General features: G+C 43.3%; 48 protein-coding genes, 1 tRNA gene, 1 pseudogene and 1 riboswitch. Of the genes and pseudogenes, 24 read left to right on the top strand and 26 right to left on the bottom strand.

Features of this window, described 5'->3' with window-relative positions:
• The coding region (locus tag CTER_RS14230) for a hypothetical protein (protein WP_004626545.1) at positions 1–1373 on the bottom strand (1373 nt) is incomplete at its 3' end.
• 353 nt (positions 1374–1726) lie between these two features.
• On the bottom strand, positions 1727–5473 hold the full coding sequence (locus CTER_RS14235; RefSeq protein WP_004626424.1) for a hypothetical protein: 3747 nt from the start codon (positions 5471–5473) through the stop codon (positions 1727–1729).
• A 504-nt stretch (positions 5474–5977) separates the two neighbouring features.
• On the opposite strand from CTER_RS14235, the gene CTER_RS14240 reads away from it, so the two are divergent.
• Entirely contained in the window at positions 5978–7435 is a 1458-nt protein-coding gene (locus CTER_RS14240; RefSeq protein ID WP_004626454.1) for an ArnT family glycosyltransferase, read from the top strand.
• A gap of 116 nt (positions 7436–7551) precedes the next feature.
• On the opposite strand, the gene glgD is transcribed toward CTER_RS14240, so the two are convergent.
• The 16 genes and pseudogenes from glgD to CTER_RS14330 form a co-directional block, all read right to left on the bottom strand.
• Entirely contained in the window at positions 7552–8670 is a 1119-nt protein-coding gene (glgD, locus tag CTER_RS14245; protein WP_004626438.1) for a glucose-1-phosphate adenylyltransferase subunit GlgD, read from the bottom strand.
• Positions 8667–9947 (bottom strand): glucose-1-phosphate adenylyltransferase, encoded by a 1281-nt coding sequence (locus tag CTER_RS14250; protein WP_004626490.1) that lies wholly within the window; start codon positions 9945–9947, stop codon positions 8667–8669. Before CTER_RS14250 ends, glgD begins: the two co-directional genes overlap by 4 nt.
• Before the next feature lie 210 nt (positions 9948–10157).
• Positions 10158–10538: a hypothetical protein gene (locus CTER_RS14255; RefSeq protein ID WP_004626556.1), complete on the bottom strand. Its 381-nt coding sequence runs from the start codon at positions 10536–10538 to the stop codon at positions 10158–10160.
• A 139-nt stretch (positions 10539–10677) separates the two neighbouring features.
• Positions 10678–11454, bottom strand: coding sequence for a glutamate racemase (gene murI, locus CTER_RS14260; RefSeq protein WP_004626461.1), 777 nt, complete (start codon positions 11452–11454; stop codon positions 10678–10680).
• A gap of 114 nt (positions 11455–11568) precedes the next feature.
• Complete coding sequence (locus CTER_RS14265) at positions 11569–11970, bottom strand: hypothetical protein (protein ID WP_004626453.1); 402 nt, start codon at positions 11968–11970, stop codon at positions 11569–11571.
• Between the two features lie 25 nt (positions 11971–11995).
• Entirely contained in the window at positions 11996–13024 is a 1029-nt protein-coding gene (locus CTER_RS27030; RefSeq protein ID WP_004626537.1) for a hypothetical protein, read from the bottom strand.
• Positions 13025–13033: 9 nt separating this feature from the next.
• Positions 13034–14500, bottom strand: a complete 1467-nt coding sequence (locus tag CTER_RS14275; RefSeq protein ID WP_004626547.1) for an MBOAT family O-acyltransferase — start codon at positions 14498–14500, stop codon at positions 13034–13036.
• 740 nt (positions 14501–15240) lie between these two features.
• Complete coding sequence (locus CTER_RS14280; protein WP_004626478.1) at positions 15241–15624, bottom strand: hypothetical protein; 384 nt, start codon at positions 15622–15624, stop codon at positions 15241–15243.
• A gap of 33 nt (positions 15625–15657) precedes the next feature.
• Positions 15658–15882 carry a hypothetical protein gene (locus tag CTER_RS14285; RefSeq protein WP_040761256.1) on the bottom strand — a complete coding sequence of 75 codons (225 nt, stop codon included), beginning with the start codon at positions 15880–15882 and terminating at the stop codon, positions 15658–15660.
• A 307-nt stretch (positions 15883–16189) separates the two neighbouring features.
• On the bottom strand, positions 16190–17440 hold the full coding sequence (locus tag CTER_RS14290) for an IS110 family RNA-guided transposase (RefSeq protein WP_004626482.1): 1251 nt from the start codon (positions 17438–17440) through the stop codon (positions 16190–16192).
• An 880-nt stretch (positions 17441–18320) separates the two neighbouring features.
• The gene (locus tag CTER_RS14295) at positions 18321–18845 is read right to left on the bottom strand and encodes an SMI1/KNR4 family protein (protein WP_004626513.1); all 525 of its coding nucleotides are present in this window, start codon (positions 18843–18845) and stop codon (positions 18321–18323) included.
• Between the two features lie 15 nt (positions 18846–18860).
• Positions 18861–21161 carry an eCIS core domain-containing protein gene (locus CTER_RS27670; RefSeq protein ID WP_004626496.1) on the bottom strand — a complete coding sequence of 767 codons (2301 nt, stop codon included), beginning with the start codon at positions 21159–21161 and terminating at the stop codon, positions 18861–18863.
• 570 nt (positions 21162–21731) lie between these two features.
• The gene (gene hflX, locus CTER_RS14310; protein WP_004626488.1) at positions 21732–22994 is read right to left on the bottom strand and encodes a GTPase HflX; all 1263 of its coding nucleotides are present in this window, start codon (positions 22992–22994) and stop codon (positions 21732–21734) included.
• A 1265-nt stretch (positions 22995–24259) separates the two neighbouring features.
• Positions 24260–25807 (bottom strand): P-loop ATPase, Sll1717 family, encoded by a 1548-nt coding sequence (locus tag CTER_RS14315; RefSeq protein ID WP_004626465.1) that lies wholly within the window; start codon positions 25805–25807, stop codon positions 24260–24262.
• A gap of 338 nt (positions 25808–26145) precedes the next feature.
• Positions 26146–26684, bottom strand: a pseudogene (locus tag CTER_RS29290) (HflX-like GTP-binding protein).
• Positions 26685–26874: 190 nt separating this feature from the next.
• On the bottom strand, positions 26875–27792 hold the full coding sequence (locus CTER_RS14330) for an AraC family transcriptional regulator (protein WP_040761259.1): 918 nt from the start codon (positions 27790–27792) through the stop codon (positions 26875–26877).
• Positions 27793–28165: 373 nt separating this feature from the next.
• Here CTER_RS14330 and nifH point away from each other — a divergent pair, with 373 nt between their 5' ends.
• From nifH to CTER_RS14415, 17 genes are all read left to right on the top strand, one after another.
• Positions 28166–28984, top strand: a complete 819-nt coding sequence (gene nifH, locus CTER_RS14335) for a nitrogenase iron protein (RefSeq protein WP_004626521.1) — start codon at positions 28166–28168, stop codon at positions 28982–28984.
• A gap of 18 nt (positions 28985–29002) precedes the next feature.
• Positions 29003–29326 (top strand): P-II family nitrogen regulator, encoded by a 324-nt coding sequence (locus tag CTER_RS14340; RefSeq protein WP_004626540.1) that lies wholly within the window; start codon positions 29003–29005, stop codon positions 29324–29326.
• 15 nt (positions 29327–29341) lie between these two features.
• Positions 29342–29725, top strand: coding sequence for a P-II family nitrogen regulator (locus CTER_RS14345; RefSeq protein ID WP_004626481.1), 384 nt, complete (start codon positions 29342–29344; stop codon positions 29723–29725).
• Positions 29726–29739: 14 nt separating this feature from the next.
• Positions 29740–31344, top strand: a complete 1605-nt coding sequence (locus tag CTER_RS14350) for a nitrogenase component I subunit alpha (protein WP_004626464.1) — start codon at positions 29740–29742, stop codon at positions 31342–31344.
• Positions 31344–32708 carry a nitrogenase component 1 gene (locus CTER_RS14355; protein ID WP_004626425.1) on the top strand — a complete coding sequence of 455 codons (1365 nt, stop codon included), beginning with the start codon at positions 31344–31346 and terminating at the stop codon, positions 32706–32708. The genes CTER_RS14350 and CTER_RS14355 overlap by 1 nt, the downstream gene beginning before the upstream one ends.
• A gap of 35 nt (positions 32709–32743) precedes the next feature.
• Positions 32744–34090: a nitrogenase iron-molybdenum cofactor biosynthesis protein NifE gene (nifE, locus tag CTER_RS14360; protein WP_004626447.1), complete on the top strand. Its 1347-nt coding sequence runs from the start codon at positions 32744–32746 to the stop codon at positions 34088–34090.
• On the top strand, positions 34087–36681 hold the full coding sequence (locus tag CTER_RS14365) for a nitrogenase component 1 (RefSeq protein ID WP_004626538.1): 2595 nt from the start codon (positions 34087–34089) through the stop codon (positions 36679–36681). The genes nifE and CTER_RS14365 overlap by 4 nt, the downstream gene beginning before the upstream one ends.
• Positions 36668–36976, top strand: coding sequence for a 2Fe-2S ferredoxin (locus CTER_RS14370; RefSeq protein ID WP_004626554.1), 309 nt, complete (start codon positions 36668–36670; stop codon positions 36974–36976). Before CTER_RS14365 ends, CTER_RS14370 begins: the two co-directional genes overlap by 14 nt.
• Before the next feature lie 30 nt (positions 36977–37006).
• Complete coding sequence (locus CTER_RS14375; RefSeq protein ID WP_004626519.1) at positions 37007–37969, top strand: homocitrate synthase/isopropylmalate synthase family protein; 963 nt, start codon at positions 37007–37009, stop codon at positions 37967–37969.
• Positions 37957–38778, top strand: a complete 822-nt coding sequence (locus tag CTER_RS14380) for a beta/alpha barrel domain-containing protein (protein ID WP_423219204.1) — start codon at positions 37957–37959, stop codon at positions 38776–38778. Before CTER_RS14375 ends, CTER_RS14380 begins: the two co-directional genes overlap by 13 nt.
• Before the next feature lie 28 nt (positions 38779–38806).
• Positions 38807–39598: a molybdate ABC transporter substrate-binding protein gene (gene modA, locus CTER_RS14385; RefSeq protein ID WP_004626534.1), complete on the top strand. Its 792-nt coding sequence runs from the start codon at positions 38807–38809 to the stop codon at positions 39596–39598.
• Between the two features lie 24 nt (positions 39599–39622).
• Entirely contained in the window at positions 39623–40285 is a 663-nt protein-coding gene (gene modB, locus CTER_RS14390; protein ID WP_004626444.1) for a molybdate ABC transporter permease subunit, read from the top strand.
• A gap of 4 nt (positions 40286–40289) precedes the next feature.
• Positions 40290–41339 carry a sulfate/molybdate ABC transporter ATP-binding protein gene (locus tag CTER_RS14395; RefSeq protein ID WP_004626551.1) on the top strand — a complete coding sequence of 350 codons (1050 nt, stop codon included), beginning with the start codon at positions 40290–40292 and terminating at the stop codon, positions 41337–41339.
• 4 nt (positions 41340–41343) lie between these two features.
• On the top strand, positions 41344–41958 hold the full coding sequence (locus CTER_RS27035) for a Fe-only nitrogenase accessory AnfO family protein (protein ID WP_004626429.1): 615 nt from the start codon (positions 41344–41346) through the stop codon (positions 41956–41958).
• Positions 41939–42973 (top strand): hypothetical protein, encoded by a 1035-nt coding sequence (locus tag CTER_RS14405; protein ID WP_131469440.1) that lies wholly within the window; start codon positions 41939–41941, stop codon positions 42971–42973. Before CTER_RS27035 ends, CTER_RS14405 begins: the two co-directional genes overlap by 20 nt.
• Before the next feature lie 168 nt (positions 42974–43141).
• A complete protein-coding gene (locus CTER_RS14410) occupies positions 43142–43426 on the top strand; it encodes a type II toxin-antitoxin system Phd/YefM family antitoxin (RefSeq protein ID WP_004626468.1) in 285 nt (94 codons plus the stop codon).
• A complete protein-coding gene (locus CTER_RS14415; protein WP_004626526.1) occupies positions 43416–43724 on the top strand; it encodes a type II toxin-antitoxin system RelE/ParE family toxin in 309 nt (102 codons plus the stop codon). Before CTER_RS14410 ends, CTER_RS14415 begins: the two co-directional genes overlap by 11 nt.
• 76 nt (positions 43725–43800) lie before the next feature.
• Here CTER_RS14415 and CTER_RS14420 read toward each other — a convergent pair whose 3' ends face one another.
• Positions 43801–44121 (bottom strand): helix-turn-helix domain-containing protein, encoded by a 321-nt coding sequence (locus CTER_RS14420; protein ID WP_004626495.1) that lies wholly within the window; start codon positions 44119–44121, stop codon positions 43801–43803.
• Between the two features lie 120 nt (positions 44122–44241).
• On the opposite strand from CTER_RS14420, the gene CTER_RS14425 reads away from it, so the two are divergent.
• Positions 44242–44538 carry a hypothetical protein gene (locus CTER_RS14425; RefSeq protein ID WP_004626507.1) on the top strand — a complete coding sequence of 99 codons (297 nt, stop codon included), beginning with the start codon at positions 44242–44244 and terminating at the stop codon, positions 44536–44538.
• 317 nt (positions 44539–44855) lie between these two features.
• Here the strand turns inward: CTER_RS14425 and CTER_RS14430 are convergent, their stop codons facing one another.
• Positions 44856–45728, bottom strand: a complete 873-nt coding sequence (locus CTER_RS14430) for a hypothetical protein (protein WP_242834992.1) — start codon at positions 45726–45728, stop codon at positions 44856–44858.
• Between the two features lie 247 nt (positions 45729–45975).
• Entirely contained in the window at positions 45976–46206 is a 231-nt protein-coding gene (locus CTER_RS14435; protein ID WP_040761261.1) for a hypothetical protein, read from the bottom strand.
• Between the two features lie 98 nt (positions 46207–46304).
• Between CTER_RS14435 and CTER_RS14440 the strand changes: the two genes are divergently transcribed.
• Entirely contained in the window at positions 46305–47009 is a 705-nt protein-coding gene (locus CTER_RS14440; RefSeq protein WP_004626433.1) for a 1-acyl-sn-glycerol-3-phosphate acyltransferase, read from the top strand.
• Between the two features lie 201 nt (positions 47010–47210).
• Here CTER_RS14440 and CTER_RS14445 read toward each other — a convergent pair whose 3' ends face one another.
• From CTER_RS14445 to CTER_RS14455, 3 genes are all read right to left on the bottom strand, one after another.
• The gene (locus tag CTER_RS14445; protein WP_004626472.1) at positions 47211–47603 is read right to left on the bottom strand and encodes a hypothetical protein; all 393 of its coding nucleotides are present in this window, start codon (positions 47601–47603) and stop codon (positions 47211–47213) included.
• A 102-nt stretch (positions 47604–47705) separates the two neighbouring features.
• On the bottom strand, positions 47706–48503 hold the full coding sequence (locus tag CTER_RS14450) for an aminoglycoside 6-adenylyltransferase (protein WP_004626543.1): 798 nt from the start codon (positions 48501–48503) through the stop codon (positions 47706–47708).
• 210 nt (positions 48504–48713) lie between these two features.
• A tRNA-Pro gene (locus CTER_RS14455) sits at positions 48714–48789 on the bottom strand.
• Between the two features lie 309 nt (positions 48790–49098).
• Between CTER_RS14455 and CTER_RS14460 the strand changes: the two genes are divergently transcribed.
• Complete coding sequence (locus tag CTER_RS14460) at positions 49099–49818, top strand: tRNA 2-thiocytidine biosynthesis TtcA family protein (protein ID WP_040761264.1); 720 nt, start codon at positions 49099–49101, stop codon at positions 49816–49818.
• 165 nt (positions 49819–49983) lie between these two features.
• Complete coding sequence (locus CTER_RS14465) at positions 49984–52833, top strand: phosphodiester glycosidase family protein (RefSeq protein ID WP_004626486.1); 2850 nt, start codon at positions 49984–49986, stop codon at positions 52831–52833.
• Between the two features lie 120 nt (positions 52834–52953).
• Here the strand turns inward: CTER_RS14465 and galU are convergent, their stop codons facing one another.
• On the bottom strand, positions 52954–53826 hold the full coding sequence (gene galU / locus CTER_RS14470) for a UTP--glucose-1-phosphate uridylyltransferase GalU (protein ID WP_004626484.1): 873 nt from the start codon (positions 53824–53826) through the stop codon (positions 52954–52956).
• Between the two features lie 193 nt (positions 53827–54019).
• A riboswitch (FMN riboswitch) is annotated at positions 54020–54149 on the top strand.
• 153 nt (positions 54150–54302) lie between these two features.
• Here galU and CTER_RS14475 point away from each other — a divergent pair.
• Complete coding sequence (locus tag CTER_RS14475; RefSeq protein WP_004626456.1) at positions 54303–54854, top strand: ECF transporter S component; 552 nt, start codon at positions 54303–54305, stop codon at positions 54852–54854.
• Between the two features lie 229 nt (positions 54855–55083).
• Entirely contained in the window at positions 55084–55386 is a 303-nt protein-coding gene (locus CTER_RS14480) for a hypothetical protein (RefSeq protein ID WP_004626485.1), read from the top strand.
• Positions 55387–55654: 268 nt separating this feature from the next.
• Here the strand turns inward: CTER_RS14480 and CTER_RS14485 are convergent, their stop codons facing one another.
• Entirely contained in the window at positions 55655–57562 is a 1908-nt protein-coding gene (locus CTER_RS14485) for a glycoside hydrolase family 3 protein (protein WP_004626518.1), read from the bottom strand.
• Positions 57563–57671: the final 109 nt, after the last annotated feature.

Raw genomic sequence — 57671 nt, forward strand, 5'->3', positions numbered from 1 at the left:
ATTGAGTAGTTAGCTTCTGTTTCAAGAGCAGCCTTGTTCATACCATTGGCATCCTGGAAAGTAAGTACTAACATACGGTTGTTCTGAACCTTGATTGGATCTAACTTAGGTGCAGTTCTATCTTCAACAGCCTTGATGTTACGAGTAGTCTTTGAGATAGCCTTGCCGTCACTATTCTTAACATTTGCAATAGTTAAGTTATAGTAAACATTTCTCTTTGCAGCATCAGTTGTAAGCGTAACCTTGTTCCTGTCACCGTTCAATGCTGCCTTAACAGTCTTGAGTGACTTATCCCAAGTGTAGTTAGCCACATCTGTAGCTGTAGCAAAATCCATCTTATCAGAGAATTCTACTTCAAAGGTGTTTGTATCAGGTGAAGTTACCTTTACAATTGTAGGAGCTGAGTTATCAGCAGCTATTCCTGTAAAGTTGATTGAAACACCGTTTGCAGTTAATGTGTATGAAGCTCCAGCTGATAAAGCGTCAGTTTCAACTACATATAATGTATCTGATTCTTTAACAATATCCTTAACTGCTACTGCTGTAGTAGTTCCCTTCTTAACGATAGCAAAATCAGCTGCGGTTGCTGCTGCTGCTTCCTTAAGAGTTACTGCTACCTTGTTGTTTGCAACAGCCTTAACTGCATCAAGAGCTAAAGAACCGTCAATTGGTAACAGGCTGTTCTTTGAAAGTACAGTCTGTAAGCTTGAATCAGCAGCTAAAAGATTTTCAGCAACTGTCTTACCAGACTCAGTTTTAGCTGTAAGAATACCATACATGAATCCTACTGCAGCATCTCTTGTGAGATCGCCGGTAGCATCAGCATCGATCTTGCTGCCATCAACTTCTGCAAGCTGAGCAACTGATTCGGTGAATGAACCGGTTAAATCATAGCCAAGACCTTTGAGCATGAAAGTTGCGAATCTTGCAGCAGTTACAGAAGCAGCTGGTCTAACATAAAGCTTTCCAGCCTTATCTACTTCACCGGCAATGATTCCTTCCTGAGCTGAATAAGCAACAACCTTCTTTGCATATTCTGATATGTCTTTAGCATCTGCAAACTTGGCAAGAGCCTTGGTTGCATCTTCGTCAGTCAGCTTGTCAGCTTCAGCCTTGTAGCCGAATTCTGTTGCCAACCATATTAATGCATCTTGTACTTTTAATGCAGCGTCCAAACCTGCTGCAGGATTAGTATCATCTGTTCCTGCATAGAGTTTGAGTTCTTTCAAAACTGCAGCCTTGTCGCCATTTACTACTGTAACTGAACTAGCACTAGTAGTAGACTCTTCAGTAGCTGCAAATGCAGCAGCCATTGAAGTTAGCACTAATGCTACTGCCAACACGACTGCTGTTAACTTTCTGAGATTTCTCATGTCTCAAATCCTCCTTGTGTATTTTGTAGCGGGTGGGCTATGCAATTCCGGAGCGGGCTACGCCTATCCCACATTTTATAGCCTCACTCGTTAAACCAGTTTTTTCAAGATTGGCACTGTTATCCAGAATTATGGCTAAATTTACCTATCTTGATTCAAATGTATTATATCACTGGCAATTTTTTCAGTCAATAAAGCCTTTTCAAGTGTAAAGAATTTGTAACAGAAATGCAACAAACCCCAGTGCCTGCACTGGGGTTTGTTGCAACTAATTCGCAATTATGTTAATGATTTTGTTTTACTTAAGTTCGATAACATATTACCGCGTAGTTTATTTTATTTGATTGTCCGTCTTATGGAGCAGCTATTACAACCTTGCCCGCATACAATACTCTTGTGGTGTCATCCTTGTCATATATAGTTATATATACTGCTGTCCCTGCTGTAAAGCTGGTGTCTGTAAATTCAACTACATTGTCAAGGGTATTTCCCGGAGTTGCATCAGCTTTCGGTGTTCCTACAATTACTTTTGTCAAATCTGTAGCAGGTGTTGCCTTGAAGATGTATTCATCTGTATCAAAGCCTGCAAAATCAAGATCTATGCTGCCGGGTGCAGTAGTTAACTTCAAGCCTATGTCAGGAGTGTTTCCAAAGAAGTAGTAATCATTTGATCCTCCTCCGACATATCCTACGGTTACCTTATACTGAACTCCTGCAAGCAGTGGAGCAGCAAGTTGTACCTTACCGTCGGCAATGGTCTTTCCAGGGTATACAGTAGCATTTAAATCAACATCTATAGCAGGTGATGTAGTAGTATCAACTTCAAATACATTTATTGAACCGATGGTTTTACCCGATACTCCAACTGTTATGGTATTGGCATTGTTGATTTCAACACCGGTTATATATCCGGAAACTGTCTTGTTTGTGCCAGGGAAGTCAAACTTAACGCCTGATACGTCTGCTCTGTTTCCAGCTACGTCAACCGCACCGGTTACAGGTTCGAGGTAGTAAATCTTTGATGCATCAACAGCTGTAGTTAAGGTGAGCTTTATAGCTGGAACCTTGTTGGGATCTTCAGTTGAAGTTCCTGCTCCGCTGAAGATTGTTACAGGATTGTTTGATGAATTCAAGTAGTAGATCTTATATGTTCCTGAAGTTGGAACCTTTTCATCGTAAAGCACGTATACTGTCTTGTTATCATCGGCATAAGCACCTGTAATAACTGGTTTGGTTGTATCCTGCAGGTAAGGAGTGAATCCTGTGTAAGCAGCAGATATATTAGTTCCTGCCAGGTCTCTCAACTGGTTGACAGGTATTGACAGCGCTGTTCCAACAGTAAAGTTTGTATTCACTGAGTAATCAAGACTTGTAAAGTGAGTATCTGTTGAATCGGAATCTATCTTTGTGAAGCCGGGCGTACCGAATGAAGCAGGTGCTACAGGCTCATTAAAGTATACTCTTACAGTCTTTGTATCGATTTGTTCAACATAGTCAACAGATGGTGCGGTATTTTCTATTGTGTTGCCGTTGAAGGTGTAGCCTGTTGGTGTAGTACCTACAGCTATCGGAGCAACTACGCTCATCTTGTTGTCAGCGGCGTCTGTGAACTGCCCGCCGGTTGTTGCCTGAATCTGGTAGTTAGCGGAGGTAAGTGCATCTGCTGTTGTCTTAGCCTTGTAAACTATTGTTTTTCCGCCTTCAATTTTACCTGAATACTGGAATACTTTCAGAGTACCGGTCATATTTCCGCTGTTATCCAGCACACCGAAGGTTATTTCGCTCGGCCAAGCCTTTACAGTTTCGCTGAGAGTAATGTGTATTTCACCTTTATTCATAGCGTAGATATAACTTACTTCAGGAGCTGTTACATCCAAAGTGCCTGAGGTTGAAACAAATGACGCCTTTGCGTTTGATACTCTGTTGCCATAATCATCTTCAAGGTTGTTCATTGTTACAGTGTATTTCTTATTTCCAACCTGAGTCTGAGTTGTCAGGGTTACGGTCTTTCTGTCGGAGCTTAATTCAGCCTTTATTGCCGAACCAAGGTCACCGTCTATTACATAGTTTGTAGGATCAATTGCTGTTGATTTCTTGAGTTCTTCAGCAAATGTGAATTTTACTGTAGTTGAATTTACAAATTCTACTTTTGTTACGTATGGTGCAACTTCGTCAACGTCTGATGACATAAAGTTGTATCTGGCATAAGTTGAACCTGATACCGGCTTTAACGCATTGCCGAATTCATCCTGTACACCCTTTACTTCTACAGTATAGTTAATCTTGTTCGGATCAACCACCTGCTGTGCTGTAGTAAGGATAACTCCCTTATTATCTGCACTGTAGGCGTCAGGATATGTGCTGGCCATAGCCTTTGCACTGATTATTTCCAATGTTGAACCTGTGTTATCTTTAATTGTGTAATTAGAGATATCTTCCAGGCTTGCTACATCCATAGCATTGTTATCTGTAAACCAGATCTTTACAGTATTGTTGTTCTTTGATACTACAGGCTTTGAAATATTAACCGTAGGTGCAGATACATCTGCAGGTGCTCCTCTGAAGGTTCTGGTAGTGGTCCCCAGAGCGTTCTTAAGAACAGATGCGTCGGTCAGGTTGCTGAGTGTGAGTGTATATGACTTGTTTGCTTCCTGAGTTGATGTAGTTAAAACAACCTGGTCATACTTTCCATCATCTCCAACCATGTCATATGCTTTTGCACTTTCAACAGTAAGGTCGTTGATGCTGTAATTTTCAACATTTTCAAGAGCTGCCTTGTTCATTCCGCTTGCATCATTGAAGTCAACGATTATAGTGCGGTTATTTTGAACTCTGTGCATTGAAACCTTGGGTGCTGTGCTGTCTTCAGTTGCAGTTACAGTACGTACAGCCTTGGTCATAGCTTTTCCGTCAGAGTTCATAACATTCTGAATTGTCAAAGTATATACAATATTTTTCTTTGCAGCATCAGTAATCAGTGTTACCTTCGTTCTTGCCTCATCCAATGTAGCACTTACAACCTTGATATCCTTGTCAAAGGTGTAGTTGGCCTTGTCTGTTGCAGTTGCAAAGTCCATTTTATCTGAGAATTCAATCTCAAATGTATTGGTGTCCTTGCTTGAAACAGCCTTTATTGTAGGAGCAGTTGTGTCGGCAGCTATACCTGTGAAGTTGAGATTCTCACCTTTAACTGTCAGAGTGTATGATGTACCGCCAACAAGAGCATCGGTTTCAAGAACATATACCTTGTCTGATTCTTTTACAATGTTCTTGATTGCCACAGCTGTACTAGTTCCCTTTTTAACGATTGCAAAGTCGGTAGTTCTTGCCGAGGAAGGATCCTTCAGCGTTATGGCAACCTTGTTGTTTGCAATTGCAACAACCGAATCAACAGCCAGTGACTCAGGAGTTACAAGACCTGCTGCCTCTGCTATTGCCCTGAGACTTGGGGTTGCAGCTATAAGTTTGTCGATAACTGTTTCCAAACCGGTTGCAGCATAATCTGCGGTGAGTGTGCCATAAATCATTCCAACTGCCTGATCTCTCAATAATGAAGTCAGTGCGTATGAAAGATATTCAGCTAAGCCCTGAGCGCCGTCAACCTGTGACAACTGGGTAACTGCTGTCTTCCAGTCAGCTACATCGTAGCCGAGCTGCTTGAGCAGAAGAGTTGCAAACTGTGCTCCGTTAACATCCTTTCTTGCATCGATGTAAAGTTTGCCGGTAGCAGTATCCAATGCTCCTGACATGAAGTCGTTCTTAACCAGGTATGCCATTCTCTTTTCAGCATATGTAGGTACGTCTTTACCATCCGCAAAAGGTTTAAGTATGGCAGATACTTCAGCCGCAGTTAATGCGTTTGCAGCATCATCCAGATTGAATATTTTTGTTAATAGTACGGCAGCCTGTCCTCTTGTCAACTTTGATCCAAGATCAGGGTCAAATTCTTTATCGCTGATTCCAGCATAAAGATTCAGGTCGTGAAGCACAGATGCTTTACTTCCGTTTACCGGTTCATATGCCGCAAATGCCGGAACGGCAGTAGAAAGTGCAATAGATGCAGCAACTGTAACCGCAGAAATCTTTTTAAAATTTCTCATTCCAAATCCTCCTTAGGTTTTTTTAGGCCATAGAGTTACCGGGAAAAATTAGGCCTAACATTCTGATCCCCGGCGTACGATAATTTAAAATCAAGGGTTTGCAGACATTGCGCTCTTGATTTCTGAAATCATTATAGCACCGGTATTTTTAGGTGGTCAACATAATACACCATCATGTAAACTAACTGTAAGCCTTCTGTAATGGGCACACTTGCCCACCGAGGGTTATTATGGTAAACTACCCTTTACCCCCTTTGGTGCTGAATATTGGCAAATCCTTGAACGGTGGGACTTCGAACCTGATCCGGATAAAAGCCGGTTTTGTAATTAATTGTCAATTCCAGGAAAAATCGGATTTTATCCCTGTAATTTAACCGTAACTTTGGGGGTAAAAATATAATTTTTTAAACTATTAACGGTTATTATGATAAAATGAAGGAGAATTAATTGGTAAGGTCTGGAGTCAAGCATATTATCATCTTAACTTTAAGGAGGAGCTGTATCTTGAATAGGCTAAAAGACAGTATCTTTTATATTATTGTTTGGGGGGCTGTTGCACTGTTGGGTTTCATTACTTTACTGAGTGCCTTTAAGTCGGGCCCGGCAAGCCTGAAGCTGCCTTTTTATTCCGGTATTGCTTTTATACTGGCAGCCGGCCTGGTCATATTTATATTCCTCAAGGCAAATCTTCTTTATAAGATAAACTTAAAGGTTTTTTTAGTTGTACTGGCCATACTTGCCCTTATTCCCAGGCTTGTCTGGATATACTTCATCCGGACCCAGCCTTTTTCCGACTTCCTGCACCTGTACAACTATGGTGTTAACGCCAGTAACGGCGATTTCAAAGGCTTTGTGGACTTCTATGCGGTTTTCCCGTTTAAAATGAGCTTCGGACTGGCGCTGGCAGGTTTGTACTCTGTTTTCGGGACGGGTTTGCTGGTGGCAAAGCTGTTTAACGTGATAATGTCTGTATGTCTTGTTTTTATAGTTTATGCCGGAGGAAAGCTGCTTTACGGTGAGAAGGCCGCCAGGATATCCGGCTTGCTGCTGGCTTTATGGCCTGCGGATATAATGTTTACCTCGGTAATAGCATCGGAGCACCTGTTTTTGGTGTTGTTTACAGGCGCTGTGGTTTTAATTCTGAATTTTATTCGAAAGTACTCCTTCAGAAATTACGGAATAGCCAACGGCAACCTGAGCCTTCTGGCAATCGGGCTCCTTACTGCCCTGGCCCAACTGATACGGCCCATGGCAATGATTCTGCTGCCCGTATTTGCCGTATATGTTTTATTATTTAAGCAATACAGGGCTGATTCCCTGGCCAGTTTGGGTCTAAAGGTAAAATCTATTTTTCTGGTGTTTGCCGCTTACTATATGGCGATAAATTTAATTAATCTTCCTGTTCAGAAGGTTACAGGGGTTGATGTGACAAGGTCGGACTCAGGCTTTAATCTCCTGGTGGGCACAAACGATAAGGCCAGCGGGATGTTTAATGACGAGGATTTCAGCATTATTGCAAAGTATGATTACGATATTGACAGGGTACATGCCGAAGCACGGAAAATCGCCATTGAGCGGATCACTTCAAATCCGCAGAAGCTTCCCGGCCTCTTTTTAAGGAAGATTGACAAACTCTGGGGGAATGAAAATTACGGGTACTACTGGAGCACCACACCTGTAAAGGATTCCAGGCTCGAAAACACCGTAAAATCTTACCCGAGGGTTTTTTATGGCGTTTCCCAGGCCTTTTACGTTCTCGTTATGCTAATGGGGATTTGTGCCTGCTTCTATAATCTGAGGGAAAAACGTTATGATGTGTTAATTGTTTTAATGATTTTCGGCGGCATTTTTCTGTCCTACCTGCTGCTGGAGGTTCAATCCAGATACCATCTGCCGGTCATGCCTCTGCTGATTCTGCTGGGCGGGAGTTTTCTGGAGCCGGCAGGTGACAGATTCCAATGAATTTTTTTGTAAAATTTTATTCGTGTATATAATTTACCCCAGAACAATTTGTTCTGGGGTATCGAACATTCTATTCGTTTTTTTGGAAATATTTCATACTTTTTCCTTTGCCGCTTTTATACTATGACGTTCTTCCCTATGATGATGGGCCAGGTTTCCTCGCCTTTCAGGCATCTGCTTTTGGACAGGGTGACGTTCTTATCCAGGATTGCGTAGTTCAGTGTGGAGTTTTCCTCTATTATGCTGCCCTGCATGATTATGCTGTCCTTTACAACAGCTCCCTTCTTGACGGTAACCCCGCGGAACAGCACACTGTTCTCAACCATTCCCTCTATTATACACCCGTCGGCGATTATTGAGTTTCTGACCTCCGCCTCCTCATTGTACTTTGCGGGTGCTTCATCCTTTACCTTGGTAAACACTTTTGCCGTACCCAGAAGCTCTCTGTTGATTTCAGGATTCAACAGCTCCATATTGCACTTATAGTACATCTGGACGGAGGATATGCTCCTCCAGTAGCCATTGTATTTATAACCGTATATTTTCAGCTTGTGCAGCATTTTTATTATTATGTCCATGACAAAATCATAATAGCCATGGGCGACACTTTCTTCCAGCAGGGCTATCAGCAGCTCACGCTTTATCATGTATGTGCCGAGGGAAGCCAGAAGTGTGTTGGGATTCACCGGCTTTTCCTGGAAATCTATAACCCTCTGGCTGCTGTCAACCTGAAGTATTCCCATGTTTGTGAGTTCATCGATGGGAACATCGTTCATTTCACGGTACATGATGGTTATATCGGCATCTGTTTCCTTGTGAGCCTGGAGCATTTCATCAAATGCAGTGGTATATACACAGTTTCCCTGGGATATGATAACGTACTCCTCATTACTTCTTCTTAAGAAGGTGAGGTTATTGTACATGGCATCGGCAGTACCCCTGTACCAGCCCGAGCTTTCATCGGACAGAAATGGAGGAAATATGAACAATCCGTCATTTTTTCTATCCAGGTCCCACTCCTTGCCCGAACCCAGATGGTCCATCAGTGACCTGAAGCTGTACTGGGTTATGACGCCTATATTGGTAATGCCGGAATTGACCATATTTGACAGGACGAAGTCCACTGCCCTGTATTTTCCTCCCACCGGTACGGCAGGGGTCGATCTCATTGTGGAAAGTTCTTTTAATTTTGTACTTTTGCCGCCCGATAAAATAATACCCATTACATTTTTCATTCCCGGACACCCCCTTTGAATATGCTTTTGCCCGACTCAACAGTTAGGGAAGGGAAATCCCCGGCATCCGCGCCTATATCTATCATAACGTTTTTGCCTATTACCGCGCCGTCAGGTATATCCGCCTCTTCACCCACTACTGTTATTCCGGAGTTGTATATACCCGGCTTATATTCGTTCTGCACATCCTCTCCCTCTCCAAGTCTGCAATATTCACCGACAGTTACAAATTCGCTGATGATGCACCTTTTAACAGAGGAATTCTTTTTGATGATTGAATTTGACATTATTATGGAGTCTTCTATGAGAGCCCCCTCCTCAACCACCGCTCCCGGGAACAGAACTGAATTTATTACTGTCCCGTGAACCTGGCAGCCTTCCGCCACCATGGATTTTTTGACACTGGCAGCCGGTCCGATATAATGTGCCGACTTGGCAGGATTGGGGGTATATATCCTCCACTCGGGATCAAACAGGTTGAATTCCGGAACTCTGCTCACCAGATCCATATTTGATTCCCAGAAGGCCTGCACTGTACCTACATCCCTCCAATATCCCGAGAACTGGTATGCCCACATGCTCTTTCCGTCCTTGAGCATGGCGGGGATGATATTTTTACCGAAGTCATTGTCCGAGCTCCGCGTTTCATTGTCCTTTATAAGGTACTTCCTGAGCGTTTCCCAATTAAATATATAAACACCCATTGAAGCCAGTGTGCTTTTGGGATTTTTCGGTTTTTCCTCGAATTCATATATATTACCGTTTTCATGGCAGTTCATGATACCGTAGCGGCTTGCCTCTTCATAGGGAACATTAATTACCGAGATGGTTGCATCTGCATTATTTTCTTTATGAAAATCAAGCATTTTGGAATAATTCATTTTGTAGATATGGTCTCCGGACAGTATTACAACATACTGGGGAGAGTATTTATCTATGTAATGAATATTCTGATATACTGCATTTGCAGTACCTTTGAACCATTCACCCATTTCAGCCTTCAAATAGGGTGATAATATTGTGACGCCGCCGTCAATCCTATCCATATCCCAGGGTTTTCCTATGCCGATATGGGAATTGAGTTTGAGGGGCTGATATTGGGTCAGGACACCTACCGTGTCTATTCCCGAATTAGTACAATTGCTGAGGGAGAAATCAATTATTCTGTATTTGCCACCGTATAAAACTGCGGGTTTGGCAACATTTTTTGTGAGGACGCCGAGCCTGCTCCCTTGTCCTCCGGCAAGTAACAACGCTATCATTTCTTTTTTAATCATTGCATCAACTCCCGGTAATTCATTTTGTCATATATGCTGCATAATCGAAGTTATTACATTTATTAATATTAATTCTACATCTACTCTAATTATTCCTTTCTGTGATGAAAAATATAATGGGTCAAAATAAAATAAAAACCCCGCCCTACCTGCTTCCAAGGGGCAGGTACGACGGGGTTTTACCACGCGCGGTGCTATCTTTAAATACGACTATACTGCATTATGGGTAAAGGCAGCAATAGCGTCAATAGGTATATCGGTAACTGATCCGACTGATCTGATGGGGTATCCGTTATTTCCGTACCCGTTATCCATATTGTCACCCATATTGCCCATACAGCCTATACCGTTTGCATAGGGTGTTCCGCTGCAGGAATTGCCCAGTGCACATCCGGGTGCGGGACCAATTTGACTTAACAGCTTTACAAAGCACTCATTAACCCCTAAAAGCACCCCTGTAAATCCACAGCCTGACATTCCGCCGCTCTTTGTAAATATAGTAACAGTTTCACCGATTCTTTTACATAAGGCATTTGCAATATCACCGTTTAAGCTCAGACCGCCATGGTTATTGTTAAACTCTTCTGACATATTCTCCTCTCCTTCCACAACATTAAATACATCTGATAATCTCAGGCCGGAATGCCCTTTGACAAATCAAATTTATTATTAGGGTTATTACATATTATGTTAACGGTCGGAGGTTTGTTACATTATAAAATTAACATTATCAACATTCTGCCAAAAGCCATTTGAAAATTTTCAGTCTTTCCTCATTAATGATCCGGACCCCGGAGTCGAAGAACTCTATATGACCTCCCTTTCCGGAAGTATTCAGTATTCCCTTCTCCTCCATGAGACATTTCAAATATCTCACTGTTCCGCTGCTTCCGTCTATGACATCGATATGTCCCGGAAGGACAAGCTTGAAAATATTCTTGTATATCGGGAAATGAGTGCAGCCCAGGACAAAGGTCTTGTAGTTGTTGAGGTCATATTCCTTCAGCTTTTCCATTATGACCGGGCCGATCCTTTCCCTGTCGAATATCATACTCTCGGCAAGCTCCACCAGTTCGGGGAAGGCGAGGTAATCAACAACATGCTCATGATCTACCCTCTGTACCAGATTATGAAATTTTTCCTCTTTCAGTGTCAGGGGCGTGGCAAAAACAAGAACCCTCTTTCCGTTACCGTTTTCCACCGCCGGTTTAACGGCGGGCTCCATGCCTACAATAGGAAAGGAATACTTGCTTCTCAAGTCCCTGACCGCTATGCTTGTTGCGGTGTTGCACGCCACCACCAGAGCTTTTATGCCCTTCCCCACCATGAAATCCACTGCCTGAAAAACAAAATTATGTACCTCTTCCTTGGTTTTGGTCCCATAAGGCACATGTTCATTGTCGGCATAATATATATAATTTTCGTCAGGAAGCTGTCTCAGCGCTTCACTCAGAACTGTTATTCCCCCAAAACCCGAATCCAAAAAGCCTATACTATCGTTTTTCATAGGATAAACTCCTCTCCTCCTGTGTTCTGCAATTATTCTGCATCAATACCTGTACTCAACTCATGTCATACTTTTATTATGCCCCTAAAGAGGAAGCGGACATTTGCTGCCCCGTTATATTTCCCTTCTGCGCGGTTCCCTGGAAAATTTCATAATAACGGCAAAAATGATCCATCCCACCCCACAGTAAATGACCGAAGGCAAAAAGTATATAAAATACATCAATTCCCTGAACATACTTGAGAAACTGCTCACACCGTAATAGCTGTACAATGAAACCCCCAAAGAATAGAGGGCTGCAAATATCAGGCTTACGGGGACGATTACAAGTGTTTCCCTGCCCAAAAACCATTTGTACAATAACAACAGCAATAGTGGGAACACTACGGCCGATATCCCGTAAATAATATAGATGCCTGTCATGGTCAGGTTAAGCCTGACTATGGATATCAACAAAACTATTATTACGACAGATTCAAGAATACTCAGCCCCAGTACTTTTAAAACATTCTTCATGATAACCTCCATGTGATGCATTAACTCAAAGTTGTTCCTTCAGCATTTTCAGATGCTGTTCAATATTTTTCTTTGTAACCAAAACGCCGAAATCTTCGGGCACCGGCACTTTATTATAGTTATCAAACATCCTGGCCAGCATTTTCTCACCGATAAACACCCTGAAATGTGAAGTCTCATAGTAATTGAACGGATCTCCCGTTACGGAATTGATGCCGCTGAAATCATAAAAATCGGTTATATCCGCCAGCCTTTTTTTAAACTCCATAAACTGTACGGGATTATTTGCCGTATAGGTGGCCTTGTATGTAGGATTGATAAAAACAATGCATTTTATGGAATTCTTATTGCATAAATCCACAAACTCCTGAATATCCTTCAGCGTTTGGTCCATGAAATTTGTATTATGTACCGACGGAGTTTTAAATTTTTTATCCTTAATGTGTTCATCCTTATGTGTATTTATGTATTCATCTATTTCAGTATGTATAGGTCTGCCCGAGTTGTATATATCGTAAAAAACCGGGAATTCTTCGTCCTTTGGATGGATATATGGCTCAAGGACATTTCTGTCGGGCATTTTAAAAGTATACTTGATATAATACTTTAAATTTTCAATTGCCGATTCCGAATAGAGTTCAGTTATAAGCTCCCCATTCTCTGATCTCGGCTCCAGTTTGTATGAAAAATCCTCCAGGCCAAGCATCACGGTTTTCACTTTTACATTGTTATCCAGAAGCAGTTTGAGATTGTAAAGGTGCTCCGACGGTATTCCCTGAGAAATAGTCATATTATAATACTTCCCGTCAGGTATGCTTTCGCTTGGAATATTTCCCACCCTTGATGACCCGAACATGAAAGAATCATATTTACCGGGATTGTTCAAAAGATACCTGATCTTAATAAAGCGCTGGTTGGGCTCAATCTTTTGCTCCCTGAAATCGGTACGGTAAATCCCATAGGGGTCATAATGCATATTTATATATGTTGTGGGTGCCAAAGCCAGCATGGAGATAATCACAATTTTTATAATCAGTTTAACAGCAGCATTCATAAAAACCTCTTAAAATTGAAAATATATAAATTCATTGCTTCCAAACTCTCCCAGAAGCAAAATAGTCAAAATAAGTATGTAATACGCAGTATATCTGACTATAGCCGGTTTGGTCGATAAAATCTCCCACATGTTTTTACCCGACTCCTCCAGCAGATGTACCCCTTCCATAATAATAATCAATATGAAGCTCAAAATAAAGTAATATTTGTCAAAACCCATAGTACCCAGTTCAGCCAGCTGTGCTCTGATCACATCTGTATCAAGCAATCCCTCGGGTATGTGGCTTATTATATGCACCGCATCAGCCATACTGTTCGCTCTGAAAAATATCCATGTAAAGCTGATCAGTATAAATGTAAACGACACCTGGAGAATCCAATACAGCCTCGGCAGTTTTTCAAGGCTTAATGCACCGGTAACCCGCCGGCGCACATTGCGGGTTATGTACGATATGACCTGGAATAACCCGTTAAGCCCTCCCCATATGATATATGTCCAATTGGCGCCATGCCACAAGCCGCTGATCAGGAAGGTTATCATCAGATTCAGCATCCACCTCGACTTTGAAACCCGGTTGCCTCCCATGGAAATATATACGTAGTCCTTAAACCAGGTTGAAAGGGATATATGCCATCTTCTCCAGAACTCGGCAACAGACTTTGACATATACGGGCGTCTGAAATTTGTCATAAGCTTAAAGCCCATAACCTGAGCCGCTCCAATTGCTATATCGGAATAACCCGAAAAATCGCAGAAGATCTGAAAGGAAAAGAAAACAGTTGCTACAATCAGAGTAAAACCGGTATATTCACTTGAGTTGTTATAAACCTGATTAACGAACAGGGCCAGCCGGTCTGCGATGACAACTTTTTTTAAAAAACCCCATGCCATTAGTTTCAAACCTGAGGTCACCCTCTTATAGTCAAAGCTATGATATTCATAAAACTGATGCAGCATGTTCTGAGGCCGTTCAATAGGACCTGCCACAAGCTGGGGATAAAACATGACATACAGCGCATATATCCCCAGATGCCTTTCTGCCTTCTGATGCCCCCTGTACACCTCAATAACATAGCTGAGACTCTGGAACGTGTGAAACGACAGGCCGATGGGCAGCAGTATCCACAAGTTTTCAATGGGATAATTCCAGTGGAGCAGCCGTGCCATATAAGCCATGTTCTCATTGAAAAAATTAAAATACTTAAAAACAAACAATATGCCTACATTTGATAATATGCTGATAATCAGGAAGAGCTTTTTCTTTTTATCCTGCAGCCTTTCGATATAAATTCCCGAAATATAATCTATAATTATTGTAAAAATTAATATCAATATGTACACAGGAACGAAAAACATATAAAATATGCAGCTTGCTGTAAGCAGCATAACCCACCGGAGCTTTTGCGGCAGCAGAAAATACAAAATAGTAACTATGGGGAAAAAAATTAAAAAATCCAGTGAATTGAATAACATTATGTACCTCATATATAGTAATCATCACTTGAATTTTACTACATAATCCAAGACTTTACAACAATATCAGAGGCCGATAAATGTATCCCGGAACCGGAATAAAGGCTGCTGCAAGATAAAGACAGTATATCTATTTCTATTACATTTTTATAGTTAAGGCAACCAGGAGCTGGGCAAAATGCCTCCGCTGAGTAAATTGATTTTTACTGCGTCTTTTTTGCCTGCGGAATGCTCACCCCTGTATGGCGACGTGTTACCTCTGTTTCCGATTTTCAAGCGACTCTGGGATATTGAATACCCATATACAGATTGAGAAGGAATTTGAGGGCAATTTGGCTACTGTTTATTCCGATACTTTTCCGAACAAATTGTGCTGAACCCACCGTTTTTTTAATGCGGGTTAAAGAGGGTGGTCGCAAGCAACCTCCCCTCGGATTATATCAGCCCGCAATGCGGGCTGCAGCATTTTGCATAGGTGGTCGGAATTGGGGGTACGGTCACCTTTCAGGTGGTCGGATTATGAGAACACCCGCATTTACCAAGGGGTTACATGGTGGTCGTTACTGACACCTGTTGCTTTTACGGGGACAAAAAGACAAAGTCTTAACAGAGATTGTATCTCCATTAAGACCTCATTTATGAGTTACTATTTTATTCGCCTTGTGACATATTCAGTGTAAAATGTTTGGATGCTAGGATTAGGAATTATAGTTGCCATGATTTATTTAAGTAGTTTACAGCTAGGCAATCTGGAGAATGGTTTTTGTTTCTCCAGACTCTCGATCCCAAAACACATAAAATACAGCGTCATCATGAAGACCTGTCTTTTGAGGAGATAAATTTATTTGACCTACAAACATCATCGGTTTTCCTTCAGAAAATTGCCACTCAGACCCTTGAATCCATTCTGGCCTACTCTCTAAGAATAAAAAATTTTTAGAAACAGCACTTCTTAACCAACTTTCCAAATTGTCTCCTTCACACTTTTTTAGTAACTTTATGAAATATTCCTCGCTTTCTATCGAAGATAATGGGTCAAAATAAAATTCTCTTCCCAAACGTAATAGTATTTTCAAAGATTCAATTGGTATTTCAGTTGAAAAGTTATCCACGTATTCACTCATACTTACCCTCCATAATTATCAAAATAATTTAAACTATTTAAATCTTATAAAATCATAATTCAACTTTCTTCCTGGAGGCGAGAGTTTTTCATGCTCCCATGGCCATACTTCACGAATGTTAATTGGCCCATCAAATCCAGGAACACCCCTATTTCCATTTGCATGATGAAGTTCTTTTTCAACAAGTTTTTCATAGGTTTCCCCAGTTTTTCTATCCTTCACGATAACTCTTGCTTTTGGGGCATATCCCTCTTCCATTATTGCACGATTTTGTGGGCTAAAGCCCCAGAATCTTTTAAGGCTCTATTTTTCCAATATCTTGCACGTATTGTATCCCATGTAGGATATTTGCCTTCATTTGTGATTTTTGTAATTGAGTCTCCTGGCTTACACTCAGGAAACTTCCCAACCTCACTTACTCTCGCATTATAGAAGCTCTATACTCCGTTGTTATCCTGCAGCTTTCCTTACGCCTAAAAAGACTCGCTCTATATGAAGCCTCCTTACAGAAGCTTATTTACATTTTTTACAACTCTATTTTACCATAATGACAGTTCAAACAACATCAATCTGCCAACTTTTCAAACGGCTTGTATTCGGTCTTTGTCCGCATCATGCCGTAAATAATCCTTACAGCTCTTCTGGTTATGCAGACAAGGGCTTGCGGCTTTGTTTTGCCTTCCTTGAGCTTGCTTTCAAAATATTCTCTGAATACCGGTTGTCTTGCCTTACCGTTGGGATTTACCTGCACCAATTGGATGGCGAGAAAGTGGAATATTGCGTTCAAAGCCCTGTTGCCCTGTCTGCTTCGCTGGTCTTTGCCCTTTCCGGCAGAGCTGAAATTCACAGGAGCCACACCGCTGAAACGAGCCAGCTTGTCGGAGTTCGGGAACCTTTCAATATTGCCAATCTCAGAGATAATACCAGCTGCTGTGATAAGGTTAATGCCTGGCATGGTATGAAGCTTGTACCCTGTAAGCTGAATCAACTTTTCCAATTCCCTGTCAATATCCTCGTTCTCCTGCTTCCTGAACTTCAATTCCCGTACAAGGCTCCTGATAACAAGGTCACGCTCATTCTGATAGTCCTTATCCTGCGGGCTGTTTCTCTCTGAAAGTGCTATCATCTCCTGCACCTTCTTTACCGTCATACCCCTATGCACCTGCCGTAATTCCTCCAGCAATTCTTCCGGCTGTACATCTTTCAGATGCTTGGGATGGGGGTACCTCTCCCAGAAATACATGGCTGTTTTGGTGTCCACATCACAGAAATATTGCTTGTAGCTTGAGTAAACATAGGTAAGCTGGGCATTCAGCTGGTTTTTGGCAATAATAATCCCTTTGATGAGTGAATCCCTGCGTTTTACAAGTTGCCGGATCGTCCAGAATAAATCGTCATGCTGTTCATCCGGCAGGGTGTCCAGCATATCCCGCAGTATCCTTGCAACACAGAAGGCATCGTAGGAGTCATCCTTCCTGGACATGGGTGCGCTGGAACGCATCGCATCGGTGTAGGCAGGATTTACATGCTTGACGGGGTATTTATGCCCCAAAAGGTAGGAGGCAAAGTTCCGCCCGAAGCCTCTGGTATCTTCTAGTCCGAATATGGGCTGTAATTCTCCGTATAGCGATTTCACATCGGCCATGAATTTGTCATAGGCCGACGGTCTGTTGGCGAAGGTGATCTCGCCTAATTTGTTAGTCCAGCAGTCCATAACCACTGCCGTATGGGTATCCTTATGCATATCGATGCCTATAAAAGCCATCCTGCGTTTATTGTAAATGTTATCTCCTCCGTTTCTTTGCTTTGTCTCCATAAAACCTGCCGGCAACCGCACTTTATGAGCGTTAGATTCGATTAGGGACATTTCTTGAAAAGATGTGTCCCTAGACCTTAATCCCCGCAAGGGAGCGTAAACCTATCCATTTTCCATGTGACAAATTACGTGATTTCAGGCATCACGAGCCTTGATTCAATTGTTGTGTGTGATATTAACTCTGGTACGGAAGGATTGCAAGTAGATTCTGAGGACTTTTGAATAGAAAGAACAGAACAAAAAAACAGAGAGGAAAAATATTATCGTTTAATCCTCTCTGTGTGAATATTCATTTTATATTGTGCTTTTTTGAAAGTTCTGAGGGAAATCCCCCCTTAAACCCCCGGCTGCCCCCATTTTAGCATGGACAAGAATGCCGGTCAAGCTATGGTTCACCATGAACCATGGGGGATGGGCTATGCCTCATGCACTGAGTAAAACCGGCTGCAGGAATTAATCCGTACAGCATGCTTTCAGTCTTCAAATTCCTTACCCCTGTGTGGTGACGTGTTGCCCCTGTTTCCGATTTTCAAGCGACTTTGGGGTACGAATACCCATGCACAGATTGAGAAGGAATTTGAGGGCAATTTGGCGACTGTTCCTTTCGATACTTTTCCGAACAAATTGTGCTGAACCCACCGTTTTTTTTTAATGCGGGTTAAAGAGGGGTGGTCGCAAGCAACCTCCCCTCGGATTATATCAGCCCGCAATGCGGGCTGCAGCATTTTGCATAGGTGGTCGGAATTGGGGGTACGGTCACCTTTCAGGTGGTCGGATTATGAGAACACCCGCATTTACCAAGGGGTTACATGGTGGTTAGATAACCGCCCTTGCATATCTAAACTATGATGGCAGGCTACTACACTCACACTATTTCTTATTAGTCAGCTATACCATCATATGCATCACCATATGGCACAAAATCATCTTTTAAAAAATACCAATACTCCCCTCCATTATTTATAAAGTGTTCTAACAATTCAGTAAATGATTTAGCAATTATCGGCGTACCTCCCATTTCAGGATAACTATCCCAAAATGCTTTGTAGCATTGACCCATCCGCTCTTTATTAAAATCAATAACTGCATAATCTGAATTATACAAGTCAGCAATTATAAACCAATCTCTAGATATTTCGCTATCATAATTTCCCTTTTCAATTTCGGCATTAATAATATCCTCACCAATAATTACTGGATTAGCAAAAACGACCTCTTCTGGCTTAACAATTTTAATAGCATAAGCAGCACCTTCAAACAGGCTCATACCCCCACAAAGACTATAAAACTCTTTTACATCGTCTGGGATTGCCAAATTATTTTCCACTTGTGGCAACCTCGATGGAGGTAGCACAATGCAATTGGGTAAAGTCTTTGCTTTAGTAATTAACTTTTTAATATTCATAAACACTTCACTCCTTTACTTTTCTAGTCCATAAATATATCTATGAAATTCTTGATAGTAATCTCTTCTGGCAGCCTGAGGCACTTTAGCTGCATCAAACATATCTTCAGACAATTTTTGTATTTGCTGTGGAGAGATACTTTTCCAATCAACTTGCCCTTTGAATCCATAGTTTTCATATTTCCATTTTCCAAATACAGACCTTGTTGCATTGTGTTGTTCTGGCGTTAATGCCATTGCTGTTGAATCGGCAGGTCTGGGTTTATAACCAGGAATATTTTTCTGTGCCCACATATCCATTACTCCATGATGATTTTGAATGCCTGGTGTTTTATCTCCATACTTAACTATATCAAATGGTTTTACATTGCCAACCTCACTTACTCCCGTATTAGCCGTTCCCTTATCACCTGCGTTCTTTACCTGCATTTCTGGAGTAACCGCTTTCCTTACCGGTGTTTCCGTAACTACTGCTTTCTTTACCGGTGTTTCTGTAGCGACTGCTTTCTTTACAGACACTTCTGGAAAAATAGCATTTTTTACACTTGTAAAAATCTCATCTGCCTTTTTACAAATAGTATCAATTCCATTTCTAACCGATTTTGCAAATGAAATAATTTTTTGAATTACTTTATTTCCACCTAGAGTTTTTACCAGCTTAATTTCTGCAGCTGATTTTATTAATTCTGGAATCTTACGAAGAATTCCTTTTAAGTTATCCAGATAACCACTTAGCTTTTTAATAACTTTATTACCACCGCCTAAGAATTTCACCAAGAATTCTATGGCATCCGTAACTACCTTACTAAACTTTCCGACCTTTCCAACCTTCAAAGCTTTAGATATAGCTTTCATTGGCGTTGCAATAACAGAGCCTACCGCGGGAATTAAAGCTATCCCTGAAAATACCGCACCCAACCAATCCTTTCGTACTACACTTATTCCGACATTTACTCCATCGGCTATATCACCTACACCTGGAACAAAGCCTATAACATCAATTACCGTTTGAATTCCATCTAATACATCATCCGCATCAATAGTATCCTGTTTTTTATCTTCTGTAGCTTTCTTCGGTTTATTGTTTGTATTGATTGCTAATTCTTTCTTCTTTTTTTCTGTTCTTTCATTCTCCTCTTTTACTCTAATTATCTTATTTCCTTTTTCTTTCTTCAAAGCATCATATGTAGCTTTATCCAGCTTTCCAATAGGTTCGACCCCTTGCATATACTTAACCTGTGCTAAAGTTTGGGCTGGTGCATTCTGCTTTAAGCCGTTATATGTATCCTTACAGATTTTTTGGAATTTGAGCAATGCTTTATATGTTTCTCCATCAGGGCTCCACTTACCATCAACTCCGTGCTTTGAAAGATTATAACCTATATCCCGAAGCATGTCCTGAGCTTCAAAAACATATCTGTTATATTCACCAGCTTTTATGTTCCAGGTATTTCCTTCATTAGCATCATGAGTATTTTGCTTTGAAAGCCGTATTGCTTCTTCTTGTGTAATTCTCTGTATAACCTTACTTTCCTGCTGCATATTAGGAAGTTTTTTTAATTGCACTATGCTTTCTGTAGAACCAACACTCTCCGCCTTAGCCCCCATAACATCGGCCTCTTTTTCAAGACCTGCATTGTCATTCACAAGAGCACCTGTTTTCATCTGCATTGTGGGTGTAACTCTTCCCTGCTTTTGCTGAACAGCATGCCAGCCCTCATGAGGAAGATGCTTTTCCTTTCCCGGTGCGATATGTATATCATTTCCCTGTGTATATGCCAAAGCTCCAATTTGCGGTGGCTTATCGGAGTTTTGATGCACTTTTACATCTGATAGATCAACACCTGATAGTTTTTCAAGTCCTGCTCTCAAATTATGTTGCATACTTGAGCTTGAAGCAGAAGTATTGCCATCATCCTTTTTCATTTGTATTGGAGGCTTAGTGCTGTTATCCTTTGAACTTATGTCTTCTTTTTTCCCATCCGAATCCTTTCCAATTTCAGAATTTGATCTTCCTGATAAACTTGGCTTCATTGCAACATTTGTCTGCTCTATCTTTCTTTGCTGTTTGCGTAGCTTCGCTTTCTCTCTTGCTGCTACTGCTTGCCTGTACCCTATAATTGATTGCAAAAACAAGAATTCTTCTCTTGTTATGGCATCAGGATCATTAAGCATCATCTGCAGCAATTTCTTGTAATCTGTTGTTCTTACTCTTTTTTTATTTTCAGCAGGCTTATTCTTATGATTATTATTCACAGGATTATTTGTCCTGCCTGAAGCTGGCTCTGGCTTTTTTACTAACATCTTGGTCTGCATATATGAGTCACCCCTAAATTCAGTCTGTAATAATAAGTAAATTCCAGGTGCTATTTAACAGCCGGATTTATAAAAAAATTTTTCATTCTTAAACGGATAGATTCTGCTCTAAATCATCCTGCTTATACCCCTGCCCAACCTTCTTCTCCCTCCTCTTTCTCATCAGCTTACTATCCACCTTGAATCCAATTGTACTCTTGTCAGGTAGTGGTACATTATTTTCAAATATCCTCCCATATGATTCATCATTCTTGAAATTCCTAGTGCACCGAAGGCTCTCTGAACCTATGCATATATCGAGAAAGAATTTGGCTTACTCATTCCCTTGCTCTACCGACAGCGTAAGCCATTTTATTGCAAGTTCTTTGTTCTTCGGTATGTCTTTTCCAATCTACCTGTATTCTTTTAGCACAAGACATAAAAAAATGGCTGATGCCGTGCGCAGCAAAACCCCCTGGGAAGGTTAATCTTCCCAGGGGGTTCGGCTAGCTAGAGTGAACAGCGGCAATATGAATCCATTGCATAAACTTATGCATAAATTTATTTTTTTAAAGCATGGTCTTATATTTATTAGCCTTTAAAAGCAAACTCCTCAAACCGTTTATAATCACTTACCCTGCATTCCACAGTGAGCAGTGTTCCGTCCTTCTCATAGCTCACCGCCTTAACATCTGCATTTTCATTAAAATACGCCACTATATTTCCCCGGTCATATGGGACCAGCATTTTATACTCCATATACTGTGTAAATACTTCTTTACCAATGAGCCCGACCAATTCTTCTATTCCCGAATCCTTTTTAGCTGAAATATATACCTTTCCATCCTCAATGCAGGGGATTGTCACATCGGTCAGATCAGCTTTATTGAATACAAGTATGGTTGGTATCTTATCGGCACCTATCTGCTTTAAAGTTTCATTAGTCACATTGATCTGCTGAACAAAATTTGGGTTCGAACTGTCCACCACATGCAGGAGCAGATCCGCAGTCCTTACTTCTTCCAATGTTGAACGGAAGGCCTTGACCAGTTCATGAGGCAATTTACTGATAAACCCTACGGTGTCGGATAACAAAAAGGCTTTCTTATCCGGCAGAGTAATATTTCTGACTGAAGTTTCCAAGGTAGCAAAGAGCATATCCTTTTCAAATACTTTTTTATCGGCATTCTTTTGATAAACCTCAACCAGCGCATTCATCAGCGTTGATTTGCCTGCATTCGTATAACCTACCAATGCAACCGAAGGCAGTCCGGCTTTGTTTCTTTTGCTGCGCTGGGTATTCCTCTCATTTACAAGCAGCTCCAACTCTTTACTCAGCTCAGCTATTTTAGACTCTATCCTTCTCTTGTCGAGTTCCAGTTTTGTTTCTCCGGAGCCTCTATTTCTGAGACCGGAACCGCCTCCCTGCCTGCTCAGATTATCATTCAGGCCTTCCAGTCTGGGAAGCATAAATTTAAGCCGTGCCACTTCCACCTGAAGTTTCGCTTCCCGCGTTTTCGCTCTTTTTGCGAAGATTTCAATTATGAGCATGGTTCTGTCAATTACCTCCCTCTCAAGCGAATCCTCCAAATTCCGCAGCTGGGACGGGGTGAGTTCATTGCTAAAAACAACAACATCCGCTTTTACTTCATCAATCAGCAGCCTTACCTCTTTCACCTTGCCCGAGCCAATATGGTAAGCGGTATTAACTGCTTTTAAATTCTGCTCGACCACCCCTGCAATTTCCAGCTCACATGCAGCCGCTAAATTCTTAAGTTCTTCCATTGAGTCTTTAAAAAATGTCTGGTTATTTATATTTATACCTACTAAAAGTGCTCTTTGTTTTTGTATCATAATCAATCGCTCCTTCGATATGCTAAAATAAATACTTTATAGCACGGAGTCATGATTTCACTTTTTCCATTGATATTGGAGGCTACGTCACAAACCGTGCCTTAGATTCTGATTCTTATATAAAAAGCGGTAATCCGGATTCTCATTTTAAACGCCTCCCTCCACAACGTTTCGGGGTACTTTTCAGCCCTTAAAACATAGTTAACTGTCTGTTGGATTCCTGTATTCGAACAACGGAATAAATATGAAAAGGCCGCAAATGAACAAAATTCACCTGCAGCCTTATTTTTTATCACCAAAATCGAAAAATGTACCGAAAAAGACATGAATGATGTATTAATTACACTTACATCTGACGAATCTCGGAATGGTAATATTAAAAGCAAGTATGATGTTCTTTACAAGAATCCATAAAATAAGGTACATAAACAGACCTGCTGAAAGGTCGATTACCTTATTTTTTATTTAGTTTTGATTAAACTAAATTGCGTATTCTGATAAAGAAAATCCTCACTCTTAACACCTCAATTTCTTTTTATTTTATTTAATTATAACATGAGATTGGCCGGTTATCAATTTATAAAATCCATTAGTAAAACAATTCTACATGTTGCCTTGAACGATGAAAGCTAAAAATCAAATACTCATTTTCATATGTTAATCCAAATATCTCAGTAGCATAACCTATAGACATAGGTATAATCACATTGGACTTGTTCTCCTTCACTGGAATATAATAACCCTCATTTTTCCTTCTTAATTCAGGCAGTTGTAATGACCTCTATAAGATAATACCATATTTTCCTGCAATAGAGTATGAGGAAACGATTAGTCCCGTCCTCTCACAACTAAAAAGCATTATAGCGAAGCTACAATATCGTGTCATTTCCATCAGGATTTTTAATATTGAGAAGTCAATACCTTCAAGGCAAATCTTTCGAAGGTTCTTTAACCTCAATGCCTAATACCATATCCGTTGTACTCTGCATCAGCGTCCGTAACTCTGAATTCGAATCCTTGATATGCATTTAATGTCTGCAGCATAAACCCTTCATCGTAACTCCTGACGATACAGTTAGTGGTTTCATCTCTTTTTCCGAACAAGATTTTCAATGCAGTGCGTCTCACTGTGATCCACGTTGACATCTGCGCCAAAAACATCTCGATACAAATCAGCGAGTTGGTTCGGGGTAGACGATGTAATGTTGATGCAAACCCATATTCAAGTACTAATTTTTTGGTATTTTAGAGACCTAACTCTTTGATTACCTTCTATTAGAGTAATTTGATGTATGCAACCCTTTCCAAAACCCCGGATGTATTTGGATTTTTAGATCTCTATTAAAAGTTGATCTATCGTTTCTAATGACAGAAAAATATTCCGTATAACCCTTTTTATATCTATTTTTATAATCGTATGTGTTATTAGTTGTATAGTTAACATTGTGAATTATAGCCATACTGTAAAGGTATTTTAATAATTCTTCTGCTTCCATCTCAATTTTATCCTCGAAGTTTTTAAATTGGCTTTTGAAAGCTGTTAATGGGAATGACTGAGACCCCATTAATCTCAAAAACTCATAAAGTGTATCAATTCTTTTAACCTTTACGCCTATTTCATTTTCTACTTCAGAAAGCAGCCATAAGGAATATTCTTTCTCAGCATTATTAACTGTCCTATGGTAGAGGTTACCAGTGCTTTTAACTTCATCTTGAATTTTAATACAGAATTGAACAAGATCCCTAGGTCTATGAAAAGTCCTATGGATTAAATATTTAAAAATATTTATGGGCCTTCCATTATCCTCCATACGTATAACTTTACTGTCAAAAATAGTTGAAAATGCATTCCTTTCATCAATAGAACGAATTGAAGAACTTATTCTCTTATTAATCACTTGTATTAGCCTTGGGTTTTGCCAATCATCTTTATTCACGATAGACCAATTTAGATTTAATTTGTATCTATCCCATCTGGCACTTTCCGAATCAAATGCATTTATTGAATAAAATATATCTGATCTTAAATATGCAATTACTTTCGAATCTTTAATATTTTTAGAACGAAAGGTTTGGTTAATATCATAAATAACTTTAAACAAACTAATAATTGCTTGATGATAATTATTAAAGTCCTGTAATTGGTTGTAATTATCATCCAATTGGTCAAACTGTATGATAAATCTATTGCTACCCGAATACTTAATTAAATAATTAATAATTAAATTTTCCAATCGCCTATTTATTTTAGTTATGTTATCAAGTTCATCATTTAAAGTTTTATTACATGATTTTTCCGTTTGTCCAGTAACATACTTAATCGATATACCTGTTGAGCTTTTATCAGCAATTGTAGTAATTTGTTTATGCAAATCAACTAAATCCTCGCCAAAAACATAATCAACGTATGATTTCATTTCTTTAAACTCGTCATTTATCGTAGCAAGTTCATCTCTAACGATTAAAGATGCAAATTCAGATAATATTATGTTATTCCATATACTCTGGTACTGGTTTGGTTTTGAGAAATTATCATCACTCAGTTTTAAAAGTTTTTCAAATGGAAAAGTTTTAAATGATAAATTTGAAATTAAACATCCATGTATTACCGATTGGGTTTGAATCCATTTATATATTGCTGATTTACCAGTACCTTTTCTGCCAATAATGTAAAATGTATTTTCTTCAATTATCTTCTGCCAATAGTTATCATCAAGAAAGTATTTTTCCAAGTTAGCATCATATAAACCATCTATATCGCCAAAATCAACCTTTTGTATATTTTCTACTAGGTATTTTTCTATTCCTCTCATTCATTTTATCCTCCATTAGCATCATAATCTTAATAAAGTAATTCTATGTACAATTACAAAATCCTCTATTTTTCACCAGTAAATATGTGATCTAAAGTACGTTTGTTTATAAATAGTTAAAGCTTCATTTCCAGATCCGTAATGGAGACAATACCACTATCTGACCGATGGTTATCTATTAACAAAAGTATGAATCTATAAAAATGGTAGCACCCGTTACCAAAACCGTTCAGCTTGTAGAAAATATACCGTTCGCTATACTTCAGTAAAAATTTCAAGATCTTTAGCCGACCACCAAGTACGTTCTCCTTTTAAGGTATAACTCATCCTTTCGCTCTTTACAATTTATTCTGTAGCAGTAACACCTTACAATGCCTTAGTCTTGCTAAATAACAGACCAAAAAGAAAGTAATTTTGCATATCCGCGACAGCATCAGCGTTAATTTGCCTGCATTCGTATAATCTACCAATGCAACCGAAGGCAGGCTGACTTTGTTTCTTTTGCTGCGCTGGGTATTCCTCTCATTTACAAGCAGTTCCAACTCTTTACTCAGCTCAGCTATTTTAGACTCTATCCTCCTCTTGTCGAGTTCCAGCTTTGTTTCTCCGGAGCCTTTATTTCTGAGACCAGAGCCACCTGTCTGCTTAGATTATCATTCAGGCCTTCCAGTCTGAGGAGCATAAATTTAAGCCGTGCCACTTCCACCTGAAGTTTTGCTTCCCGCGTTTTCGCTCTTTTTGTGAAGATTTCAAGTATAAGCATAGTTCTGTCAATTATCTCCCTCTCAAGCGAATCCTCCAAATTCCGCAGCTGGGACGGGGTAAGTTCATTGCCGAGCCTTAGGTGCTGATTATTATATAAAAAACGGTACTCCAAATTCTCATTTTAAACGCCTCCCTCCACAGAGTTTCTGGATACTTTTCAGCCCTTGAAACATAGTTAACTGTCCGTTGGATTCCTGTATTTAAACAGCGGAAAAAACATGTTGCCATGAACAAGCTACTTTGGGGTACAAAAAACCCTCGACAGAAAACCTGTCAAGGGTTAACCAGAATTAGTAGTAATTTTAAATATTTTGGCCGCCTTCACCTTTATACTCCCGAATTGGAATTCCTTCAATATAGCCACGTGCTCCTATTGGAGCAAGCTGAAATCTCGGACCGTCGTTTGGTGCCCAATCCCATCCGAAATGTTTTGGATTGTAGCGCTTGACAGCATTCCATACGGTGCTTATTACTTCACCGAACTTTTCATCCTCAAACGGTTCACTTTGAAAAACCATATATTTGCAGGCGGGTAAATCTATAATATCAAAACCGTCGGGAATTTCCCCGGAAAAATCAACAGGAACTTCGACCCCCTGGCAATATTCCGATGTGCCCGGCACACGCATGTTTTCGGGCAGCCAGACACCAATTGATTCCTGCAAAGCGCCCTTAATGCTTTCAAGAATCCCCCACACATCGCAGCCAACCTCTTCACAATAGGCAAAGTATTCTGCAGCCCTTATTCCCCGTTTTAATATGAGCTTACGTTTCGGTCTTTCGATAACCTGCGTAAAAACAACCATATCAGACATAACTTCCTTTCCTCCTTCAAATAACTTATAGTAATCACGGATTGGGTAGTAGGAAAATAATCGCAGCGGGGGTGCCCTTTTGCGGTATTCTTGCGGAGTTATGGCGAACTCGCGGGAAAAAGCTTTGGTGAAGCCCTCGTGGGAGCCAAATGCAGACTCCAATGCAATGTCGAGTATGCTTGTGCTGGTATCCCGTAATTTTTTGGCTGCCGCTGACAATCTGACCATTCGGAGATACTCAACGGGTGTTTTCCCCATCAGCTCGGAAAAAGCGCGCAAAGAGTGCCAGGGCGAATACATCGCAGCTTTAGCCAGGTCCTGTAGAGTTATTTCCTCACGGTAATGCGCCATGATATATTCCTGCATTCGCTGTACAGCATTTATTTTTTCCCAATTGCTTAACATTTCTACCACCTGAAGAAAGTCTAACATATCCGGGGCAATCATCTCTTGACCTAAATTGCTTTCTTACCTTGGATGATTATATCACACTTCGTGCCTTCCCGGATTCAACCAAAATCAAAGGATAAATATGTGATTTCTCGTTAAATTAAACAAAAAATGGGGGTTCTGCATTGTATGGATTCGACAATATGATGTATTGAATTGCTCTTGGCGGGCCTCTATAATTAAATCATAATAAGTGACGACGAATCGTTAACCCGACAATGGGGTGGGAGTTCAACCGTGAAGATATGCTTCACGTGCGAACACCACCCCATTGTTTATTTATATAGGTTAAAAGAAGTTTCGTTCATCATGATAAGGAGGTAAATTTATGAGACAGGTAGCTATTTACGGAAAAGGCGGCATCGGCAAATCCACAACCACTCAGAACCTCACGGCAGGGTTGGGAGAGATGGGCAAGAAAATTATGATTGTGGGTTGTGATCCCAAGGCCGATTCTACCCGTCTGGTGTTGGGCGGTCTGGCGCAAAAGACGGTTTTGGACACCCTCCGCGAGGAAGGCGAAGACATTGAGCTGGATACGGTTCTGAAGGTAGGATACGCCGGAATCAAGGGTGTGGAATCGGGAGGACCGGAGCCGGGAGTCGGCTGCGCGGGACGCGGCATTATCACCTCAATTGGTCTGCTGGAGCGTTTAGGCGCATATGAGGCGGATTTGGATTATGTATTCTACGACGTTCTTGGGGATGTTGTGTGCGGCGGGTTCGCGATGCCCATTCGTGAGGGCAAGGCCCAGGAGATCTATATCGTGTGTTCCGGCGAGATGATGGCGCTGTATGCGGCAAACAATATCGCAAAGGGAATTTCAAAATATGCCAACACCGGCGGCGTGCGTCTGGGAGGACTGATCTGCAACTCCCGTAAGGTGGACGGCGAAGCGGATTTGGTCAGCGCGGTAGCGAAGGAGATCGGAACCCAGATGATTCACTTCGTCCCCCGCGACAATGCGGTGCAGAAGGCTGAAATCAATAAAAAGACGGTTATCGACTTTTCTCCTGATGAGCCGCAGGCCGACGAATACCGGACATTGGCGCGTAAGATTGACGGCAATGACATGTTTGTGGTTCCCAGACCTATGTCCATCGACAGGCTGGAAGCAATTTTGATGGAACACGGAATTTTAGATTAAGAGGAGGAGAAGACTACTATGCTATTAGTAAGAGCGATTGTAAGACCGGAGAAATCGGGAGCAGTTATGAGCGAGCTGGCGGCGGCGGGCTTCCCCGCCATTACCAAAATGGACGTGTTCGGGCGTGGAAAGCAAAAGGGTATTACCGTGGGTGAGATCACCTATGATGAAATCCCAAAAGATATGCTGCTGGTGGTATGCAACGATGAGGATAAGGACGATTTGGTAAAAATCATTATACGCACCGCCAGAACCGGTCAGGGAACCTTCGGAGACGGGCGTATCTTCGTATCGACTGTGGAATCCGCTTACACCATCAGCACCGGCGCATCCGGGCTGTAAGGGAGGTGCTTTGTATTGCGAGAAATCATGTGTTTTATTCGTACCAATAAGGTCAACCTCACAAAAAGGGCGTTGGCAGACAACGGTTTCCCCGCCTTTACCTGCCGGAAATGTCTTGGGCGCGGAAAAAAGAGCATTGATCCGGATTTGTTAAGGACTGTCTTGGCGGAGGGAGAACTTCCGCTGAACACAATCGGGGAGAATCTGACTGAGGCCACACGGTTGATTGCCAAACGCTTCTTTACGCTGATTGTGGATGACAAGGATGTACAAAAAGTGGTTGATACCATTATCGCCGCCAACCAAACCGGTAACCCGGGTGACGGCAGGATTTTTGTATTACCCATTCTGGAAGCCTATACGGTCAGAAGCGGAGAGCCGACCGTGGAGGCATATTAAGGGGGTGGTTGACAATGACCTATAGAGAAAAATTACTGGAAAAATATTCGGCAAAGGTTTATAAAAACCGTAAAGAGCATATTTTACAGATGGATGGAGCAGAGGAATCCAATTCCATAACCGCCAACACCCGTGCCCTTCCCGGTGTTATGACGGCCCGGGGCTGCTGTTACGCTGGATGCAAGGGTGTTGTGGTAGGTCCGCTCAAGGACGTGTGTGTCATTACGCACGGACCTGTCGGATGTGGCTTCTACAGCTGGGCTACCCGGCGCAACAAGGCAAAACCGGACGAACATACCGATAAAAACTTCGTGCCCTACTGTTTTTCCACCGATATGCAGGAGGCAGACATTGTGTTCGGCGGCGAAAAGAAGCTGGAAAAGGCAATTGACGAAGCCATGGAGCTGTTTGACCCTAAATGTATCATGATATGCTCCACCTGTCCCATCGGTCTTATCGGTGATGACGTGCAGGCGGTTGCCCGCCGTGCCGAAGCGAAGTACGGCATAACGGCAATTGGCTTTTCCTGCGAAGGCTATAAAGGTGTTTCCCAGTCGGGCGGACACCACATCGCCAACAACGGGCTGATGCGGTATGTAATCGGCACCGGCGACAAACCGCCCAGGACGAGTTTTTCAGTCAATATTTTGGGTGAGTACAACATTGGCGGCGATGGCTGGGAGGAAGAGCGCATCCTGAAACGGTGCGGCATTGAGGTGATAAACATGTTCACCGGCGACGCTTCTTATGAATCCTTAAAAAGCGCCCATCTGGCGCATCTGAATCTGGTTATGTGCCACCGCTCCATCAATTATATCGCAGAAATGATGAAAACCAAATATGGCATGGACTGGCTGAAAGTTAATTTTATCGGCGTAGGCGCTACCTGCAAATCCCTGCGGGAGATTGCGAAATACTTTAACAACCCGGAATTAACGGCGCGTGTTGAGGAGGTCATCGCCGATGAGCTGGCGGCCATCTATGACGACATGGAGTACTATAAATCACGGCTGACCGGCAAGACGGCAGGCATCTTTTCGGGCGGCTCCCGTTCGCATCACTATCAGGTGCTGCTGGAGGATCTGGGTATAAAGACGGTGATCGCAGGCTATGAGTTTGCCCACCGTGACGATTATGAAGGGCGGGACATTATCCCTCAAATCAAGAATGACGCAGACAACAGAAACATTGAGAGCATAACGGTATCAGCGGATGAGAGGTTCTACCGCGAAATCTATACCGAAGACGAAATCGCAGCGCTCAAATCCGGTAAGGACGGCATAGAGCTGGATACCTACGATGGCATGATTCCTTTTATGAAAGCAGGAGACGTGGTGGTGGATGACTATAATCATTTTGAAACCGACGAGTTGATCAAGCGTATGAAGCCGGACATCTTTCTTTCAGGAATCAAGGATAAATACTCCATCCAGAAAGCGGGCGTATCTTCAAGGCAGATTCACTCCTATGACTATTCCGGACCGTATTCGGGCTTCAGGGGCTCAGTAAACTTCGGACGGGATATTACAATGGCGCTTTATACCAACGCCTGGAGTCTGGTTACGCCGCCGTGGAAGCATGAGCCCATGCTGGTCGGCACAATAGGAGGTGAAAAATAATGCTGGATTTAACACCAAAAGAAGTAAAGGAACGCAGTGCTCTTCGGATAAACCCTTGTAAAACATGTCAGCCGGTGGGCGCGATGTATGCAGCGCTGGGAGTGAAGCGGTGTATGCCGCACAGCCACGGTTCACAGGGATGCTGTTCCTATCACAGAACTGTTTTGTCCCGTCATTTCAAGGAACCCGCTATCGCGTCCTCTTCCTCATTCACCGAGGGTGCGTCGGTATTCGGCGGCAGGAGTAATATTAATACGTCGGTAAAAAACATATTCGACATATACAACCCGGACATTATTGCCATACACAGCACATGTCTGTCGGAAACCATCGGTGACGACCTGGGCTCCTACATCATGGATATGGACATTCCCGAGGGCAAGGCGGTGGTTCATACCAACACTCCCAGCTACGTAGGTTCCCATATCAACGGATATTTTAATATGATGATGGGCTTTATGAATTACCTGACTCAAAGTACCGGCGCATCCAACGGCAAAGCCGCGGTATTCCCCGGCTGGGTAAATCCCGGCGATATTCGTGAGATGAAACGTATCGCCCGGCTTATGAACGTGCCCGCCACCTTCTTCCCCGACCAAAGCGGCGTGCTGGACGCGCCTATGACGGGCAAGTATGAGTATTACCCCGAAGGCGGTACGACGATAGAGGAAATCCGGGGATTGGGTGACAGCAAGGGGCTTATCGCGCTGGGCGAGATTATCGGCGTTGAACCCGCCGAACTGCTCAAAAAGAAGTGGAAGGTACCCTCTACCCTCCTCCCGATGCCTGTAGGCGTATCCTATACCGATGCATACGTGTCGGCACTGCAAAAGCTGTCCAAAGCGGAGGTGCCCGCTGAATTGGAGGCCGAACGCGGACAGTTGGTAGACCTGATGCTGGATTCACACCAGTATACTTATCAGGTAAAGGTTGCGATCTTCGGCGACCCGGACGTGGTAATCGGGCTGACCTCATTGGCACTGGAAATCGGCATGATTCCAAAGTATGTCATCACCGGAACCCCAAAAGAGGAATTTACTCGCAAAATTGAGGCGCTGTTTGCCAAATATGGTGTAACCGGCTGCATCGCCAAAGCCAACTCCGACTTATTTGAGCTGCACCAGTGGATTAAAAATGAGCCGGTAGATTTGATGATAGGCTCCACCTACGGCAAGCAGATTGCCCGGGCCGAGGATATTCCCTTTGTCCGCGCGGGCTTCCCGGTGCTTGACCGTTACGGCGGTACACTTCTGCCCATAGTTGGCTATAATGGCGGAATACGTTTGGTGGAAAAAATTACAAGTGCGTTGATGGACAGGTTTGACCGTGACTGTGCGGATGAGGATTTTGAGATTGTAATGTAATATAGAGTTTTTGGTGTCAGGGAGGTGCGGCTACTGTGAATAAGAGTGTATTGGAAGAACGTAAGGCGTCTATTTCAGATAAGAGCGAACATGGACGGGGGATATGCTGCGAGCGGGAAAGCGTATCCGGCGCAGTGAGCCAGCGGGCATGTGTGTATTGCGGCGCACGCGTAGTGCTGAATCCCATCACCGACGCATATCATATCGTCCACGGACCCATCGGGTGCGCCAGCTATACCTGGGATATCCGTGGAAGCCTCACTTCCGGAGCGTCAACCTACCGCAACAGTTTTTCCACTGACCTCCGGGAAACCGATATCGTATTCGGCGGGGAAAAAAAGCTGTCGGCAGCCATTGACGAGCTGATGGAAAAGACGGAACCAGCGCCTAAACTGATATTTGTTTACGCCACCTGCATTGCAGGTGTAATCGGTGACGACATAGAAGCGGTTTGCCGTGCGGCCGCAAAGAAATACGGCATACGGGTAATTCCCGTAAAAGCTCCCGGCTTCTCCGGCACTAAGCCGCAAGGTTATAAGCTGGCATGTGACGCTGTTATGGCGCTGATTTCGCCTGGCATAAACCAATCGAAGCGCTTTGGTGTAAATATTTTGGGAGATTACAATCTTGCGGGTGAAACATGGATTATCAGGAGTTACTTGGAGGAAATCGGCATTCCGGTTATATCCACAATAACAGGCGACGCGTCATACGAAAAGCTTATGCGGGCACCCACGGCTGTGCTGAACCTTGTACAATGTGCCGGTTCATCCACATACCTCGCCGAGCGTATGTACGCCGAAATGGATATTCCTTATATAAAGGTGAGTTTTTTCGGCATTGAGGACACAACAGCTTCGCTGTTTCGCGTCGCGGATGCCCTCGGGAAGCCCGAAATCTCGGCAAAAGCACGTGAGTTCGCAAAGCGCAGGTCATCGGAGGTTGTGCCCGTTATCGCAAAATACAAACCATATTTGGAAGGCAAACGCGCAGCCATCTTTGTAGGCGGCGGATTCAAGGCAATATCGCTGATTCGCCAGTTCAACGAACTGGGTATGAAAACGATGGTTGCGGGAACCCAGACCGGCAAAAAGGATGAATATGAAATCATCAGCGCACTGGCAGACGATGAGGCGGTGATACTGGACGACGCGAATCCTGCCGAACTGGAGCGGTTCATGCTTGAGAAACAGGCCGACATTTTAGTGGGCGGCGTGAAGGAACGTCCGCTGGCGTATAAACTGGGGATTGCCTTCTGCGATCACAACCACGAGCGAAAACATCCTCTGGCGGGCTTTGAGGGAATTGAGAATTTTGTCCGGGAGGTGCATACAACTATTAACAGTCCTGTGTGGAAATATGTGAAGGGGGGACCGGCATGAGCGCAAATCTAGTTAATTTAAACGTAAATCCCTGCAAAATGTGCATGCCAATGGGTGCGGTCAGTGCGCTCTGCGGGATAAAGAGCTGCATGTCCATCCTGCATGGCTCGCAGGGGTGTGCGACTTATATCCGGCGGCATATGGCGACACACTATAACGAGCCGGTGGATATCGCATCCTCCTCTCTTACCGAAGAAGGCACTGTGTTCGGCGGTGAAGCGAACCTGCTCAAAGGTTTGCGCAATCTCATTGACTTGTACGCCCCGGAGGCAATCGGGGTGTGCACCACCTGTTTGGCCGAAACCATCGGTGAAGATGTGGGTGCGATTGTAAAAAAATTTTATGAACAAAATCCCGGTACAGGGGTAAAAATCATCCATGTGGCGGCTCCAGGATACGGCGGTACACAAAACGAAGGCTGGTTCGCCGCAATTCGCGCGGTGCTGGAGCAGACCGAACAAAGCACAGCACCCAACGGTAAAATCAATGTCATAACGCCCATGATTTCACCCGCTGATACCCGCTGGCTGAAAGACCTTCTAACAAGGGCAGGTATGGACTTTATCCTGCTGCCCGACCTTTCGGACAATTTGGACGGTGTTACCGAAAAGCGGTACAACCGGCTGAAAACGGGCGGAACCTCCCTATCCGACATTGTAAAAATGGCGGGAGCCCGGCTGACAGTTGAGTTTTCGGAGTTTACAGACGAGAAGACTTCTCCCGCCGCATATCTTTATGAAACCTACCGGGTACCCTATGTGAAACTGCCGCTTCCCGTGGGCGTACGGGGCATGGATCAGCTGCTGACCACATTGGAAGACGCGGGCGGTGCTGTCACCGTTGATATGATAAAAGCGCGGGGACGGTATCTGGACGCGATGGTAGATTCCCACAAATACTGCGCGAAAGCGCGGGCGGCTGTATTCGGCGAGCCCGACTTTGTAACAGCGGTTATACGGCTGTGCTGTGAAAACGGGATACTGCCGTTACTGGCGGCGACGGGCTCGGTATCTCCCCGATTGAAAGAGCTGCTTAACGCAGAGTTTGAAGATTATAAGGACTTTTATCCGGCAGAGGAAATGGCCATATTGGACGACAGCGACTTTGACGAAATTGAAAGATATTGCCGGCAGTTTGGCGTAAATTTGCTCATCGGCAGTTCCGACGGACGCCGTATCGCCCACAAGCTGGATATTCCCCTGATTCGGTGCGCATTTCCCATCCACGATTACGTGGGCGGGCAGCGAGTGCGCATGCTGGGCTTTGAAGGCTCGCTGAACCTGCTGGATCAGGCCGCCAACTGTATGCTGGAGAAAACGGAAACCGGGTTTCGCGGCGTACTGTACGACAGGTTTTTTAAAACCCGGCCCGCGCCGCCGGCCGACATCCATGCCAAGACCGCGTCCCATCCCTGCTTTGGCGAACACGCCTGTAAAAACGCACGGGTACATCTGCCGGTTGCACCCAAATGCAACATTCAGTGCAACTACTGTCTGCGCAACTTTGACTGTATGAATGAAAGCCGTCCGGGAGTGGCGTCTAAAATTTTAACGCCTGCCGAAGCGCTGGAGCGGTACATGAAGCTGAAGGAATCCATGCCGAACTTAACGGTGGTGGGCATAGCCGGACCCGGCGATGCATTGGCGAATTTTGAGGAAACCCGCGAGACCCTTCGGCTGATTCGGGAGTATGACGCCGACATTACATTTTGTATTGCCACAAACGGCCTGATGCTGCCGATGTATGTTCCGGAACTTAAAAAACTTGGCGTAAGCCATGTAACCGTGACGGTAAACGCAGTCGATCCATCCGTCGGCGCAAAGATTTATCAACATATCAACTATATGGGAAAGATGTATACAGGAACAGAGGGTGCTTCCATACTGCTTGCCAATCAGCTTGCGGGAATTAAAATGCTGGCGGATGCGGATATTATGTGCAAGGTGAACTGCGTCGCACTGAAAGGGATCAACGACAGACATATCTTTGAAGTAACAAAACAGGCCGCGGCACTCGGGGCTTTTATGACCAACATCATGCCGCACATCCCTGTAAGAGGCTCCTCCTTTGAGGCGCTTGACCGCATGACAAATATGGAGATCAAGGCAATTCGGGAGGTGTGCGGAATAAACATCAAGCAAATGGCACACTGCCGCCAATGCCGCTCCGACGCAGCTGGAACGCTGGACGAGGACATTTCCATTCACCTTCGGGAAAAGCCCGCACCGAAAACAAGGCCTTACAAGCGGTTCGCGGTGGCCACAAAAAGCGGCGCAATTGTGGATATACATTTCGGTCACGCAAAAGAATTTTACATCTTCGAAAGCGACGGAGAGGACACGCGGTTTGTTGAAACCCGCAAGGTGAGCCGGTATTGCAATGGCCTGGAATGCGGTGATAAGGAGGATCGATGGGAGTCAGTCATTGGCGCGGTGGCAGACTGTGAGGCTGTACTGGCGCTCAGAATCGGGTTGGTTCCCGAAAAACGGTTGAAAGAGAACGGAATTGACGCAATTGCCACCTATGAGAGAGTTGAGACAGCCGTCACGCTGGCGGCCAGGGAAAGGAGCGTTATGAATGGTATTGCCTAAATATCATATTTTTGTTTGCACAAGCTGCCGTATTAACGGTGTGCAGAAGGGATTCTGCTTTCAGAAGGGAAGTGTGAATCTGGTTCAAAAATTTATGGAAGAAATTGAGGCCAGGGAGCTTTCTGCCGATTGCCTTGTCACCAACACCGGCTGTTTCGGTATTTGCGACAAGGGACCGATTGCTGTGGTATATCCCGAAGGGGTATGGTACGGCAATCTGGATGAAGATGCAGTAGAGGAAATCTGTGAAAAGCACATGGAGGGCGGAACGCCTGCGGAGGAATACAGAATCTGATTTGAATTATGGGAAAAGGAGGCGATGTTGATGATCCGGATTACTGACCGTACCCTGTCATGTCTTGATGATGTACCTCCTGATGTGCCGTCACTGTCCCGGTTCCTGGAGTTCCTCATAGAAATGGATGCCGATGCTATTGAGCTTTCTGAAAAAATGTACAGACTGCTGTCTCCTCTTCCCCCATATTCGTCGTATGTGCTTCAGATAGGGCAGGTTTCAGACATTACAAAATTTCCGGACATCCCGCGTTTTGTCTGCCGGAATGCTCCGGCCGGCTCTAACGATAAAATCCGTACCGAAATTTTACTCAACGATATCCGCGAGTCGTACACCATAGCCAGGTATGCGGAATGTGCGAAATTGCGTATATGCGGACTGGATGACATGTTGACAGGCGACTATTTAAGAACATTCGGGCACCTGAAAGAGTGTTTTCGCGGTGATATTGAGTTTTGCCCGGCAAATGGCTTTCATTGTGCCGCTGCTCTGGCGGCCGAGTGGGTGTTGTCCGGCACGGGAACCGATATTGTAACATCCTTCGGCGGTGTGGGCGGATTTGCGCCTACAGAAGAATTAATTATCATTCTGCGTGTTCAAAGACTCCGTAAGGCGGGTAAAACTTATGAGTTTTTTCCAGAGATGGCAGAGCTTTTGCGTAAAATCACCGGGCAGGTCGTTCGCCCCAACAAGCCGGTCATCGGCGAACGGATCTTCCATGTGGAGTCGGGTATTCATGTGGACGGCATAGCCAAACAGCCCAAATGTTACGAGCCTTTTCCTCCCGAAGTGGTTGGTCTGACACGCAAGGTGGTAATTGGAAAACACAGCGGAGCGCAGTCGGTGCTGATCAAGCTTGAGGAGCTGGGGCTGACATGCGACAAAACGTTCATACCTGTGATACTGGAGCGTGTGAAACAGACAAGTGCCGAAAAAAACGGCGCACTCACAAACCAGGAGTTTATTGAGATCGTAAGGGGGTGCCGGAGTTGAAGCCAAGACGATACATTTTAGACAGCACCCTGCGGGACGGTGAACAGATGCCCGGCGTTTCCTTCACGGGTCAGCAGAAGCTGGAAATTGCCCGACTGTTGGACGAATACGGCATACACCAAATAGAAGCGGGTGTGCCTGCGTCGTCAAAGATTGAAAAGGATAATATCATAAAAATCATGGAAAACCGCAAAAAAGCGGTTATTTCGGTTTGGGCGCGGCTTATGCCCTCGGATATCGAACACTCCATAGACTGCCGCCCCGATCTGATACATGTCAGCGTGCCGGTATCTTATGTACACATCTATGCGAAACTGAGAAAAAACAAAAGTTGGGTTATGAATCAACTGTACGCGTGCCTCGGTATGATTGAAAAGAGCGGCATCGGACTTTCGGTGGGCTTTGAAGATGCGTTCCGCTCGGAAGCCGCATTTATGCTGTCCGTCGCGCAGGTGCTGCTGGATTTCGGGATTACTCGGATACGTCTTTCGGATACGGTGGGCGTGGCAACGCCGTCTTTGTGCCGCAGGATGATTAAAGACTTTTCTTCCGCAGTCGAAAACAAGGCAGAGCTGGGATTTCACGCCCACAACGATTTGGGCATGGCGGTTGCCAATACGGTTGAAGCGGCAAAGACGGGCTGTATATATGCCGACGTGACCGTAGGAGGAATCGGTGAACGTGCCGGAAATTGCGATTTGGCGCAATTGGTCCATGCAAGCTCGTCGGTTTTCGACTGGGGAATCACAACCTCTGGTGCACGGGAACTGCAAGAGAGATTTTTAGAGATTGTTAATGAAAAACAATAAGAAAATGATTATGAAAAGGGGTGTTACTATGAAAAAATTGTTTTCAGTTCTATTAACCTTTATTTTGTGTACCGCCTTTCTCACAGGGTGCGGCACCGTGAAAACATCCGTGCCGCCTGTGTCAGACCAACCCGTCACCCTGTCGGTGTTCGCCGCCGCCAGCCTGACCGAGTCGCTGAGCGAGATAGCTGCACTTTACAAAGAGAAAGCGCCTGCGGTGACGCTCACCTTCAACTTCGATTCCAGCGGCAAACTGCAAACCCAGATTGAAAACGGAGCCGAAGCAGACCTGTTTGTTTCGGCGGCTCAAAAACAGATGGACGCGCTGGAGGACGGTTACATAGATGCCGGCACGCGCAGGGACTTACTGATCAACAAGGTTGTTCTCATAGTTCCCCAGGACAGCACAAAGGGAATCACTTCCTTCGAGGACTGCCTGACCGACAAGGTGTCGCTGATGGCATTGGGCAACGCCGACGTGCCTGTTGGACAGTATTCGGAAGAAATTTTCAAATACTTAAACGGATGGGATATGATACAAAAGAAAGCATCGCTTGGTTCCAACGTGAAAGAAGTGCTGTCCCAGGTGGAAAGCGGCAGTGTGGACTGCGGCGTGGTTTATTCCACCGATGCGGCTACGGCCAAAGCGGTGACCGTAGCCGCGGAAGCGCCGGAAGGCAGCCATTCGCCGGTGGTCTATCCTGCCGCCGTGCTGAAGAGTTCGGTAAATGCGGAAGCGGCCCGGGCGTTTCTGGATTACTTGAGCTCGCCGGAGGCAGTAGCAGTGTTTGAACAGACAGGTTTTGAGGTTGTAAAATAACTGAACCCAAAGGAGGTGGACCGCGTGGACTTGTTTCCGCTTTACAATTCACTCAGGATATCAGCAATCGCCACCGTCCTCGCGTTCACCCTCGGTATTCTCGCAGCCTATGCCGTTTTAAAAATGCCTCGTATCTTAAAGGGCATTTGCGACACTGTGCTTACAATCCCGATGGTATTGCCGCCGACCGTGGTAGGGTATTTCATATTGGTATACCTATCGCCCAAGAGCGCGGTGGGCGGGTTGCTGTATAAATGGTTTTCGGCAATGATTACCATGAGGTGGCAAGGTTCGGTTATCGCGGTTACCGTAATTGCGTTTCCATTTGTATACCGCACGGTTCGCGGCGCGTTTGAGGCGTTCGACCGGAATCTGCTGGACGCGGGCCGGACGCTGGGACTTTCGGAATGGTATATATTCGGGCGAATTCTGCTCCCCAACTGCAAACAGGGCATACTGGCAGGAACGGTGCTGGCATTCGCCCGCGGACTTGGCGAATACGGTGCCACAAGCATGGTGTCGGGCTACATTGCCGGGAAAACTGCTACCATTTCTACTTCTGTCGCGTATTTTTGGCAGATCAATCAGGAAGACGCGGCATTTTGGTGGGTTATGGTCAACCTTGCGGTATCATTTGTGTTTATGATTCTGATCAACATATTCAGCAAGCCTAAGGTCAGGGGGTGATACTGTGCTTGAGTGCAAGATTAAAAAGAAGCTGGGCGGTTTTTCCCTTGATGTTGATATCACCGCATGCTCGGACATTACCGCGCTGATGGGCGCGTCGGGCAGCGGCAAGAGCATGACCCTTCGCTGTATTGCGGGTATATCAAAACCCGACGAAGGGAAAATCGTATTGGGCGGTGTGACCCTGTTTGACTCTGAAAAGGGCATCAACCTGCCGCCGCAGAAGCGCAATACGGGATTTTTATTTCAGGATTACGCCCTGTTTCCCAATATGACTGTGTTGAAAAATATTATGGCAGGCGCAAAGATCAGCCCGCGCCGCGAGTGCCGGAGGGCAGCCGTCGAGTTGGCCGAGACCTTCCATATTGCAAAGCACCTGAACAAATACCCCCACCAGCTCTCGGGAGGGGAAAAGCAGCGGTGCGCATTAGCGCGGATTTTAATGGGGTCGCCGGATATTCTGATGCTTGACGAACCTTTCTCTGCGTTGGACAGCCACCTGCGATGGGAACTGGAGCTGGAGCTAGCGTCTGTGATGAAACAGTTCGCGGGACCGGTTTTATATGTATCCCACAACCGTGATGAGGTGTACCGGTTATGCGACCATATTGTGGTGATGAACAACGGAAGATCAGAGGTAACAGGCCAAAAATGGGAAATTTTCAAAAAGCCGCTCACCGTTGGCGCGGCGCGTCTGACCGGCTGTAAGAATATAACGGAAACAGCAGTACGGCACGGCAGGTTGATTGCCCCCGGCTGGGGGATTGAATTTGACTGTGACGGCGTGGATAGCGGCGTTCAATATATCGGCATCCGGGCGAATTATATCATTCCTGCCTGCCGTGCCCCGGAGGGTGAGATTGCCGCCGCTTTCCCCTTTGAGATTATAAGTGAAATCGAGGATACCTTTTCGAATATCCTGATGGTGCGGAAGAAGGGGTCCAACTTGTTGCCCCTCCGGTGGGAAATGCCTAAAAAAGACCGGGCCGCCCTGCGGGATATGCCCCAGGAGCTGGCGTTTTTGCGGGAGCATGTATTATTGCTGAGGGAGTGAGATTATGAGCAAAATAGCGGTATTCACAAACAGATATTCGGCGCTGTGCGACTTTTTTGAAGCCGACAGATTTTTGATATTTGAAAGAGGTGCGGACGATTGGCAGCTTTTAAACGAAATACCTTTTGCCCCTATTCCCCCGCTCTCTGCCGTTTTGACGCGCAAAAACTCCGAGGCTCTGCTTCCGCTTTTGAACGGCTGTAAGGTGTTGGCGGGAGGCACACTGGTCGGAATCCCGTTTTTTGTGTTTGACCGCGCCGGGCTGCATATTTTTGAAATAAGCGCGATAACGGATGAAGTTTTTGACGAAATTTTTCAGGAAATGCAGGCTTCTGACACCGCGATAAATGCACGGGAAGCGATTATATCAAACGCACGTCCCAAAGAAACCGGTACGCCGGGAATTTATTTTCTGGACCTGATCGCTTTGCAGAGCGAATGTCCGGAGGTTTCATCCAAAAAGGCAATGGCAGACTTTCTGGAGAACACGCCCTTTTTGGAACTCAATCTGATTTGCAGGCATATTCCGCCGTGGATCGAGGACAGCGGAATATACCGGATTGATGTAGTGCAGTCCGGAAACGGCATAGTGAAAGCAATTGTCAGCCGGAAATGCTGACTGGGAGGAATGTTATATGGAAAACTTCAACATACTGGAAAACAACGCCATTCAATTGCCCAATGGCGTATTTGCGGGAGTGGAAAGCTATTCCTGCTATGCGGGCGGCGAGTTGGAAGGGATACGGCTGTGTGAAAAAAATATTTTGCTTACGCATGCAGGCGAATTGATTCCGGCGTACGCTGAAACACATCGGCGTAAGAGCAAGTATTCGGTGGAATTTTATAAAAACGGAATGATAAAGGCCGTCGCGCTCAATGATCAGCAGGAAATTCAAACGCCAATCGGCGAGTTTCCCGCTGAATTGGTAACATTTTATGAAACCGGCGAATTAAAGCGTTTCTTTCCATTGGACGGAAAATTCAGCGGTATGTGGACCGAGGAAGAAGAGAAGTCGTTGGCGATTCCGTTTTCATTTGAACTGCCTTTTGCTTCGTTTAAAGCCATAATCAGCGGCACCGGCTTTTATCAGGACGGCAGCATCCGCAGTATAACGCTGTTTCCCGGAGAAAGAATTCACATAACAACGGCATATGGCGCTATTCCGGTCAGAAATGGTTTTTCGCTTTATGAAACAGGTGAGCTTAAATCACTGGAACCGGCAGAACCGGCGATGATCCAAACCCCGGTTGGCATGCTTGCCGCTTTTGACCCAAACGCTGTCGGAATCAACGCAGATCAAAATTCTCTTGTATTTGACATCTCCGGCAGGGTCACTGCGCTGACGATTGTATACAATCGCCTTGCGGTACAGACCGGAGATGGGCGGATGGTTACGTTCAGTCCGCACGAGACCGTCAATCCGCTGGACGGAGAGACTTTCATTACAGAAGGATTGAGACTGGCGTTTGATTATGACGCCGGCACCGTCACAATCATAGACGGCAGGAGCGAAACCTTCTTTCGGGTTTCCGACTGCGCTTTTACCGTTTTGGCATATTCCGGCACTGTGCGCACCTGCAATCCCACGGACTGCGCGGCCTGTTCGAACATATGCGGTAATCCGACCAAATGAGAGGACTTGGCGTCTGCCTCACTTGGTTCGCAACCCTCGACGGAAAATCCGTCGAGGGTTAAATGATGCGAGTATTCTTACATAATTTTTTTAAAAAACTCATGTTTTCCTTTTTTGTATATTGTATCACAATTGTGATACAATATTAATGAAAGAAGGTGTGAATATATGAGAAAAACTCACGTTAGGGCTACAAGAGAACTGCGTAATAATTTTCCTGAGATTGCGCGGTTATTAGAGCAGCACGACCAGGTTATTATAACAAAAAACGGAAACGGTGCCGCTGTATTAATTAATTTTGATGAGTACGCAGCTTACGAGGATTATCTGCACAAAAAGTATGTTCTTAGTGAACTCAGGAAGGCACAGACAGAAGCCCACGCATCCGATACCCAGTGGCTTGATGATGAAGATTTTTGGGCGGGAATTGAGGATGCATCCGATGGATTATAGAATCAGGTATCTTCCTGTCTCGCGTCAGAATTTAGACGATATTCTAAAATATTTTTCCGGTTTCTATCCGGGTACATTATTGAGATTTGTTATGGATCAGCGGCAATGTATAGATAACCTGCGTACACAGCCGCTGATGTATTCTGTATATGCAGATTTTCCTGTTTACAGACATATTCCGGTGGGTGACTATATCGTTTTTTATGTAGTAAATGAATCGAATAGGACGGTGGAAATTCATCGAATACTCAATGGGAAACAAAATGTTCAAAGCATATTAGATAAGGACATAGTATAATTCGGTTGTCAATTTAAACTCATGGTTCAAACTGTATACAAAAAGAAGGCCGCCTAATTCTGCGTACCTTTTTTCTTTATCCCCTGCTTTGCAAACCGTCAATGTATGCGTTTATCTTTTCTCTGTCAGTATCGCTTAATTGTCGGTATGTGTGTATATGCTCAAGCTCACCAGGTGATAAGTCACTTTGTTTAATTTGCTGTTTTAAATCAGACAAGCCCGCAAGATAGTCAAGTGAAACATTAAAGAAATCTGCAATAGCAATCAGAGTTTCTAAATCCGGTACTCTTTCACCTACTTCATATGCGCTGATAGTAGATTGAGAAACATTAAGTTTCAGGGCTAATCCTTCTTGAATTAGCCGCCGCTGTTCCCTTAGTTCTTTTAATCGCAACACATTACCACGCTCTCAAATAAAATTTACCTCAAATCGTTGTAATTGTTACCCGTAAACTATATAATTTATGCCTGCAATACGGATATTTATTATATGCGACGAACGGAGGGTAAACTTTTTATGAAAGACATTCCATATAGTATATTAAAGCAGGACGAACGCGCGTATGAGATTATGCTGCTCCGTGACCAGTATGGCAACACATTTACCGATATTGCAAGAGAATGTGAAATATCGGTTTCAAGGGTAGTGCAGATATATAATAAAATAAAGATTAAACAAATACGCTTATACATTAATCATATTGCGGTAGTCTTTGGATATAAGGGCACTTCACAAGTAAGAAAAGTTTATGATGATGCTTACGAATGCTATCAGGAGTGGTCATATGCGTGCGTATCTGGAGAAGAAGTATAAAGATATTTTAACCGAATACAGGGACGGGGAACCGGGTATGCCGACACAATTTGTCAAGAGTATGCCCCCATTCAAGACGAATTTGAGTAAAAAAACCGTTGCCCGTGTTGTGGAAATTCGGGAGGTTGAAAAAGCGTCCTTTTTGGCTATAGCGAAAGAATTGCGTATGACACAAGCGAAGGCAAAACATACATATGAAATGTTTTATCATACCTTCTCTTTGGTTGTAAGCTATGTCTTCCTTTATGCGGATAAAGCTTATGCCCACAGGCATATTTTTAGCCAGAGGTCCTGTCCCCGGCACATGAAGTTTTTTACTACAGTTCCCCTCCATCGGGTTCAGCGGCAAGTGATCCGGCTGGCAACAATCCTCGGAGAAGCGCATGCATCTCGTCAAACTTCTTTGCACGGATATGTATACGTTTCCCAAGGCGAGATGCGAGATTGAAAGCAAAATCCATGCAGGCGTCCTTATCATACAGTTGAACAGTGCTCAAATGCATTACTTCAACGCCCTGCCTGTTGAGGATTGCAGATCGGATCACATCTTTACCTTGCGACCATGGGCTGTTGTGAAAAGCGAAGCTTTCATATTCGACTGCCAGCTTTGCCTGCTTATAATACAAATCCGTAAAGCAGCGTTTCTGTCCAAGACGTTTGCAGGCTTCACCTTTGAGCTTGATCTCATGGTTGAAAACGGCGCCGTCAAATCCGTAACCGCCTAAGGCATGCGGCAGAGTCAGAATCATATAGGTTAACGATTCCATAATGGATGCGGAACCGTCTTCTATGTATTTTACCGCTCGCAAAGCTTTAAAGTGTCCACGGTGACCCGAAGTTTTAGCGAGAAAAGTCTTGAGGTTATGCTTTGTCGTGATTGCCCCGGAAGGGTTGCCCGGCGGATGTGAACAAAGCTGCAAGCCAAACAATATAAGCCGGTGGATGTTCAATTTATATGCGAGCTGGAGAAACAGCAATTCCGGTGACGCAACCATTTTGCCGTTTCTTGACACTACTGCACCGGCAGGCAGAGCAAGTTCGCACAAGTGGACTGTCCGGCCTTTTCTATGATATCTCGCGCTTCGTTTGGAAACTGTAAAATCGACTGAGTCTGTTTCAGCGTTTTCAGGACCGAGCACAGCTTCAATATATGGTATATTCCAGATGGCCGCAGCCGAAAAATAACTCAAATACTCTTTCATAAAAAGATTATACTGCGTTGTGTACAAAATTTCAATTAATGTACAAATATTTTATGGTAAAAAATAATTTCAAGCGAAAACTGTGCATATTTTTAATTAATGCTCAGATATTTAGAATATATTTATTATTTTTTTAGCATTACTTCGAATTTTGTACACTTTACTTCCAACCAAATATCGGCAGTATGAAATTTAAGAGATGCTGCCTGCAAAACGGGCTCTACAGCTTTTTTCTTTACTGCCATACCACTTTTATCAAAGCTGCCACTGTCTGCTCACTTTTGAGGCCGACAGACAGATGTTCACGATACTTTTCTATACTGCCGTATTGCTTTATTTGTTCCTCAAGTGCTTCCAGAGTACGGTCTAATATATTCTGCACATCATCATCACTAAATACTTCAAACGCATTCATCACATCGTTTATCAACTCGATAAGTCCGTTTAAATATGATATAATATGCAAAAGAAGCACTTCCTAAAGGGGGACTACAAATAGCAAAGATTAATACAGAAACTTTTAAAATATTTGAAAATTTAGTTGCCAGAACTGATAATACTTATGTGTTTAATGATGAAACCGCTGTTAAAGGCATCGGAGTGCTGTTAGAGGTCATTAAACATATGGGATTGGACCCAATGAAAACAGAGGACCTCAAAAAGGGGATGCTGTCTTTATTTAATATAGAAATTTTGAACATGCCTGACTTAGACAATAATCGTTTTATCTTTACTCCCAATCATGTTAGTGACCTTGATGCGCTGATATTGGGATTATTATATCCCAATATTAGAATTGTCTCCAAAAATGATTGGACGAACAATGAAAAATTAAGAAAATTTCTGGATATCCATTATGATTTGTATGGACTGGACCGTACGTCTTTACCCAGTTTACGCAGTTTATTGAAAGATTCTATTAATTATTTTAATGATAGCGATGAAAACAAACATTATTTAGTATTTAGCCAAGGAACAATCTCTGACTTTAATAATAACAGTTTGGAGAGAATTTCCTCTATCGCTCAAATAATATCAAATAAAACCGGTGTCCCTATTGTTAATATGTTTATTGAGCAAGTATCACTTGATCATCCAACTCGGATTGTTTTCGATAATCCTATGAAATTATCCCCCAAAGATGATTTCCGCAAAATTTGGTTGGAAAGAGAAACAGCTATGCAAAAAAAATTAATTCCTCCGGCCAGATTACCTAAATTATCACATAAGCATGCAAATAATAATAAACCAGAAGACCCTTTCTTTTAGGATTGAATTAGTCAAGAAAAGCAGGCAAATTCCTGTTTATCTGAATGTGGCAATAAACTAAATCCACAATAGCACACTTTTCCTCATAAAAAAGACATGCCTTCTCCTTGGAGGGAGATATTTCTTTTGGCATTAGTGGTGATTTTGTATATTTGTGTTTAGGCTTATTGCAGTAAGTCCCTGATGCGAAGACGAATTGCTTCAAGCGGTAGTCCAGTATTGAAAATCAATATATTCCTCGTCTGTTTCAATGATATAACTTGAAGAGTTCCATGAATCGATTCGTCCATATTTTACAATTGATCGGATTGGTGATCCAAGTGCAGTAAAGGCTATTTGATTGACTATCGGCAACCAATCTCTACGAAAGTCAAATTCAGTAACCAGCTTATAACTGACAGTATCAGTATCTTTTGTCAGTCCTAAATATTCAGGTATCCAAATTGTTCTTAATATGTGTTCTCTTTCCTGCCTGTCCACAATGTCGCATGGAGTATTGTTCTCAGCCCACATGTCATAATTACAAATATCGTGAATCAACAGCAATGGAAACGCCTCACCGACAGAGGAAAACAGTTCAAATAATTCTTCCATAGCTTTTGCCCCTCAAAGCAATCAGTATTATACCGTTTAAACTCATTATACGCTAATACCCATTGCCCCAACAAATTTGATTTTGCAGAGCTCCCGTTATGCTTATAACATACCGCTTCTTACCTTGCTTATATAATCCATAATACTGTCTTCTTCGTATTTCCTGTAATCAAAATTAAAATATTTACTTACCGATAATGCCACTGTGCTAAATAGTTCACAAGCTGTAAAAACAGAGGTCCAGAAATTATTATAATCGCTGTCAGAATATGTTTTGGCATATAACCCATAAAGTTCAGAGGGTAAGTATTTTTTGTAATACTTACCCATTTTGCCCGTCGAAACAGAAAAGTCAGTTAATGTGCCAATATACCAGTCAATCATTCTGTTCACCAATTTTCTGACAATTAGATTATACATTTCCATTGCATATGGCAATTCATCGCGCGCTATTCCTTTTGCGACATTATTAAGGCACCACCAAAAATCATTGCAATATGCGGTATATTCACCTTGATTAGGCTTCCTTACGTGATAATCCTCATCCGTTGGAAGTGGTATTTCCGGAAGGAAATTATCTTTATCAAGCAATAATTTAGTCAATTTATCTTCGATAAAATGCTTCTCAGCTTCTGTTTTAATTTCAATCCTTAAATCAATTCGGGTTCCGTCCTCAAATAACATAAGCCACGTATAATTACGCGATGAATCATATTGCCCTTCATATAATCCTGTTTTTATATCATTCCAGTCCGTTTCTTGGACGATAGCGATATCCCCGAAATTTTCAATCCAGTTTTTATTCGCTAAAAAAGATTCCGTTTCGGTTACAACAAAAACGATATCATAATCTTGATATTTATCTTTCCCTATATTAGGGTTAGTGCGTGAACCGTTCATATAAACAGCCACCGCCTATTATAAATTTTCAGACATAGAAGAAGGTACGAAATACTGGACAGTCCAATAAAACTGTTCAATACTTCGTACCCTGTTCATCTGGTCGGAGTGAGAGGACTTGACGTCTGCTTTTCTTCACGCCTCGTGCCTTCCCAGGTTCAAGTCCTTTTCAGCATAGCAAAAAAGAGTATCTTTAGATACTCTTTTACTTGGTCGGAGTGAGAGGACTTGAACCTCCAGCATCTTGGTCCCAAACCAAGCGCGCTGCCAATTGCGCTACACCCCGTTATATTCTGCTTTTACTTTCGCAAGTGCAAAAGTATTGTACTATAGCCATGATATATAAGCAATATGTGAAATATACACATATTTGAATTTATCACCACGTTTCTTTAGCATACTTATTTTTTCGTCTATTTATTATGTCCGATATAAATAGAGAAAACCAAGCTCTTATACCCCTTATTTGAAGTGTATTTAAGCACATTTTTCATATGTAATACAATTGAAATCTAATAAGACTTGAACCGTCATACGACTTTTTCTATAATAAGGAATAATTAGACAATTAAATATTGTAAATGATTCTAAAGGAGTGGTGCTTATACAAAGAATTCTTGGGCAGGTCAGAAGAGCTATCCAGGATTATGACATGATTGGTGACGGCGACAAAATTGCTATTGGTGTAAGCGGCGGAAAAGACAGTATGACACTGCTTACTACCCTGAAACAGCTGCAGCGGTTCTATCCTAAAAAATTTGAAATCGAAGCCATAAGCCTTACCATGGGAATAGGAAATGCCGATTTCACACCGGTTGCCGAGTATTGCCGCCAAATAGGCGTTAACTATACTATTGAAGAAACCCAAATAGGAAAGATTATTTTTGAATACAGGCAGGAGAAGAATCCCTGCTCAATGTGTGCAAATCTCAGGAGAGGAGCTCTGCACAATGTCTCAAAAAAATTGGGCTGTAACAAGGTCGCACTCGGACACCACAGGGATGACGCAATAGAAACCCTTTTACTCAGTACTTTTTTTGAAGGCAACCTACATACATTTTCTCCGGTTACATATCTGGACAGAAAAGAGCTGTATCTTATCCGGCCACTTATTTATACAGAAGAAAAACAAATAAAGACCGTTGCCAAATCAGGACAATTCCCAATAGTTAAAAGTCCCTGTCATATCGATGGAAAAACCAAGCGTCAGTACGTTAAAGACCTGATTTATCAGCTTCAAAAAGAAAACAGAGATATCAAAAGCAATCTATTTGGAGCAATAAAGCGTGCCGAAATCGACGGCTGGCATGAGTAGCTCTTCAAGTTTATTAATATTCATATATTTATAAGGGAGAAACAAGCTAGTGGTTTGTAAAAATCTAAAAACTTATATTGTCCGGGGAAATTTAACCGCCGGCAATATATGGATTTAAGCGCTGCAGGCCGCTAAGGTAAAAGTAATAAAGAAATGGAGATCACAATGCTTAAATACATAAGAAGAAGCCTGGCATTGATATTGATGTCGGCATTATTAATCGTTTCACTCAGTACCGGTGTTATAGCCGCACCTCTGGTAATCAACCAGACAGTGGAAAAACAGAATATAACCTCCGGAGTTGTTCTGGAACAGTACAACCGTTTTACCACCAGCGGCTGGATACGCACAGACGTGCTCAGAGTTGATCTGTCAAATGAAAACGTCAAGGTGGACAGCCTGATAAATCCAGCCGGAATTAAAAAAACCTCCACAGTCAATAATCTTGCAAAAAGCAACGGAGCATTGGCAGCTGTAAATGCATGCTTTTTTGACACCTCTACCGGCACTCCTTTTGGACCGGTTGCCGGAAACGGAGAGTTTGCAATGGCAAATGCCGGAGATAATTCCGATTATATAGCTACATTTGCCATCGATAAGCTGAACAGGACATTTTACCAATACTGGAAAACAGAAATCGAGCTTATAACACCCAACGAATCACGTAAAAATGTGGCTGCTTATAACAATTACAACGGATATTACAATTATAATATGTACATAGTTGATTCCAAGTGGGGCAGTACTACCCCCGGAGTTTCAAAAAAATATCCCGTATGGACCGAAATGGTTGTTGAGGATGGTGTTGTAAAGGAATTCAGTGAAAACAAACCCGGAATTCCCATTCCCAAAAACGGATATGTTGTAATGGCTACCATGGGAAATGAGAAATTCCTTACAGATAATTTCAAAGTAGGCGATCCGGTCTCTTATGAGATAAAGCTCAATGTGGACAACAGTCAGATGCAGATGGCCCTTACCGGCGGTTCCATGCTGGTTCAGGGCGGCAAGGTCGCACCTTACTTTACCCACTCTGCTGCCGGAGAATCCAGGCAGCCAAGAACCGCCGTAGGAACCACAGAGGACGGTAAGACTCTCCTGATCGTAACAGTGGACGGCAGGCAAAAGAATGACAGCATCGGCATGACCCAGGCCGAACTGGCCGAATATATGAAAGAATTGGGCTGCGCCAACGCAATAAATTTTGACGGCGGCAGTTCAACTACCATGGTGGCCAGGCAGGAAGGCGATACTGATATCACAACCGTAAATACCCCTTCGGAAGGTTTGAGAGGTGTATCGGCATCCCTTGGAGTATTTTCAATAGGACCGCAGGGTCCGGTTGATTCCCTGCTGGTCAGTGCCTATGAGGATTATGCTTTTGTTAACACAGCAAGGGCATTTACTGTCAAGGGTGTTGACAAATACCTTAATCCGGTTGCCATTGACAGCAAGGACATTGAGTGGTCTGTAACAGGAGTCAAGGGTACTTTCGCAGATAATGTCTTTACTCCCACAACGGCAGGTCAGGCTGTAATAACCGCCAAAATAGGAGATTCGGTAATAGGTACCTGCCCTCTGACAGTATTGAGTGCTCCTGTAAAATTGGAATTGAATTTGGACGTATTAAATACCTCTCCCGGAAAAGCTACGACCTTTGCTGTAAAGGGTTTGGATAAAAATGGCTTCAGTGCAAGCATACACCCTTCAAATGTGAAATGGGGCGTTCTTAACAAGGTTGGAACTGTCGAATCCAATGTATTTACTGCGGGTAAGTCGGGAACAGGCTATGTGTCGGCCTCTTTTGCCGGAGTTTCGGTTTTCTGTCCGGTATCCATCAGCCAGCCCGGCATTAAAAAGGTTATAGAAGATTTTAACAGCAGTACCGCTTTAAGCGTTGATCTGTCGGCCAAGACCGTAACAGCAAAGTATGATCCTGCGACAAACGCATACAAGTCGGGTCCCTATTCTGGAAAATTGACCTATGACTTCACAAAGGGTCTTCAGGAGAACCGTGCTGCATACATCAACCTTCCGGGCGGTGGAAAAACTCTGGACAGTACCGCAACCAAGCTGGGAATGTGGGTCTACAGCTCAAATAACAAGCCTTTGTGGATCGGTGCTATTATAAATGATAAAAAAGGTACTCCCCACTATAAGTACTTTACAAAGGACGTAAACTGGACCGGATGGAAATATCTCGAAATCTCGCTTGATGATATCAGCGGTCCGGCAAAAATAACAAAGGTTTATGCAATTCAAACAACCAAGAAAAAGTCCTCAGGTACTTTGTATTTTGATGATCTTACCATGGTATACTCCGGTTATCCCGAGGTTGCGCCATCAAAATCGGCTGTGACCACAGTTCCAAAGGATGACACATATAAGGACCGCACCGTATCAGGCGCCGATTCCTTAAGTTTTTCAGTCTTTGGACAGTCGGTTGGTTATGACAAGAATAAAGACAAGACACAGACGAGTATGCTGAATTCCCTGGCTGCTAAAATAAACAAGGAAATGCAGGCCTCTGTGGTCGTTGGCAGCTATGACAATCTATGGCCTTCTCTTAAAGTTCCTTCGCTCTCTACCACGGCAAGTTACAAAGCTATGGACAAGAACGGCAGCAGGCTCATACAGCTCAATACTACAAAAGGCGGCTTACGTGCTACCGACTATAACGAGTGGTTCTGGTTCAAAAACCAGCTCAGTTCCTTTACCGGTAATAATCTGTTTATATTCCTGTCCCAGAATCCTTCCAGTTTTAATGATACCAAGGAAGGCCAGGTTCTAAATGACATGCTGGCAGATTATAAAAAGCAAAATCCCGGCAAAAATGTCTGGGTATTTTACAAGGGCTCCTCTAACTCCAGCTACATGGACAAGGGAGTAAAGTATATTACTACGGCAGGTTTCGACGCAGCCGACTTCAGTGACAAAAATAAAGCGGCCGCAAAATATGTCTCTGTTAAAGTAAAAGGCGATACCATTACATATCAATTTAAAGCATTAAATTAATGAGTTACCAGTGATATAAAAAATTACACAGTAACCCAAATCAAAATAAAGCTGCCACGAAAATATGTTAAAACGTAATTTCGCGGCAGCTTTTTAATTTCGGTAAACGGTATTCAATTTTTACGGCAATCTTTCTACTCTATCCTTCAGGAAGGCTGTGAAATCCTCACTCAGCTCCTCCCTCTTCAGTGCAAATTCCACTGTGGCCTTAAGAAAGCCTATTCTGTCTCCAACATCAAATCTGTCTCCTTCAAAATCGAAAGCATACATGGCCTCGCTTTCCATGAGCTGCTGAAGCGCATCGGTGAGCCATATCTCTCCGCCCTTGCCGGGAGTGGCCTTTTCGAGGAATTCAAATATCCTGGGAGAAATAATATATCTTCCCAGCATTGCAATATTTGACGGCGACTGATCAACCTCGGGCTTTTCAACCAGTCCCTTGACCTTGTAGACTCTTTCATCAATCTGGCTCCCTGCTATTATTCCATATTTGGACACATCGGGAAGGGGTACTTTCTGGACTCCGAGAATTGTTGTCCTATACTCGTTGTAAACATTCATCAGCTGCTTTATACATGGCGTTTTGGAATCAACTATATCATCGCCCAGCAGGACTGCAAAGGGCTCATCTCCTATAAAGGACTTGGCGCAGTAAATAGCATGTCCCAGGCCTTTGGCCTCCTTCTGCCTGATATAGTGAATATTCGCAATGCCCGATATCTCTTCGACGCAGCTTAAAAGCTCATGCTTGCCTTTCCTGCGGAGTTCCTCCTCCAATTCATAGGACTTGTCAAAGTGGTCCTCAATGGCTCTCTTATTTCTGCCTGAGATAATAAGTATATCCTCAATTCCCGCAGCAGCGGCTTCTTCAACTATGTATTGTATTGTAGGCTTATCCACAATAGGAATCATTTCTTTAGGTGTGGCTTTTGTAGCAGGTAAAAACCTTGTTCCAAGACCTGCCGCCGGAATAATCGCTTTTCTTACCTTCATAACTCCTCCAGATTACTTTATTTATATTTGCTTATATATTTCCAATTTTAACACATTTATATTTTATCTAACAGACATATGCAAATTATTACCCTAAAATATAAAAAATTGTGAGTATATAGTTCTTGACGCTTTTTTACTACCAGTGTTATAATTTTATCAATGATATTATAGTATGATTAAATTTAATATTGCGTATCTTCAGGGCAGGGTGAAATTCCCTACCGGCGGTAATATGCAGTTGAATGCATTAGCCCGCGAGCGAAAGCAGACATGGTGAGATCCCGTGGCCGACAGTACAGTCTGGATGGAAGAAGAATTGGCGTTTAAAATGCTTTTTGGGCTCTGTGGATTATTTTATTCACAGGGCTTTTTATATTATTTATATTATAAGTAAAAAATGAAGTTGGAGGCGTACCTGAAATCTTCCTTTCAATTCTGTAAGAACGCAAATAAACCTGGGGGGTATTTTTTGTATGAACAGCAGTAAAATTAAACAACTGACAACAATGGGAATTTTAATAGCCATTTCCATAATACTGATTATCTCACCGCTGAGATTCCCTTTCCCGGCGGCACCGTTTTTGGAGTATGATGCCGGAGATATACCGATCCTTATGGGAGGCTTCATATTTGGACCTCTGGCCGGTATACTTCTGAGTGTCGTTACCTCGATTGTCCAGGCTGTGACCGTAAGCAGCGGCAGTGGCTGGATTGGCTGCGTTATGCACATTTTCGCCGCTTCTGCCCTGGTTGGGATTTCCTCGGCGATTTACTCAAAAAACAGGAACATAAAGAGATTGATAATAGGTCTGTTCTGTGGAACTCTGGCTATGACAGCTGTGATGATTCCGCTGAATCTGATCTTTTATCCGCTTTTTGCAGGCACACCGGTTGATGCGGTCATTTCAATGATTGTCCCGATACTGTTGCCCTTTAACTTAATGAAAGCCGGAATTAACTCTGTCATTTTCCTTCTAATTTTTAAATCGGCAGGCAGCCTTCTGCTCCGAATAGTACAAAAGTAGGGAAATTTTTAAAAACCTCTTGTATTTTATTACTATTATGCATAATATTGTGATAGTTATTTAGTAAAAATAGAAATTATATATTTACATTAAATACTTTAGCACGTATTATAATATATAATATCAATTATTTTTAAGTGACTGGTCGTGCTGGCCTTATCACAAGGGGACTTTTGACCCGATTATCTAATAATATGCTATAGTTAATAATTGCGGGGTGATATTGTTTATGGAATTTTGTAACAAGTGTGGTTCATTAAAGATTAACGGCAGCTGTACAAACAAAAAATGCGATCAGCACATTAAATCCATGGTGGAATTAGCAACCGCTCAGCAGGTCGAATATATAAAAGAACTTGCCGAGCAATTGGGAGAGGATATCAGCGACGTCAACCTGGAAGCTATGAGTAAATTGGAAGCAGTGGACCTTATTGATGATTATCTTGAAAGATTGGACGACTCTGAAAAAAAACTGACCACCAATGATGACGCTCTCGATGATGATGATTTGGATGAGGAAGAAGAATTATAAAAATATCCGGTAGGACGGTTTAATAGAAGGCGGGGATGATTCCCCGCCTTCTATTTCATTGTTGATAACTTTTGGATAACTGTTAATTTCGCATGTGTGGATATGTGAAATATCCGGGCCAAAACCTTGTATAAATATCTGAACATACTGAAAACTCAAGCGTCTAGTTGTTATGTCAATGTTATTTATTTGCTCCGTCTACCCTGTGGATAATGTGTATAAGTCTGTGAATAACGTAAAATTACATGGTTGGGACAACTGTGGAAAACTAGTTCTTCACATTCAGTCCATATCCATATGGGAAAAGAGCATTGTAACCGTCCGATTGCTTATAGAGGGTTATAGGCAGCTGCTCCAGATTCCGCGGCCAGGTAACCGGCAGTCTCGCCGTAAATTCAGCATCTCCATAAAATGCCCTTGCAATCACTCCCCCCTCTGTTCCCGGAAGCCATGCCTGTACCAGGCCATCCCACCTGTCTATTTCATCGGTTATTAGTCTTGGACGTCCTGAGACCAGTATTACAACTATTGGTTTTTTGGCGGCATACGCAGCTTTGAGAGTTTTTTCATTATCGGCCAATGCAGTTCCATTGACAAGATCCATGCTGTCGTCATCCCCCTTCCCCTCTGCATAGGGGTATTCTCCAAGTACGGCAACAATAATATCGGCCTCTTCGAGTTTTGCAATATCCGTTATTATTTTATGACCTTTTTTGCCTGCAAGCTCTTTAAAACCGTCTAAAATTGTGGTGCCGCTCATCCACCGTCCATCTTCATTATCCATGCCGCCCTGCCAGGTTTTTGTCCATCCCCCGCACTGAATACCTATATTATCTGCCGCGGGCCCTATGACAGCTATGTTTTGATTATTGCCGAAGGGTATGATGTTATCCTTGTTTTTTAACAGTACCAGCGATTTCAGCACTGCTTCCTCTGCAATCTGCTTGTGAATTATATTACGGAGCGAATATTCATTTGCAGGTATTGAAGAAACGTTTTCAAACTTTCCCATTTCCATCTTCACTCTGAGAACCCTGGTTACGGCATCATTTATACGCTCGGTACGTATGTCGCCATTTCCCACCGCCTCAATCAGCGCTTCATAACATTCCCTCCACTGGGACGCCTCCATGAGTACATCAATACCTGCATCAACAGCCAGGACCACCTTGTCGTATAAACTTCCACCCTTGAGCTGGTGAATTCCTTCAAAATCACTTATCACAATCCCGTTAAAACCCATATCGTCCTTGAGCCTGTCCTGTAAAAGGTACTTGTTCCCATGGTTCTTCTCATTGTTAATGCTGCTGTAGGACACCATAATACTTTTAACTCCTGCATTGATGGCTTCCTGGTATACCGACAGGCATGTATCGTTCAGGTCCTTCTGATTTATATTCACGTTCCCCTGATCCATCAGGTACCCGCTGTCTCCCGTTCCGTAGCTTACCGCGCCGTCAGCCACATAGTGTTTTGCACAGGCTACCACGCCGTTCTTCTGCATGTTTGTAATATACGGGATGGACATTATGCTCACAAGATCGGGATTCTCACTGAAGCTCTCATAGCTTCTTCCCCACCGTATATCGTTGCTGACGGCAACACAGGGTGAGAAGTTCCAGTCAATGCCGGCTGCATTGAGCTCCAGTGCCGTGGCGCCTGCTATCTTGCCTGCCAATTCGCTGTCGCCGCCCGCCCCCAGCCCAATATTATGTGGATATATCACGGTATTCTCAAGATTATTGTTACCATGGACGGCGTCTATGGCAAACAGGAGCGGAATTCCCAACCTTGTATGGACGGCGGCAGATTTATACTCGTCGGTCAATTTGCGCCACTCCACCATGGTATTTTTCTCAGGAACCGACCCTCCCGCCGCCAGAACCGACCCTATAAAAAACTTCTGGATATCTTTTGAGGAAATAGACCTTCTCTCAACCTGAAGCATCTGGCCTACCTTTTCTTCAAGTGTCATTTCATTAAGGAATGCTGAAATATTCTCATCTACAGATTTCTTTTCATCATATAAGGATTCTAATTCATTGTATCCGTTGTCCGGCACCGAAACATTCACTCCTGGTACCACACTGGCTCTTTCACCGGAATCGCTGCAGCTTCCTGTGAATATTGAGATAAGTAACAGCATAACCAATACAACAGCTTTCTTATTACCCATGATCCAGCCTCCTTACCTGTACACTTCTATATACTATAGTATAGAATTTTGAAAAAATTAGCAATATTAGGAATAAAAGATATAGAACAATGGTGCTTAACAACTAATA

Source organism: Ruminiclostridium cellobioparum subsp. termitidis CT1112 (assembly GCF_000350485.1).
Taxonomy (GTDB): Bacteria; Bacillota; Clostridia; order Acetivibrionales; family DSM-1351; genus Ruminiclostridium; species Ruminiclostridium termitidis.

Bases quoted from the DNA above. Each gene is read 5' to 3' on its own strand.
- CTER_RS14255 (WP_004626556.1), bottom strand. From the start codon at position 10,538: ATGTCAGAAGAGTTTAACAATAACCATGGCGGTCTGAGCTTAAACGGT.
- CTER_RS27030 (WP_004626537.1), bottom strand. From the start codon at position 13,024: ATGAATGCTGCTGTTAAACTGATTATAAAAATTGTGATTATCTCCATG.
- CTER_RS14445 (WP_004626472.1), bottom strand. From the start codon at position 47,603: ATGGAAGAATTATTTGAACTGTTTTCCTCTGTCGGTGAGGCGTTTCCA.
- CTER_RS14350 (WP_004626464.1), top strand. From the start codon at position 29,740: ATGACCTATAGAGAAAAATTACTGGAAAAATATTCGGCAAAGGTTTAT.
- CTER_RS14410 (WP_004626468.1), top strand. From the start codon at position 43,142: ATGAGAAAAACTCACGTTAGGGCTACAAGAGAACTGCGTAATAATTTT.
- hflX (WP_004626488.1), bottom strand. From the start codon at position 22,994: ATGATACAAAAACAAAGAGCACTTTTAGTAGGTATAAATATAAATAAC.
- CTER_RS14370 (WP_004626554.1), top strand. From the start codon at position 36,668: ATGGTATTGCCTAAATATCATATTTTTGTTTGCACAAGCTGCCGTATT.
- CTER_RS14235 (WP_004626424.1), bottom strand. From the start codon at position 5,473: ATGAGAAATTTTAAAAAGATTTCTGCGGTTACAGTTGCTGCATCTATT.
- galU (WP_004626484.1), bottom strand. From the start codon at position 53,826: ATGAAGGTAAGAAAAGCGATTATTCCGGCGGCAGGTCTTGGAACAAGG.
- murI (WP_004626461.1), bottom strand. From the start codon at position 11,454: ATGAAAAACGATAGTATAGGCTTTTTGGATTCGGGTTTTGGGGGAATA.
- CTER_RS14365 (WP_004626538.1), top strand. From the start codon at position 34,087: ATGAGCGCAAATCTAGTTAATTTAAACGTAAATCCCTGCAAAATGTGC.
- CTER_RS14355 (WP_004626425.1), top strand. From the start codon at position 31,344: ATGCTGGATTTAACACCAAAAGAAGTAAAGGAACGCAGTGCTCTTCGG.
- CTER_RS14275 (WP_004626547.1), bottom strand. From the start codon at position 14,500: ATGTTATTCAATTCACTGGATTTTTTAATTTTTTTCCCCATAGTTACT.
- CTER_RS14285 (WP_040761256.1), bottom strand. From the start codon at position 15,882: ATGGAAGAGGGATATGCCCCAAAAGCAAGAGTTATCGTGAAGGATAGA.
- CTER_RS14425 (WP_004626507.1), top strand. From the start codon at position 44,242: ATGAAAGACATTCCATATAGTATATTAAAGCAGGACGAACGCGCGTAT.
- CTER_RS27035 (WP_004626429.1), top strand. From the start codon at position 41,344: ATGAGCAAAATAGCGGTATTCACAAACAGATATTCGGCGCTGTGCGAC.
- CTER_RS14265 (WP_004626453.1), bottom strand. From the start codon at position 11,970: ATGAAGAATGTTTTAAAAGTACTGGGGCTGAGTATTCTTGAATCTGTC.
- CTER_RS14340 (WP_004626540.1), top strand. From the start codon at position 29,003: ATGCTATTAGTAAGAGCGATTGTAAGACCGGAGAAATCGGGAGCAGTT.
- CTER_RS14280 (WP_004626478.1), bottom strand. From the start codon at position 15,624: ATGAGTGAATACGTGGATAACTTTTCAACTGAAATACCAATTGAATCT.
- CTER_RS14465 (WP_004626486.1), top strand. From the start codon at position 49,984: ATGCTTAAATACATAAGAAGAAGCCTGGCATTGATATTGATGTCGGCA.
- CTER_RS14450 (WP_004626543.1), bottom strand. From the start codon at position 48,503: ATGAACGGTTCACGCACTAACCCTAATATAGGGAAAGATAAATATCAA.
- CTER_RS14290 (WP_004626482.1), bottom strand. From the start codon at position 17,440: ATGGAGACAAAGCAAAGAAACGGAGGAGATAACATTTACAATAAACGC.
- CTER_RS27670 (WP_004626496.1), bottom strand. From the start codon at position 21,161: ATGCAGACCAAGATGTTAGTAAAAAAGCCAGAGCCAGCTTCAGGCAGG.
- CTER_RS14415 (WP_004626526.1), top strand. From the start codon at position 43,416: ATGGATTATAGAATCAGGTATCTTCCTGTCTCGCGTCAGAATTTAGAC.
- glgD (WP_004626438.1), bottom strand. From the start codon at position 8,670: ATGAAAAATGTAATGGGTATTATTTTATCGGGCGGCAAAAGTACAAAA.
- nifH (WP_004626521.1), top strand. From the start codon at position 28,166: ATGAGACAGGTAGCTATTTACGGAAAAGGCGGCATCGGCAAATCCACA.
- CTER_RS14295 (WP_004626513.1), bottom strand. From the start codon at position 18,845: ATGAATATTAAAAAGTTAATTACTAAAGCAAAGACTTTACCCAATTGC.
- CTER_RS14250 (WP_004626490.1), bottom strand. From the start codon at position 9,947: ATGATTAAAAAAGAAATGATAGCGTTGTTACTTGCCGGAGGACAAGGG.
- CTER_RS14315 (WP_004626465.1), bottom strand. From the start codon at position 25,807: ATGAGAGGAATAGAAAAATACCTAGTAGAAAATATACAAAAGGTTGAT.
- CTER_RS14330 (WP_040761259.1), bottom strand. From the start codon at position 27,792: ATGTTAAGCAATTGGGAAAAAATAAATGCTGTACAGCGAATGCAGGAA.
- modA (WP_004626534.1), top strand. From the start codon at position 38,807: ATGAAAAAATTGTTTTCAGTTCTATTAACCTTTATTTTGTGTACCGCC.
- CTER_RS14480 (WP_004626485.1), top strand. From the start codon at position 55,084: ATGGAATTTTGTAACAAGTGTGGTTCATTAAAGATTAACGGCAGCTGT.
- CTER_RS14375 (WP_004626519.1), top strand. From the start codon at position 37,007: ATGATCCGGATTACTGACCGTACCCTGTCATGTCTTGATGATGTACCT.
- CTER_RS14475 (WP_004626456.1), top strand. From the start codon at position 54,303: ATGAACAGCAGTAAAATTAAACAACTGACAACAATGGGAATTTTAATA.
- CTER_RS14485 (WP_004626518.1), bottom strand. From the start codon at position 57,562: ATGGGTAATAAGAAAGCTGTTGTATTGGTTATGCTGTTACTTATCTCA.